At 42.6% G+C, this 57671-nt stretch carries 54 protein-coding genes (1 of these 54 running past the window's edge); 18 read left to right on the top strand and 36 right to left on the bottom strand.

The features are described 5' to 3' along the window. Positions 1-57 precede the first annotated feature (57 nt). Together DC094_RS07740 and DC094_RS07745 are read right to left on the bottom strand one after the other, a co-directional pair. Positions 58-897 (bottom strand): isopenicillin N synthase family dioxygenase, encoded by an 840-nt coding sequence (locus tag DC094_RS07740; protein ID WP_116686543.1) that lies wholly within the window; start codon positions 895-897, stop codon positions 58-60. Between the two features lie 400 nt (positions 898-1297). Continuing rightward, positions 1298-2842: an amidase gene (locus DC094_RS07745; RefSeq protein ID WP_116686544.1), complete on the bottom strand. Its 1545-nt coding sequence runs from the start codon at positions 2840-2842 to the stop codon at positions 1298-1300. 204 nt (positions 2843-3046) lie between these two features. On the opposite strand from DC094_RS07745, the gene DC094_RS07750 reads away from it, so the two are divergent. Continuing rightward, on the top strand, positions 3047-3745 hold the full coding sequence (locus DC094_RS07750; RefSeq protein ID WP_116686545.1) for a TIGR01621 family pseudouridine synthase: 699 nt from the start codon (positions 3047-3049) through the stop codon (positions 3743-3745). A gap of 122 nt (positions 3746-3867) precedes the next feature. After that, complete coding sequence (locus DC094_RS07755) at positions 3868-4245, top strand: hypothetical protein (RefSeq protein ID WP_116686546.1); 378 nt, start codon at positions 3868-3870, stop codon at positions 4243-4245. A gap of 80 nt (positions 4246-4325) precedes the next feature. On the opposite strand, the gene DC094_RS07760 is transcribed toward DC094_RS07755, so the two are convergent. Further along, positions 4326-5348, bottom strand: a complete 1023-nt coding sequence (locus DC094_RS07760) for a LysR family transcriptional regulator (protein ID WP_116686547.1) — start codon at positions 5346-5348, stop codon at positions 4326-4328. A gap of 107 nt (positions 5349-5455) precedes the next feature. Here DC094_RS07760 and DC094_RS07765 point away from each other — a divergent pair, with 107 nt between their 5' ends. The 3 genes from DC094_RS07765 (at position 5456) to DC094_RS07775 (ending at position 8093) form a co-directional block, all read left to right on the top strand. Continuing rightward, the gene (locus DC094_RS07765) at positions 5456-6142 is read left to right on the top strand and encodes a type 1 glutamine amidotransferase domain-containing protein (protein ID WP_116686764.1); all 687 of its coding nucleotides are present in this window, start codon (positions 5456-5458) and stop codon (positions 6140-6142) included. Between the two features lie 154 nt (positions 6143-6296). Continuing rightward, positions 6297-7451 carry an iron-containing alcohol dehydrogenase gene (locus DC094_RS07770; RefSeq protein ID WP_116686548.1) on the top strand — a complete coding sequence of 385 codons (1155 nt, stop codon included), beginning with the start codon at positions 6297-6299 and terminating at the stop codon, positions 7449-7451. A gap of 24 nt (positions 7452-7475) precedes the next feature. Beyond that, positions 7476-8093 (top strand): glutathione S-transferase family protein, encoded by a 618-nt coding sequence (locus tag DC094_RS07775; RefSeq protein ID WP_116686549.1) that lies wholly within the window; start codon positions 7476-7478, stop codon positions 8091-8093. 275 nt (positions 8094-8368) lie between these two features. On the opposite strand, the gene DC094_RS07780 is transcribed toward DC094_RS07775, so the two are convergent. The 4 genes from DC094_RS07780 to DC094_RS07800 all read right to left on the bottom strand — a co-directional run bounded on the left by DC094_RS07780 (position 8369) and on the right by DC094_RS07800 (position 13436). Further along, entirely contained in the window at positions 8369-10714 is a 2346-nt protein-coding gene (locus tag DC094_RS07780) for an efflux RND transporter permease subunit (RefSeq protein ID WP_116686550.1), read from the bottom strand. 483 nt (positions 10715-11197) lie between these two features. After that, positions 11198-11629 carry a DUF2721 domain-containing protein gene (locus DC094_RS07785; RefSeq protein ID WP_116686551.1) on the bottom strand — a complete coding sequence of 144 codons (432 nt, stop codon included), beginning with the start codon at positions 11627-11629 and terminating at the stop codon, positions 11198-11200. A 188-nt stretch (positions 11630-11817) separates the two neighbouring features. Then, a complete protein-coding gene (locus tag DC094_RS07795) occupies positions 11818-12507 on the bottom strand; it encodes a hypothetical protein (protein WP_116686553.1) in 690 nt (229 codons plus the stop codon). 317 nt (positions 12508-12824) lie between these two features. Then, positions 12825-13436 carry a transglycosylase SLT domain-containing protein gene (locus tag DC094_RS07800; RefSeq protein WP_116686554.1) on the bottom strand — a complete coding sequence of 204 codons (612 nt, stop codon included), beginning with the start codon at positions 13434-13436 and terminating at the stop codon, positions 12825-12827. A gap of 101 nt (positions 13437-13537) precedes the next feature. Here DC094_RS07800 and DC094_RS07805 point away from each other — a divergent pair, with 101 nt between their 5' ends. The 5 genes from DC094_RS07805 to DC094_RS07835 all read left to right on the top strand — a co-directional run bounded on the left by DC094_RS07805 (position 13538) and on the right by DC094_RS07835 (position 19612). Then, the gene (locus DC094_RS07805) at positions 13538-14389 is read left to right on the top strand and encodes a peroxiredoxin family protein (RefSeq protein ID WP_116686555.1); all 852 of its coding nucleotides are present in this window, start codon (positions 13538-13540) and stop codon (positions 14387-14389) included. Between the two features lie 169 nt (positions 14390-14558). Further along, positions 14559-14843 (top strand): antibiotic biosynthesis monooxygenase family protein, encoded by a 285-nt coding sequence (locus tag DC094_RS07810; RefSeq protein ID WP_116686556.1) that lies wholly within the window; start codon positions 14559-14561, stop codon positions 14841-14843. Positions 14844-15253: 410 nt separating this feature from the next. Beyond that, complete coding sequence (locus tag DC094_RS22750; protein WP_116686765.1) at positions 15254-17317, top strand: flagellin N-terminal helical domain-containing protein; 2064 nt, start codon at positions 15254-15256, stop codon at positions 17315-17317. Between the two features lie 153 nt (positions 17318-17470). Continuing rightward, on the top strand, positions 17471-17875 hold the full coding sequence (locus tag DC094_RS07825) for a flagellar protein FlaG (RefSeq protein ID WP_116686558.1): 405 nt from the start codon (positions 17471-17473) through the stop codon (positions 17873-17875). A gap of 534 nt (positions 17876-18409) precedes the next feature. After that, a complete protein-coding gene (locus tag DC094_RS07835; protein ID WP_116686560.1) occupies positions 18410-19612 on the top strand; it encodes a diaminopropionate ammonia-lyase in 1203 nt (400 codons plus the stop codon). A gap of 127 nt (positions 19613-19739) precedes the next feature. On the opposite strand, the gene rsgA is transcribed toward DC094_RS07835, so the two are convergent. After that, positions 19740-20738 carry a small ribosomal subunit biogenesis GTPase RsgA gene (rsgA, locus tag DC094_RS07840; RefSeq protein WP_116686561.1) on the bottom strand — a complete coding sequence of 333 codons (999 nt, stop codon included), beginning with the start codon at positions 20736-20738 and terminating at the stop codon, positions 19740-19742. A gap of 83 nt (positions 20739-20821) precedes the next feature. Here rsgA and orn point away from each other — a divergent pair, with 83 nt between their 5' ends. Beyond that, complete coding sequence (orn, locus tag DC094_RS07845; protein ID WP_241503991.1) at positions 20822-21358, top strand: oligoribonuclease; 537 nt, start codon at positions 20822-20824, stop codon at positions 21356-21358. Positions 21359-21488: 130 nt separating this feature from the next. Here orn and DC094_RS07850 read toward each other — a convergent pair whose 3' ends face one another. The 4 genes from DC094_RS07850 to DC094_RS22080 form a co-directional block, all read right to left on the bottom strand. Continuing rightward, positions 21489-22079: a hypothetical protein gene (locus tag DC094_RS07850; protein WP_133245497.1), complete on the bottom strand. Its 591-nt coding sequence runs from the start codon at positions 22077-22079 to the stop codon at positions 21489-21491. 27 nt (positions 22080-22106) lie between these two features. Further along, positions 22107-22925 carry a bifunctional DNA-formamidopyrimidine glycosylase/DNA-(apurinic or apyrimidinic site) lyase gene (gene mutM, locus DC094_RS07855; protein ID WP_116686564.1) on the bottom strand — a complete coding sequence of 273 codons (819 nt, stop codon included), beginning with the start codon at positions 22923-22925 and terminating at the stop codon, positions 22107-22109. Positions 22926-23056: 131 nt separating this feature from the next. Next, positions 23057-23905, bottom strand: coding sequence for a hydroxyethylthiazole kinase (gene thiM / locus DC094_RS07860; protein ID WP_158527255.1), 849 nt, complete (start codon positions 23903-23905; stop codon positions 23057-23059). Positions 23906-24209: 304 nt separating this feature from the next. After that, positions 24210-24374, bottom strand: coding sequence for a hypothetical protein (locus DC094_RS22080; RefSeq protein WP_158527256.1), 165 nt, complete (start codon positions 24372-24374; stop codon positions 24210-24212). A gap of 293 nt (positions 24375-24667) precedes the next feature. On the opposite strand from DC094_RS22080, the gene DC094_RS07870 reads away from it, so the two are divergent. Together DC094_RS07870 and DC094_RS07875 are read left to right on the top strand one after the other, a co-directional pair. Further along, on the top strand, positions 24668-25102 hold the full coding sequence (locus DC094_RS07870) for a hypothetical protein (RefSeq protein WP_133245498.1): 435 nt from the start codon (positions 24668-24670) through the stop codon (positions 25100-25102). Positions 25103-25200: 98 nt separating this feature from the next. After that, positions 25201-25932: a pseudouridine synthase gene (locus tag DC094_RS07875; protein WP_116686568.1), complete on the top strand. Its 732-nt coding sequence runs from the start codon at positions 25201-25203 to the stop codon at positions 25930-25932. A gap of 21 nt (positions 25933-25953) precedes the next feature. Here DC094_RS07875 and DC094_RS07880 read toward each other — a convergent pair whose 3' ends face one another. Beyond that, positions 25954-26907, bottom strand: coding sequence for a TraB/GumN family protein (locus tag DC094_RS07880; protein WP_116686569.1), 954 nt, complete (start codon positions 26905-26907; stop codon positions 25954-25956). Between the two features lie 207 nt (positions 26908-27114). On the opposite strand from DC094_RS07880, the gene rihA reads away from it, so the two are divergent. Both rihA and DC094_RS07890 read left to right on the top strand, forming a co-directional pair. Further along, positions 27115-28047 (top strand): pyrimidine-specific ribonucleoside hydrolase RihA, encoded by a 933-nt coding sequence (gene rihA / locus DC094_RS07885; RefSeq protein ID WP_116686570.1) that lies wholly within the window; start codon positions 27115-27117, stop codon positions 28045-28047. 108 nt (positions 28048-28155) lie between these two features. Then, positions 28156-28719: a hypothetical protein gene (locus DC094_RS07890; protein ID WP_116686571.1), complete on the top strand. Its 564-nt coding sequence runs from the start codon at positions 28156-28158 to the stop codon at positions 28717-28719. 120 nt (positions 28720-28839) lie between these two features. Here DC094_RS07890 and DC094_RS07895 read toward each other — a convergent pair whose 3' ends face one another. The 8 genes from DC094_RS07895 to DC094_RS07930 all read right to left on the bottom strand — a co-directional run bounded on the left by DC094_RS07895 (position 28840) and on the right by DC094_RS07930 (position 37862). After that, positions 28840-31359 carry a heavy metal translocating P-type ATPase gene (locus DC094_RS07895; RefSeq protein ID WP_116686572.1) on the bottom strand — a complete coding sequence of 840 codons (2520 nt, stop codon included), beginning with the start codon at positions 31357-31359 and terminating at the stop codon, positions 28840-28842. Positions 31360-31560: 201 nt separating this feature from the next. Next, positions 31561-32067 carry a FixH family protein gene (locus DC094_RS07900; RefSeq protein WP_116686573.1) on the bottom strand — a complete coding sequence of 169 codons (507 nt, stop codon included), beginning with the start codon at positions 32065-32067 and terminating at the stop codon, positions 31561-31563. Positions 32068-32194: 127 nt separating this feature from the next. Continuing rightward, positions 32195-33652: a cytochrome c oxidase accessory protein CcoG gene (gene ccoG, locus DC094_RS07905; protein ID WP_116686574.1), complete on the bottom strand. Its 1458-nt coding sequence runs from the start codon at positions 33650-33652 to the stop codon at positions 32195-32197. Between the two features lie 599 nt (positions 33653-34251). Next, complete coding sequence (locus DC094_RS07910) at positions 34252-35715, bottom strand: sigma-54 interaction domain-containing protein (RefSeq protein ID WP_116686766.1); 1464 nt, start codon at positions 35713-35715, stop codon at positions 34252-34254. Positions 35716-35806: 91 nt separating this feature from the next. Beyond that, a complete protein-coding gene (locus DC094_RS07915) occupies positions 35807-36814 on the bottom strand; it encodes a type II toxin-antitoxin system HipA family toxin (RefSeq protein ID WP_116686575.1) in 1008 nt (335 codons plus the stop codon). A 14-nt stretch (positions 36815-36828) separates the two neighbouring features. Further along, positions 36829-37167 carry a HipA N-terminal domain-containing protein gene (locus DC094_RS07920; RefSeq protein WP_116686576.1) on the bottom strand — a complete coding sequence of 113 codons (339 nt, stop codon included), beginning with the start codon at positions 37165-37167 and terminating at the stop codon, positions 36829-36831. Further along, entirely contained in the window at positions 37155-37463 is a 309-nt protein-coding gene (locus DC094_RS07925; protein WP_158527257.1) for a helix-turn-helix transcriptional regulator, read from the bottom strand. The genes DC094_RS07920 and DC094_RS07925 overlap by 13 nt, the downstream gene beginning before the upstream one ends. 246 nt (positions 37464-37709) lie before the next feature. After that, positions 37710-37862: a PAS domain-containing protein gene (locus DC094_RS07930; protein ID WP_116686578.1), complete on the bottom strand. Its 153-nt coding sequence runs from the start codon at positions 37860-37862 to the stop codon at positions 37710-37712. A 310-nt stretch (positions 37863-38172) separates the two neighbouring features. Between DC094_RS07930 and DC094_RS07935 the strand changes: the two genes are divergently transcribed. Further along, entirely contained in the window at positions 38173-38715 is a 543-nt protein-coding gene (locus DC094_RS07935) for a GNAT family N-acetyltransferase (protein ID WP_116686579.1), read from the top strand. A gap of 131 nt (positions 38716-38846) precedes the next feature. Here DC094_RS07935 and DC094_RS07940 read toward each other — a convergent pair whose 3' ends face one another. From DC094_RS07940 to DC094_RS07985, 10 genes are all read right to left on the bottom strand, one after another. Continuing rightward, the gene (locus tag DC094_RS07940) at positions 38847-39410 is read right to left on the bottom strand and encodes a TFIIB-type zinc ribbon-containing protein (protein WP_116686580.1); all 564 of its coding nucleotides are present in this window, start codon (positions 39408-39410) and stop codon (positions 38847-38849) included. A 172-nt stretch (positions 39411-39582) separates the two neighbouring features. Beyond that, positions 39583-40251 carry a haloacid dehalogenase type II gene (locus DC094_RS07945; protein WP_116686581.1) on the bottom strand — a complete coding sequence of 223 codons (669 nt, stop codon included), beginning with the start codon at positions 40249-40251 and terminating at the stop codon, positions 39583-39585. A 150-nt stretch (positions 40252-40401) separates the two neighbouring features. Continuing rightward, positions 40402-40845 carry an Hsp20 family protein gene (locus DC094_RS07950; RefSeq protein ID WP_116686582.1) on the bottom strand — a complete coding sequence of 148 codons (444 nt, stop codon included), beginning with the start codon at positions 40843-40845 and terminating at the stop codon, positions 40402-40404. Positions 40846-41081: 236 nt separating this feature from the next. Further along, positions 41082-42038 (bottom strand): thioredoxin-disulfide reductase, encoded by a 957-nt coding sequence (gene trxB, locus DC094_RS07955; protein WP_116686583.1) that lies wholly within the window; start codon positions 42036-42038, stop codon positions 41082-41084. 147 nt (positions 42039-42185) lie between these two features. After that, positions 42186-43889, bottom strand: coding sequence for a GGDEF domain-containing protein (locus tag DC094_RS07960; RefSeq protein ID WP_116686584.1), 1704 nt, complete (start codon positions 43887-43889; stop codon positions 42186-42188). Between the two features lie 127 nt (positions 43890-44016). Further along, entirely contained in the window at positions 44017-45684 is a 1668-nt protein-coding gene (locus DC094_RS07965; protein WP_116686585.1) for a GGDEF domain-containing protein, read from the bottom strand. Between the two features lie 58 nt (positions 45685-45742). Then, a complete protein-coding gene (locus DC094_RS07970; RefSeq protein WP_116686586.1) occupies positions 45743-46489 on the bottom strand; it encodes an endonuclease/exonuclease/phosphatase family protein in 747 nt (248 codons plus the stop codon). A gap of 27 nt (positions 46490-46516) precedes the next feature. Beyond that, positions 46517-47206 carry a thiol:disulfide interchange protein DsbA/DsbL gene (locus tag DC094_RS07975; protein ID WP_158527258.1) on the bottom strand — a complete coding sequence of 230 codons (690 nt, stop codon included), beginning with the start codon at positions 47204-47206 and terminating at the stop codon, positions 46517-46519. Positions 47207-47530: 324 nt separating this feature from the next. Further along, the gene (locus DC094_RS07980; protein ID WP_116686588.1) at positions 47531-48145 is read right to left on the bottom strand and encodes a c-type cytochrome; all 615 of its coding nucleotides are present in this window, start codon (positions 48143-48145) and stop codon (positions 47531-47533) included. A gap of 50 nt (positions 48146-48195) precedes the next feature. Beyond that, positions 48196-48459 carry a c-type cytochrome gene (locus DC094_RS07985; protein WP_116686589.1) on the bottom strand — a complete coding sequence of 88 codons (264 nt, stop codon included), beginning with the start codon at positions 48457-48459 and terminating at the stop codon, positions 48196-48198. A 221-nt stretch (positions 48460-48680) separates the two neighbouring features. Here DC094_RS07985 and yihA point away from each other — a divergent pair, with 221 nt between their 5' ends. Further along, positions 48681-49313: a ribosome biogenesis GTP-binding protein YihA/YsxC gene (gene yihA / locus DC094_RS07990; RefSeq protein WP_116686590.1), complete on the top strand. Its 633-nt coding sequence runs from the start codon at positions 48681-48683 to the stop codon at positions 49311-49313. A 260-nt stretch (positions 49314-49573) separates the two neighbouring features. Further along, on the top strand, positions 49574-50146 hold the full coding sequence (locus DC094_RS07995; RefSeq protein WP_116686591.1) for a hypothetical protein: 573 nt from the start codon (positions 49574-49576) through the stop codon (positions 50144-50146). A 54-nt stretch (positions 50147-50200) separates the two neighbouring features. Here DC094_RS07995 and DC094_RS08000 read toward each other — a convergent pair whose 3' ends face one another. From DC094_RS08000 to DC094_RS08030, 5 genes are all read right to left on the bottom strand, one after another. Beyond that, positions 50201-50800 carry an NAD(P)H-dependent oxidoreductase gene (locus DC094_RS08000; protein ID WP_158527259.1) on the bottom strand — a complete coding sequence of 200 codons (600 nt, stop codon included), beginning with the start codon at positions 50798-50800 and terminating at the stop codon, positions 50201-50203. A gap of 60 nt (positions 50801-50860) precedes the next feature. Continuing rightward, complete coding sequence (locus tag DC094_RS08005) at positions 50861-51988, bottom strand: cupin domain-containing protein (RefSeq protein ID WP_241503992.1); 1128 nt, start codon at positions 51986-51988, stop codon at positions 50861-50863. 117 nt (positions 51989-52105) lie between these two features. Then, positions 52106-52783, bottom strand: a complete 678-nt coding sequence (locus DC094_RS08010; RefSeq protein ID WP_116686593.1) for a hypothetical protein — start codon at positions 52781-52783, stop codon at positions 52106-52108. A 610-nt stretch (positions 52784-53393) separates the two neighbouring features. Next, complete coding sequence (locus DC094_RS08020) at positions 53394-54878, bottom strand: CBM96 family carbohydrate-binding protein (protein ID WP_116686595.1); 1485 nt, start codon at positions 54876-54878, stop codon at positions 53394-53396. 1500 nt (positions 54879-56378) lie between these two features. Beyond that, positions 56379-57671, bottom strand: the 3' portion of a protein-coding gene (locus DC094_RS08030; protein WP_116686597.1) for a CBM96 family carbohydrate-binding protein. It continues 189 nt past the right edge of the window; only the last 1293 of its 1482 coding nucleotides appear in the window; the start codon falls outside the window, past its right edge — the gene reads right to left on this strand; the stop codon is at positions 56379-56381.

Genomic DNA, 57671 nt, shown 5'->3' on the forward strand with positions numbered 1-57671 from the left:
CCAGCTTGAAGCTGACCGTTTTGATTCGTGTTAATCAAAATTCATAAGGAACTGAAATTAAATTACACCCAACTCTCGTAGCCGTTCTTTCAAATAAGCATCGGCGGTATACCGATCAGATAGCTTGACCGCTGGACGAGGATGCAAAAATAACGGTAACGAAATTCTAGAGCGATTATGGTTGGCACCTTGCGGGTTAATCACTCTGTGGGTTGTAGAAGGGAAATAACCGCCAGATGCTTCTTGCAGCATGTCGCCAATATTCACAATTAAATTGCCAAAATCGCAGGGTACATCTAACCAGCCACCTTCTTTGTTCTTTACCTGTAAGCCGGGTTCGTTTGCTGCAGGCAAAATGGTAATCAGGTTGATATCTTCATGGGCCGCTGCTCGAATAGCACTGGCATCTTCATCACCTATCAGCGGTGGATAATGTAACACTCGCAGCAAAATTTGATCACTGTCTTTAATCATTCCCGACAAAGGCTCGTCATATAAATTGGCAACTTCCGCAGGAGAATGTTTTTCGATCCAACCAAGTAAGGTCGCAGCAAATGCAGAAGTTTGCTGATAATAAGTATCTAATTGCTGGCGTAAATGCTCTGGGCACTGGCCCCAGCCGTAGTAATGGAAGTATTCCTTGATGTCTTTAACGCTCTGCCCTTTAGCCGTTTCAGAAACTTCTGCAGGAAAAAAACCATCCTGAGTGCCTTTGTTATACACAAAATCATGCTTGGCAGTACTGTCAAAAAATGCTTGCCAATTTTGGTAAATCGCATCAACTATCTCTTGTGAAATCGGATGATTTTTTAGTACTCCAAAACCCGTATTTCTCAATGATTCAACAAAATTTTTTTCAGCATTCTTTGAGGTGAAATCTACAGCTTTAAGTTGCATAACAATGTCTCTTTCTAAATTTAATTATTGTCTAGTGAAAATATTCTAATCAGCAGAAAAACGCGCTTTCTGCTGTTACAAAGCTAATGCCGAATACTGAAAATACTCGATAGCAGCTAATTTACACTAACCCTGCTTGCTTACCTAAAACAACGCGGGATTTAGCCAATCTAGCAAAGAGATGTTTTGATCTCTAGCACTTAACAAGCAAGTCTTTGACCAACGGACTAGCGCATGCTTTATAAGGACAATTATTGATCATAGGACTTATCAAGCAAAGCTGTGGATAACTCGGGGATAGCCCTGTCAGCAAAAGATCACTGACAGGTTAACTATCTGTATTTACACAGCTAGATCGGCTTTACTTCAACTGATCAAAATTCAACCAAACGGTTCAGTATTAACTCGCCACCGACTGCTGAACCTGCGCACACTGATGTGATTGAAACAGCGGAGAAACCTGATCAAACCAAGGCTGTGCCTGCTCTAGCTGATGCGCCACACTAAATAACAACCCTTCGTTATTTACAGCGGCCATCAATTGCACACCGATCGGCGTATTATTTTGATTCCAATATAAAGGCACTGACATCGCTGGCGCACCAGTCAAATTAGAGAGCTGGGTAAAAGGTGCTTTGCTCAGCGCGTCATAAGACATCTGCTCTAGCAATCCAGCTTTAATTGCTAGTCGTGGAATACCGGGAATTGCCAATAATTTCATCGAGAGTTCTTCGGCCTTTGACGGATATAAACTGCCTACCGGCTGTGGAGCATCACCCAAAGTAGGGGTTAATAACAGATCATATTCTTGATGGAATTGGCCCATTTTTCGGCCCAACAAATTCCAACCATTAATTGCCGTGACATATTCACCAGCAGTTACCGTTTCACCTAATCGTGCTAGGGCTCTGGTAGTAGGTTCTAAATCGAGCTGCGAGGCAGGCAAATTAAATTGCTGGCTTAATCTGCGCACTTCTGCTGCCATTTGCCCCATATACATCGTCAAATAACCATTACGAATTAAATCACCATTAATATCTGGCTCAACTAACTCGACATGATGGCCGAGGGCTTGCAACAACTTTGCAGTGTGCTCCACTGCATCAATACAATCTTTAGCCACCGGGCTGCCAATCGGCGATGTAACGGAAAAGCCTATCTTTAACTGCTTTGGCGGCGTTCCCATTGCTGCCCGCCAGCTATCAGGCCGTATTGCAGTAGGCCAACCATCGCCAGCGCAGCTAGCAGCAGAAATATCTAACATCGCTGCGCTATCTCGAACCGAGCGTGTCAGCACATGCTCGACCGCTGCGCCCTCCCAGATTTGACGAAAATCTGGACCAGTTGGAATCAAGCCTCGACCCGGCTTAAAACCAAATAAACCACAACAACTGGCAGGAATGCGAATCGAGCCACCGCCATCACCACCCGACGCCATCGGTAAAATACCACTGGCAACTGCCGCTGCAGAACCGCCGCTAGAACCACCTGGGGTTAATGACAAATCCCACGGATTACGACAAGCACCAAAAGCCTTTGGCTCAGTAATCCCCATCAAACCCATTTCTGGGGTATTGGTTTTGCCGAAAATAATCAGTCCAGCCTGTTGCCAGCGCTTAACTAGATCTGAGCTATGGCTACTTTGAAAGTTTTTTAATGCATTACTACCATTGGTAATCGGGGTGCCTTTCAGTTGAGCCAACAGATCTTTCAACAGAAAAGGAACGCCACTAAAAACACTACTTTGATTAGTTTGCGGCAATGCATTTAACGACTGGCTAGCAAACTCCGGCAAGTCACGAATAATGGCATTAATTTTCGGATTAACCTGAGCAGCACGAGCGCGTGCTTCATTCAACAATTCTGCTGCAGTGATCTGCTTTTTGGCAATCAATTGTGCAAGACCGATAGCGTCATACTCGGTATATTCTGCAAAGCCAGTCATAGTGGGTTCCTTAGAATTATTTTTGGAAACTGAGACAGATTATGCCGCAAAACGCATCGATTGAATTGACCGATTTGTTAAAAAATACTCATTTTATTTTTACTGCCCATATGTGCATCAAATTTATAAAACCCGTAGGACATGAGACTGCCCAGACTCAAATCGTTATACTTGGCAGCATTCAATATTAGAGTTTTTCCAGATATGCCACAGCTTATTTTTCAGCATGACGATTTCTATCTATTTCACAAGCCTCACAACCTGTCATTCCATCAAGATGGTGATGTATCAGGCATGTGCCAATTGGTAAATCAACTCACTAACGAAGCCTTGCTTCCAGTACACCGGTTAGACCGAATGACCTCTGGCCTCGTTTTATTTGCCCGCAATAAAACTGCTGCTGCCGCACTTTCAAAAGGCTTTGCAGAGCGCACAGTTAAAAAATGTTATCTAGCAATTTCTGATAAAAAGCCCAAGAAAAAACAAGGACTGGTAAAAGGAGACATGGCGGCGGGTCGTCGTGGTGATTACAAGCTATTACGCGCTCAAGACAACCCGGCAATTACCCGTTTTGAAAGTAGCTCGATAGACGAAGGCACTCGGCTATATCTGCTGAAACCGGAAACTGGCAAAACGCATCAACTTCGGGTGATGATGAAAAGCATCGGCGCACCAATTCTGGGCGACAACCGCTACTATCCACAAACCGAGCAATCAGCACCCACAACACCAACAGATCGGGGATATTTACATGCCTGGATGCTGCAATTTGAATTTGCCAGTCAGCCATGGCAATTTTTCTGTCGACCACTAGCTGGCCAAAAGTTCTCAACCGAAACTTCAATTCAGAAAATTGATAGCTGGCAAGAGCAGTTAGCCGAAGCTAACGCCCGGATTTTTTAAAGAAATTGTTTCTAATCAGGTGATGGGAAATCTTTGATTGATTCCTAGACTAGCGATAACGATTATAAAGCCACTCGCAACTTAACAACGATTGCCTGACTAAGAGCAACGGAAACATCACCATGTCTCAACTAGATACTACAACGACATCAAAGCGAGCCCTGTGGCTATTTCTGCCAGTGGTTTTGAACTTTGTAATTATTGCGGCACACTTTTTACGCAGCGGAACACTCTGGATGTCAGCATTGCTGCTAGCTTGCCCGTTAATGCTGTTGATTCGACATTGGCTAGCCGCCCGATTCATTCAACTGATGCTGTTACTAATTTCTTTCGACTGGTTGCTAACTACTGCCTATATCGTTAACGAACGCATATCTTTTGGTTCGCCATGGCAGCGAGCGGCAATGATCCTGGTTGGCGTTGCTTTATTCTGTTTCTTATCTTGTTTTGTTTTTATCAATCGATCGCTAAAAGCGCGTTATGGCTTAGGTCGCAGTTAAAAATTTATTATTAAATACGACTAATACTCAAGCACTTTAATATATAGCCATAATATTAAAGTGCTTGAGAACTTAACAATTTAGCCTTGTAATTCTTCAACTATATTTTCTGGCACTTCTTCTGGAAAAAAATTAATTTCTGGTTTAAATAAATCTACCCAACCACGTAATGGATCTATCGGTTCTGGGGCTTCTTGCAGTGTTTTACGAATTGAATTGCTCATTAAATCCCGTAGCCATTTATGTGCCGGATTGTGGTGCTGACGACTGTGCCACACTAAATGATAAGCGAAAGGCTCATGGTTAACTGGCGGTTCAACCAGTTTTAATCCGAGTGTTTGTGCTTGTCGTAATGCTAAGCCACGTGGCATGGTTACGATTAAATCACTATTGGCAGCAATTGAAGGTGCAGCGGTAAAATGCGGCAATCGCAATACAATGTTGCGTTTTAGCCCTTGCTTGGCCAACTGTAAATCTATGTGGCCACGACGATCATTTCCTGTAGTAATTAAAATATGTCGTGCATCGCAATATTCATTTAATGTTAATTTTTTGCTTGCCAGTGGATGGTTGTAACGCATCACACAGACAAAGCGATCTTCACCTAAAGTTCGAGCATATATTTCTGCGGGTATCTGTTGGTCTAATGTTGCAAGAATCAAATCAACTTGACCTTGTTGCAATTGATCCATCATGTCACTACGACGTGAGACAATCTCAAAATTCATCCCTGGTGCTTCTCGGCTGAGCTCCGACATGATATTTGGCATAAAAACCTGAGAACCAAAGTCATTGGTCAGCACTCGAAATGAACCGCGGGCAGTACTTGGATCAAAGGTGGGAGATGCCAACAATTGCCCCACACTATCAAGTGTTTGCCCCAACTCTCCAACTAATGCTTCTGCCCTAGCTGTCGGCTTTAGGCCTTCGCGAGTACGCACAAAAAGCGGGTCGTTAAAAGTCGCGCGCAATCGTTGCAAGGTTCGGCTCATCGCCGATTGGGTAATCCCCAATTCAACCGCAGCTTTGGTGACATTATGAGTCTTAAGTAGTGCTTGTAGAGCAACAAGTAAGTTTAAATCTGTAGTAGCCAGAGGATGCATAATGACTCCTAATCATCTGGCGAATGATGCTAATGCATTGGGCGAATAATCGAAAGCCCTTTATGCTGCACACCTGTTAAGTGATTCAACAACAAAAAGGTTGCCGCATGAAAATTCTGATGATCATGACCTCTCATGGCCAGTTAGGAAACACTGGAAAAAAGACCGGTTTTTGGTTGGAAGAGTTTGCCGCCCCTTATTATCAATTTATTGATGCTGGCGTCGAAGTTGTTCTGGCCAGCCCTGCTGGTGGTCAACCACCGGTTGATCCAAAAAGCGTATCAGAAGATCTTCAAACTGACGCAACTCGCAGATTTGAAAAAGATATTGATGCCAGAACCATGCTTTCCAATACTCGAAAATTATCTTTAATCGTGCCAGATGCATTCGATGCTGTATTTTTCCCTGGCGGTCATGGGCCACTGTGGGATTTGGCGGATAACCCAGAAACAGCACGATTAATAGAATATTTTTATCAGCAGAAAAAACCAATTGGTGTTGTTTGTCATGCGGCAGCTGTTTTATGTCAGGCCATGGATGGCGACCATCCCCTAGTATCAGGTAAGCGACTGACTGGATTCAGCAATTCTGAAGAAGCTGCTGTTGATTTAACTTCGGTTGTTCCTTTTTCAATTGAAGACCGCTTAATTGAATTAGGTGCTAGTTATTTTAAAGCGGATGACTGGACGCCATATGTAGAAGTCGCTGCAGGAATAATTAGCGGGCAAAACCCTGCTTCTTCCGATGTAACTGCATCAGTATTAATGGATGCCGTACGTGGAGAAGTTGTTTAAATTCATCAAGTAAAATGAATCTAACATACTGATCGCTATATTTTTAAAATTTCCTAGTGGAAATGATCGGTAAATTCAGGTTAATTTGTAATTTCAAATACAATTACCTGCTTCGCCTAACCGTAATTTCTGGGCTGTAGTTTTTTGGGTATAGATGAATAATTTTCAATTTTATAATCCAACACGTATTTTGTTCGGTGAAGGACAAATCGCCTCTGTTGCAGACAACATCCCCCAGGGGAGCCGTGTTTTGTTTGCTTATGGCGGCGGTAGCATTCACAAAAATGGTGTTTATGATCAGGTTAGAAAATCATTAGAACAGTTTGAGTTTTTTGAATTTTCTGGAATAGAAGTAAATCCTTCTTTTGTCACGTTAATGGAAGCAACTTCTCTAGTTCAGAGAGAAAATATCGATTTCATATTAGCTGTCGGCGGTGGCTCGGTGGTTGATGGCGCTAAGTTTATTGCAGCTGCATCAGTCTACGAGGGTGATGCTTGGAATATCATGACTAAGCCGAATCAGGTTAAACAAGCACTACCTTTAGGCTGTGTTTTAACCCTGCCGGCAACTGGCTCAGAAAGTAATGGCAATAGCGTAGTTACTCGCTATGAAACCCATGAAAAGTTAGGTTTTTTCAGCCCATTAGTTTTCCCGCGCTTTGCAGTACTTGATCCAACCACCACCTTGACCTTGCCGCAGCGCCAGGTAAGCAATGGTGTTGTTGATGCATTTGTTCATGTGATTGAACAGTATTTAACCTACCCGGTTAATGCACCGATACAAGATGGATTTTCTGAAAGTTTGCTGAAAACCTTAATTAGCGAAGGGCCGAAAGCGCTGGCTAATCCGAATGATATTACGGTACGCAGTAATATTATGTGGAGTGCCACTTTGGCACTAAACGGGCTAATCAGTAGTGGCGTGCCACAAGACTGGGCAACCCATATGATTGGCCATGAGCTGACTGCGCTACACGGCGTTGATCATGCCGTCAGCCTTGCGATTATATTGCCACCACTATTGCAAGAAATGACCGAAGAAAAGCATGCTAAGTTGCTGCAATACGCAACGAATGTCTGGAATATTGATTCCGGTGACGACGCTTCAAAAATTGCACTAGCCATTGAAAAAACTCGTGATTTTTTTGAATTGATGCAGATTAAAACACGTTTGTCAGACTATCAAATCGGCAAACATGATATTCCTGAAATTCTCGGCCAGTTAGAAAAGCACAATATGATGCAACTTGGTGAAAGAGGCCAAGTAACCTTAGATCGCACTCAAAAGATTTTGTTAAACGCTTTATAACTAAGTGCCTATTGGGAGATAAAAATGCTTACTTTGCACCATTTGAATCAATCTCGCTCAAAACGCATTATCTGGATGCTAGAAGAGTTAGGTGTTGAATATCAAATTAAAGCTTATCAGCGAGATGCAAAAACATTTTTAGCGCCAGTGGAATTAAAAGCGATCCACCCATTAGGCAAATCGCCGGTTATTGAAAATAACGATCTGGTTCTGGCTGAATCAGGTGCGATCATAGAATATTTAATCGAAAAATTTGACGCAAAAGAAGTTTTCGCTCCAGCCAAGAACTCTAAGGAATATGCCCATTACTTACAATGGTTGCATTTTGCAGAGAGCTCAGCAGCATTTCCATTATTAATGGATTATTTTTTAAAGAAAGATGCTTCTCAGTCTGAATTTTTAAATGGCTACGTTGCGATGGAATTAGAAAAAATTCTTAGCTATTTAAGCGATCATTTACAGCAACAACCATGGCTAACCGGACAACAATTTACCGGTGCTGATGTATTAATTTCATTTATTTTTGAAATTGCATCATCCATGGGATTATTAGCAGACTACCCAGTGCTTCAAGATTACTTAGCTCGATTGAAACTGCGACCAGCAGCCATCAAGGCTGAACAAATAGAAGCTGAACACTAGGTATAAATAGATATAAACAATCACTAGTGATTGTTACTGAGCATAGCCAGAGCTAAAGGAATAGATCTGGTATAAAAAAAGCAATAAGTGTAAACCCGTCGTGAACCGATACTGACTACCCGGCCAGGTAGCTCAGCATCGGTTTTTTTTTGCCTGAAAAATATCTTTAGGATGTAGGTTTGATAAGCCTTCGGCGCAATCAGACATTTTTGGAATGTACTGCCAGATGTCTGATTTCGTTAACACTCATCAAACCTACACAAACCGCTACAAATTTACGCCGCCTTAGCCAATTCCGGTTGGCTGATTTCAGCTTTCGACCGAATCAACATCAGCAACAGCGGTGGCAAGAAGATAAAGTCAATGAACAAGGCAATTAAAATAGTCGCTGCAGTAAGAATACCGGCATCTGAATTCATACCAAATACCGAGAATGCAAGCACACCAAAATTGGCAACTAGAATAATCGTTGTGACAAACAACGCCACGCCCACTGTCTTAAATGCATAACGAATTGCATCGGCAGTATCCAGCCCTTGCTCTCTTTGTGCTCGTAAGAACTTGCTCAAAAAGTGCACCGTATAATCGACCACAATTCCCATGGTGACACCGGTTACCATCGACAATCCTAAACCAACTTGACCAAATAACATGCCCCACAAGCCAAAACCAACTGCTATCGGTAGCATATTTGGTAGCAAACTAATCAAACCAAACTTGGCTGATTTTAAAGCCACTGCCAAAATGGCACTAATCACCAGCATCGCCAGAAAAGCCCCTTCCAACATCGAATACATATTGTTGTAACTGATGTGAGCAAACATCACATCGGAGCTTGAACCTTCGTGATACATAGTTTTTGGTGCATTTTCATTTAACCAGCTTTTGGCTCGTTCTTGCAGACCTAACAATTCAGAAGTAGGCAAATTCTTCAAGGTCGCAGTTAAGCGAATGGATGATTTATCAATGTCTATTTGATTGTTTAAATCCAGGCCAAATGGCAGTGACATTTCATACATTAACAAGTACTGAGCGGCTAAATCTCGCTGCTCAGGCAATTGATAATATTCAGGCTGCCCAGCATGCATATTCTGGTTTAACTGCTTAAAAGTATCAGTAATTGTTTGAACATGAACCACTTCAGACTGACTACGATACCAATCGGTAAAAGCATCAACCGTGGCTAAAAATTCCGGGTTGCTAATGCCGCCTGATTCACCTGAACTGAGCGAGTACTCGATAGTTGCCAAACCGGTTAAATTCGCTTTGGTGTAATCATTCACCTGTCGAATCAGCAATGATTCATCAAAATACTCAGCCCAATTATCATAAAGCTTGTTGGCAGGCATAAATGCCACCGTTGCAATAATCAGCACTAGACTTAATGGCAGCAGCTTTTTGCTATGGGCAATCACCCAATCGGCAAATACTTCCATGGAATGACTAGCTTGTTCATCGCGGCCACTGACTCGAATCGGTAGAATCATCATTAATGCCGGCAGCAGGGTAATCGACATCAACCATGCGACGGTCACACCAATCGCTACTGTGTTTCCAAGGTCGTGGAATGGCGGTGTATCAGAGAAATTCAGCGATAAAAAACCAATCACTGTTGTGATACTGGTAATAAATACTGGCGAGAAGTTAATCCGCAAACTTTCAGCCATGGCTGCCCTACGATCTTTACCATTTCGCAGCTGCTGAAAAAATGCCACCAATATGTGAATACTGTCGGCCACCGCCAAGGTCAAAATCATGGTCGGCGCATTGGCCAGCGGCGGTGTTAGGTACAAACCCATCCAGCCAGCCATTCCCATTGCCATGCCGATCGAAACAAAAATAATCGCCAAACTACCTAAAGTACCGCTGATCATGGTGATCCAGCTGGCACCCGAAGCAATAAACATATAAACCGCAATACACAAAACAGCCACGGCAAACGCAACCGGAACCAAATGCTTGAGATCCCACATGGTGGCTTCTTTAAAAGCATTATTGTTCATAATCTTGCCTGTCAGCCGGAACTCAACATCCGGGTATTTGGCAATAAACTGGTCTCGTAATGCCCGACTCGCTTTCACCACTTCTGGCTGCGTCCCGAATTTATCTTTCTCCGGTAGCTGAACCGTAACCAAAATGGCAGTAATTGATCCCTGCGGATTAATCAATCGCTTGACCAGCAACGGCTCATTGGTTGCGATATTTTTTATTTTCTGCAGGTCTGCATCGGTAAGTACTGCCGGGTCGTCAACCAAACTCGCCACATTAAGGTCATCTTCCAATGCCTCGGTATGTTGATAGTTGGTAATCGAATCGACACGCAGTGAGTAAGGAATTTGCCATGCAGCATCTGTCAGCTGATGAATAATACTCAAGGTAGGTTTGCTGAAGACCTGATCATCTTTGGGAGAAATGACAAACAGCAGGGTGTCACTCTTGGTATAGGTCTGCTGCAAATGCTCAAACGCCTGCATCTCTGGATTTTCACTAGAAAAGAACATCCGGTAATCGGCGTTTGGAGTCAGTGGAAAACCCCCTAAAGTTGCGGCAAACAGCACCATGCACAGGCCAAGCACGCTATAGCGCCAGCGCAGCACCGTGGATATAAAAGACTCCAACATATCTATTGCTCTTATTGTTATTTTTATTGTGGTTGTGTTGTTTTGCAGCGGGCATAAACGAAAATTAATGCACGTGCATTAACCGGCATTATTAGGGAGAAGTGTTTTAGGTGCAAGGGATAAGGTAAATTGCCAGCGTCGGTTGCACGGAGCATCCGTAGGCGCGACCTGCAACTTGACCATGGTGCGATAAATACCAGCGGTTGATATTTAGCAAAACCAAATTGACATATTGTTTGCCGGGCATTTATCGCCAACCTCGAAAGAATGAATAAAAGAAGATGATTGTTTGCCCACGTAGGTTGCACGGAGCAGCCGTAGGCGCGACCTGCAACTTGACCATGGTGCGATAAATACCAGCGGTTGATATTTAGCAAAACCAAATTGACATATTGTTTGCCGGGCATTCATCGAAAGCCCCGAAAGTTGCAGGTCGCACCTAGCGCACCTAGCGCACCTAGCGCTCCGTGCAATCTACGTATTCTACTTTTGCAACGCTTTAACCTTTCTTCGCTTACTGCGTAAATCTTTTTCCAGCTCACTGAGTTCTGAGTTGATTGCATTAACTGAGATATGAATTTCCATCACCGACAAAGCCAGAGATAGCAATAAAAGCACTAGGCTGAAACCAAATACCCACTCACCTAGCAACGCTTGATCAATGAAAATTAGCAGCATAGTGACCACACAAAAGAAAAAGCTCAATGAACCCATCAATTGCATACCACGGATCAGATTAACCCGATAACGCAGTTGTTTAATTTGCTGCAGAACCATTGCCGAGCGAGTGTCGGTATATTTGTCTTTCAAACTGCGCAACAAGTTGGCAATCGTCAAAAATCGATTGGTGTACGCCAGCAACAGCAGCGAAATAGCCGGGAATAATAAGGCGGGGGTCGTAACGTTAATCATCATGGTTTATCAAAAGTCTGTTCTGCAGCAATGATAACCGAGGTTATCTATAAAGACTTTGATCAAATAACCACTCAGGCTGAGTTGCCAAAACGCAGATTGCAGCTTTATACGAAATTTCGATTTTAATTTGAGTAACACCTGTGCTGCCAAAGAAGGCTGTACAGGTGTTTTTTGAATAATATGGTTAACTATTTGATGCAATGGTTGCTAATCAATGGCGCTTCATTAATCAAATATTGCAGATCAAAAATAATGTCTGCTGGGAACTCTGAAAAATCCTTACCCGGCTCTGAATTACTGATGCGAATCTTTAACTCACGAGCACTCAGAGTAGATACCAGTAGCTCCTGAGGCTTACTGACCACTAGTTTCCGCCAACGATTATGCGTCCAACTGACCAAACCTTGAACTTGCGTTAGCTGACCATCAATAATGAATTCTGTCGTAAACCCATCACCCACCATGCTTCTAAGAAAGGTATCCGTTTTGCCGTCTTTGCAGTCAAAAACCAATTCGGGCTTGATACGATCTTTATTTTGGCAAAGCACACCGGGGCTTTGGCAATTAGAGTCCATTCGACCTTCAAGAACCAGAGACAACCCAACCGAACCATCTGGCTGGTCTTCGCCTAAAATCACCTTGATTGGTGAGGTCAAATTAGCGATTCGACTCTCTAAATTTTCAAGACGGCTACGCAGTTGGCTATTACTATCCATGAGATTAACCAGCTCAGCTTTATGCTGCTCCAATAGCACTTCACCTGCTTCAATCACTTGCTTGTCATTACAAAGTGATCGTTCGCTCCAGCATGTTTGTGCTGTAGTGGCAAAAGATGCTGTCGACAGTAAAAGAATCGCCCCGAGACTTTTCAACTTCATAACCTGCTGATGTCCGTGTTATTGCTCATCCAAGTAACTCCAATCATAAACAAATCGCCACCACAAGAAACCCCAGTGAAAGCAGTCTGGCACGAATGGATAAAAAAAGTCGGGGGGAGGATCACAAAGAAAGCTAAGCAAAACAAAGCGGATAACAAGTTGTTTTTATTCGTCTAATGATTGGTTTGTTATTTTTGGGTTTGATATTGCTACGGCTCAATTGATTCGAGCCGTAACACATTATTCGTGGTAATTTGCCGCAAAATGTCTCATTTTCTAACTGGAAAATAGCTGCATAGCCATTTACCTAATCTGCATTAAAACAACCAGTTCCAAAAGCCTTGGTTCAAGTCATCCTTACATTTACGATACTGAGCACCGTAAGTGCTGGCTTGTCTTTTTACCTTCTTGGCCACCTTCACCAGCCAAGGTTTTTTACGATAGCTTTTGTTCTTATAGCCACCCCAACCTTCGTGATAGTTCAGGTATTGACCATAAGCGTCCCACTTTGAAACACCGTTTATTTTGTGAGTTTTGTTCATATACCAGCCGACAAAATCCATTGCATCATCAAAGTCATCGCGATCGGCACCCCAGTTACCAGTTTCTTTCAGATAGTCTGACCATGCGGCACTTTTAACCTGTGCAAAACCATAGGCAGAGCTAACCCGGCCCCATGGAATAAAGCCCAGCAAGTAATCTTTCGGTGGCAAAGCATCGCCACGAAAGCTCGACTCTTGCTTGATAATCGCCATCGGAATTTGTAACGGCTGACCCCATTTTTTCTGGCTATCCAGCGCCGCGGCGTACCAGTCTTCATTTTCTTCAAAAATCGTACACAGATTATTCGGGTTACTCGGTCGATAGTTTCCACCACAACCGGTCACCAGCAAAACGCAGATAACCAGTATTAGAGAACGCAGCCGCATATTGTTTCCTTCGGGGTCTATTCACCACAATTTTTGATTGCCGGAACTGCCAATCAATGAGAGAGTCAAAACAATTTCACCAATAACAATAATAAAACACAATGAAACACCTCAAGACATTATTCATTCCTTTATATATATCACTCGCTTTTACCGGTTTATTACTAGCAGGCTGGAAAATCGCTGACACCAGCAGCAGTCTTTTTGCTGCAATGGCCCTTGCCGCCATCGCCGCACTGCCGATAGGTTTTTTCCTTTCGCTTTATCTCACGCCTCGCGCTCGAACCGATAGCCAGCTAAAACCCCTACAAACCGCCTCAGTATTATTAACCATTCCGGTGGCAATTTACCCTGACTGGACGATAGCTTTTGCCGCTGCAGCGATAAATATATCCGGTTATTTATATATTTATTGGTATTCACAGCTAATGCGCCCTCGCCCAGATGTCATTTCTGTTGGTGAAACCTTACCTTGGTTTGAACTGACCGATGCTGATGGCAATAAAGTCACCAGTTTACAGCTTGCCAATAAGCCCAGCTTGATGATTTTCTATCGTGGTAACTGGTGCCCGTTGTGTATGGCGCAAATAAAAGAAGTCGCCAAAGCTTATCAGCAACTTGAATCCATGGGGATTCGAGTGGCCATGATCAGCTCACAACCGGCTAACCATACCAAAGTGCTGTCGGAAAAATTCAAAGTAGATTTCGACTGGCTGATTGATAACAATAACCAAGCTGCTCAAACGCTTGGGCTGGTCGATGAAGGCGGCACACCAGCGGTGTTTCTGCTGCAGGGCCACCGCGCCGATACCGCAATGCCAACGGTGGTAATGACCGATGCAACCGGCAAAGTGATCTTCGCTGATCTGACCGATAACTACCGCGTTCGGCCCGAGCCAGAAACCTTTATTGCAATTTTTCAGCAGCATTTGGATGCAGGAAAAGCTGCTTAGGTTTGTAGGTTGCAGCAAACTGCGGAGTTATTTGCTGGGTATCGTCATCCCGTATAGGGATGGCGGGAATGACCGGTGCCCCAAATTAACCTCGCGGGTGCTTCTGGCGAGAATGACGCGCGGGCTAGCAACATCAATCGAGTAATAATTTACAAGAAGAGGTACAAACATGATCCGGGTAATTATTGAACGCTGGGTAGATCCCACTTTAGTTGAACCACTGCGCCAACAGCTCGTTGAAATTCGTCAGCAGATTGTTAACAAACCCGGCTACCTTTCTGCCGAATCATTCCAAGATATGGATGACCCTGGCCATTGGATCGTGATGTCTAAATGGTCATCACGCAAAAATTGGCAAGACTGGGCCGACTCCAAACAACGGCAAGAACAACTGGCATTGATTGAAGCGCTATTGATAAAGCCAGAGAAAATCACCGTGTTTGAACCGCGTTAACTCCACATTTAATTGTTGGGCACGTAGATTGCACGGAGCGCTAGGCGAGACCTGCAACTTTCGGGGCTGGCGATAAACGCCCGGCAAACAATAGATCGGCTCGGCATTACGGTGGACATATCAACCGTTGGCGTTTGTTGCACCATGGTCAAGTTGCAGGTCGCGCCTACGGCTGCTCCGTGCAACCTACGCGGGCAAACAATCACCTTTCTTCATTCTTTCGGAGCTTTTGATAAACGTTCGACAAACAATATGTCGGGCAAACAATCATCTTCTTTTCTTCATTTCCTCACAAAAAAACTCAAAAAAATCCTAAAGCTTTTACCCCCTTGGCCGTTAACAGGAATGAACCACTTGTGATTGTGATTTTCCCGGAGCCAGGTCCTCCGGAACCATCGGAGGAAGAAAAAATGGCACAGGTAATTAATACCAACGTAGGCTCACTGAACGCACAACGTCAGTTGAACATGTCCCAAAAATCCCAGCAGACTTCTATGGAGCGTTTGTCATCTGGTTTGCGTATTAACAGCGCAAAAGACGACGCAGCTGGCCTGGCGATTTCTACCAAGTTTGACTCACAGGTTCGTGGCCTGGAGCAAGCTAACCGTAACGCTAACGACGGTATTTCTGTAGCGCAAACTGCTGAAGGTTCGATGCAGGAAATGACCAGCATCTTGCAGCGTATGCGTGAACTCGGACTGCAATCAGCGAACGATTCCAACAGCTCTGAAGAACGCGGTTTTATCCAGCAAGAAATGGATCAGATGACCGAAGAGCTGGACCGCATCTCTGAAAACACCGAATTTAACGGTGCCAAATTGCTCAACAGCGAACAAACCAAGAGCTTTCAGATCGGTGCAAACTCTGGCCAAACCATCGATATCGAGCTGAAAGATGTGAGCTCTAAAGCGCTGGGCTTAACCAACACCGATGCCAAGGGTGATTTAAACTCAGGTCGAGTTGGCGGTGGTGAAATTGGCGCTGGTGATGTCAATCTGAATGGCGTTGCCTTAGGCCCAATTGCAGATATTTCAAAGAATCCGGATGGAACCGATGCAACCCAAGGTGTAACTGCTAAACAGGTTGCTGCTGATGTTAACTCCAAGTCTGCCGAAACTGGTGTCACAGCTGATGCTTATAACACAGTAAAAGGTGATAAGGATGCATCAGGTGTCGTTCGAGGGCTAACCATTAAAGTTGGTGGTAATAATGAAGTTACCATTAATTCAGATAGCAAAGAAGAATTAGTAACTAACATCAATGAAAAGGTTGCTGGAGTTAAGGCAAGTCTGTCGGATGATGGTGAGCTGGTTCTGAGTAATGATAATGGTGACGACATTAAAATTGGTGGTGGTGTTGCCGGTTCAGGTTTAACAGAAAAAACAAATCACGGTTATGTCTCACTAACTAGCCAAGATGGCTCTGACATTAAAATGACCACAGGTAAAAGTGGTACTAATGCAGACGTTCAAGCACTTGGTTTTAACGTATCGAACGGTGCAGATAAGCTGGAAGGTTCAACTGTCGATGCTAATACATTTACTGCAAAAAAAGACGGCGTTACTGGCGGTGAAACGTTAACCATTAATGGTGCTTCTATTGGCAGCTCTGTAAATGGTTCTCTGGCTGCAAAAGTTTCTGCAATTAACTCTGCAAGTTCTGATTCCGATGTGACAGCCGATTTCCGCTCTGAAGCAAAGCTGGATCTGGGAGCGGCAGTCCAAGACAAAACCAATATAAATGGTAAGAAATTTGAAATCAATGGCAAGGAAGTCGCATTAAGTAATAATTATCAAACTTCAACCGTTGCTACCGATGCTTCTAACAATGCAATTAGAAAAGCCAACGCTGAGCAGTTGATTGAAGATATCAATGGTACTGAAGGTCTGGGCGTTACAGCGACACTCGATGGCAACAGCGTTGTGCTTACTGCTCAAGATACTGGTAAAGAAATCACCCTGAAAGATGGTGACATTGGCTCTGCAATGAATGCCAATGTTACCGGCACTGCTGCTGGCATAGACGACTTGGCAGCAGAGACAAAATCAGCGCTGGGTTCAATACAGCTCACCTCAACTAAAGGCGAAGACATTACCATCAAAGGTTCTGAAGATGGGTTAAAAGCTTTTGGTCTAAATGAACAAGGTGGTGACGATACCCAAGTACAAAGCGGTCTTGATGTGACTTCAGTATCTGGCTCAAACGATGCGATTGACCGTATCGATGCGGCACTGGGCAAAATCTCAGAAGCACGTGCCGACCTCGGTGCCAAGCAAAACCGTTTGAACAGCACCATTAATAACAACGCTAACGTTCAGCAAAATTTATCGGCCGCCAACAGCCGAATTAAAGATGCTGACTTTGCTAAGGAATCTTCCAACTTGAGCCGTACACAGGTACTGCAGCAGGCTGGTACTTCCATGCTGGCCCAGGCGAACCAATCTACTCAGAGTGTTTTATCACTGCTGGGTTAATCGGCCGGGTTATAAAATAGCAGATTTGGCCTTGGGCTAAATCGCCAACAAGACCAGATCTGCCAACCAGGCCGGGACCCGAAAGGGTTCCGGCTTTGGTCGTTTTAAAAGAACAAATTCATAAACGCTTTTTGGTTTTTTTGAGGTGTAAAAATGGCTTCTGTCGCGGGTGTTTCAGATCTGTCTTCGTCATTGCATAGTACGGCTTCAGTGGCAGTAAAAATTGCCACGCCACAAAGTGCCCCTGTTGAAAAAACCGAGCCGGTTGAAGCGATCAAAAAAGTTGAAGTCGCCGATAAAAAACCGGCTGAAATTGATCCAAAAATCCTCGATCAGGCGGTGGAAAAAGCCGATCAATATTTCAGCCAGCAAAAACCTGCATTAAGCTTTAAAACCCACCAGGATACCGGCCGCACGATTATCAAAGTGACCGATAAAGAAACCGGTGAGTTAATCCGACAAATCCCATCTGAAGAAATGATTGAGTTAGCAGAAAAGCTAAAAGATATGCAGCACGGCGATAGCGAAAAGGGATTGGTGTTTAATGATTTGGGGTAATTGCCAACCGACCTATCGTTCGTCCGGCGTTTGTTGAACGCACACCCCGTAGGTTGCACGGAGCTAAAGGCGACCTGCAACTTGACCGCCACGGATGGTGAGAATGCCGAAAAATGTCGGGAACATTTTTGGTGTCCATGGTGCAATTGATTCCAACGGTTAATGTTCGAATTTATCGAGCAGCAACCGACCTATTGTTTGCCCGGTATTTGTTGAACACCCGGTATTTATGGCACGCCCCGAAAGTTGCAGGTCGCGCCTACGGCTGCTCCGTGCAACCTACGCGGGCAAACAATTATTTTCTGTTGATTGAATAGAATTTACCCACCGCAATAAATCGCTATTTCTCATTTAACTTACTAAAAATATCGTATTCTAAAAATATTTGATGACTTTAGTCACTAACTGTCACGTCTCTGCGGTAATTCATCACTGAATATCGATAAGATAACTTCATCCAATTTTTCTGACTATCAGCGAGGCAAATACCTGCTGGTAGCCAATATCTTTATTTAAGATTCAGTGGAGCAGGATATGTTGCAATTAGCCGGAAAACTCACCCATTTTGCCAACCCTAAAGCAGGCGCAGAGCTGGAATACAGCGAAGCACTTCAGCAAATTATTAGTGTTGCCAAAACCGAAAAGGCCGCTGACGATATTCGTCGTTGGCCTCGTTATGAAGTGACCCCTTTACACACATTGTCTGATATGGCGAAAGACGCGGGCTTGGGTAAGATTTGGTATAAAGATGAGTCCCAACGCTTCGGTTTAAAAAGCTTCAAAGCCTTGGGCGGCGCTTATGCAGTGGCCTGCCAATTACAAAATATTCTTGAGCAAAAACTGGGCGCTCGCCCAAGTATTTCCGAACTGTTGGATGGTGCTCACAAAGAAATTCTCAGCAAACTAACCGTCAGCTGTGCCACCGATGGCAACCATGGCCGTTCTGTTGCTTGGGGCTCACAAATGTTTGGCTGCGCTTGCATCATTTACATTCACAAAGATGTATCTGAAGGCCGCAAAGCAGCGATGCAATTTTTCGGTGCTGAGGTAATTCGCATTGATGGCAACTACGACGATTCGGTTCGCATGGCCGATAGCGAAGCCAAGAAATTTGACCGGGTGATTGTTTCCGACACCAGTTATGAAGGCTACATGGAAATTCCTAAAGACGTCGCTTTAGGCTACACCGTGATGCTGGATGAAATTGTCACTCAGTTGGAAGGTGAAATCCCAACGCATATCTTTGTTCAAGGCGGTGTTGGCGGTTTAGCTTCAGCAGTGTGTGGCTACTTCTGGGATTTATGGGGAGCAAAGCGCCCACGCTGCGTGATTGTTGAACCTGAGCTAGCCAACTGCCTGCAAGAAAGTGCTAAAAAAGGTGAAATGGTGACCGTTGAAGGCGACCTTCAAACCTTAATGGCTGGCCTGGCTTGTGGTGAAGTATCGGTTCTGGCGTGGGATATTTTGGCCACTGGTGGCGATGACTATATGACGGTCAGCGAAGATGCCGTGCCTGAAACCATGCGTTTATTGGCCGAAGGTTATAAAGGTGATGCTGAAATTGAAGCTGGTGAATCTGCAGTGGCAGGTTTGGCAGCATCTGTAATTGCTGCACAGCAACCTGAATTCGCTGAAAAGCTGGGTTTATCTGCCGAGAGCCGTGTTTTGGTCATTGGAACCGAAGGCGCGACTGATCCAGAAGTTTATGAGCAGTTGACCGGTAAAAAACCTGCTTGATTGATCGTGCGGGGTGAATAACTCACCCCGCATTCCGAACCGACCTATTGTTTGCCCGGTATTTGTTGAACGCTCCGAACGTTGCAGGTCGCGCCTACGGCTGCTCCCAATCAATGTTAAATGGCGTTTAACTCTCTGCCCTTAAGGTTTCCATCAGGCTCAAGCAGTTTTTCAATCGTTCTGCTGAAATCTCACCTGCTTCTAAAGCGGCTAATAATGCACAGCCTGGCTCATGCTGGTGACTGCAGTTTCTAAAGCGGCAAGCGCCCAGAAAGGGTGCGAATTCTTTATAACCATCTGGCACAGCTTCTGGCTCAATATGCCAAATACCAAAGTCACGAATACCGGGAGAGTCAATGATCTCACCGCCTTCTTCAATGTGATATAAACGCGCGGTGGTGGTGGTATGTTGGCCCAGTTTGCTGTTGGTTGAAATGGTATTGACTCGAATTTCAACACCCGGTAACAGCGAGTTAACCAATGACGATTTACCAACACCTGACTGACCTACAAACACACTGTTTTTACCAATCAGCATTTGCTTGAGATGGTCGAGCCCATTTTCAACATGGGTGCTACAGCTGTGGACTTCATAACCAATTTTTTGATAAATCGATATTTGCTCCATCGACGCTTCAGCTTCAGGCAAATCGGTTTTGTTCATCAAAATCCAAACCGGAATACCGGTCGCTTCAGCAGCAACGAGGTAACGATCAATCAACAAGTTTGATGGCGTAGGCAGCGGAGCAATCACCAAAATAATTTGGTCGATATTAGATGCCACCAGCTTTAGCTGACCGTGCCGGTCTGGCCGAGACAACACCGAAATACGCTCTTCAAGCGCTTCAATAATGCCACCACCGTGGTCTTCATCAGCACGCCAGAGCACGTTATCGCCGGTGACTAATGAAGGTAAATTTTGTCGCATTCGACAGCGATGAATCTCTCCATCAGCTGCTTCAACATCTAGCTGAACACCAAAGTGCGAGATCACTCGCCCAGATTGCGCATCGCCCAGTGAACCATGATCGACTTTATCTTCGCGTTTTTTTGCCCGATCCAATCGTTCTTGCTGGATTTTCTCGGCGCGCCAAGTTTGGCGACGGTTCAGTTTGCGTTTACTCATCCGGGGGAATCACTACTCATGCTAGTATCTTGTGAGGACGCAAGCTTACCACTGCCTCAAGCGCACACAAGTTGGATATGCCAATGACAGATGATCGACTGATCTGGATCGACCTAGAGATGACTGGGTTAGAGCCACAACAGGACAGAATTATTGAAATTGCCACGATTGTCACCGATGCCGATCTGAATACGATCGCTGAAGGGCCGGTTATCGCAGTGCATCAAAGCGATGAAATTCTGAGCAATATGAATGACTGGTGCATTGAGCACCACGGCAAATCCGGTTTAACCGAACGGGTTCGCCAAAGCCTTTTTTCTGATGCGCAAGCCGAAGCGAAAACCATTGAGTTTTTGCGCCAGCATGTAAAACCCGGTACTTCTCCTATTTGCGGTAACAGCATTGGTCAAGACCGACGTTTTTTATATCGCTACATGCCCGAATTAGAAGCTTACTTCCATTACCGTTATTTGGATGTCAGCACGCTAAAAGAATTAGCCAAACGCTGGAAGCCAGAAATTATGGATGGTTTTCACAAATCGGGAAGCCATTTAGCAATGGATGATATTCGTGAATCTATCGCAGAATTAAAATATTACCGGGAACATTTTATTAAATAACCGCACCGGCTTCCTGCCTCCTTGCGGAATACATTATGTCCTTATAAATAACCGCACCGGCTTCCTGCCTCCTTGCGGAATACATTATGTTCTTATAAATAAAAAGACCGGAGTAAAATCCGGCCTTTTTTTAAAATGCGTATTTAAAGGTTATTGCGCCACCAGAGCTTCGCATGTCAGCAGATTTGAAATAACCATATTCCCAACCGACGCCCATTCGCTCACCTTTAATCATCAAATCAAGCTTAGCTTCTGCACCAAACTGATTTTTGATTCCTATCCCCTTGACCGAAGACCCGTCGCTATAACGGATGTCCATCTCAACATCCTGGTAAGCAACGCCTATTGAAGGCTTTATATGTAGGCGACGCCAAATTTGAAAAGTTTTACTTCCAAGCAGTGAAATGCGTGATGTATCAACATCTACTTCATCACAAGTTTGGCCGTTATTAAAAGTAATACAGAATAAACCGCTAAAGGCTTGAGTAATAGCATTGGTCCCTCGCATATAATTTATGCCCAGGGAATAATTATCGGAAAATTTCCTCTCAAGCCCTATCTTAAAACCTATCGCATTCTCACCATCATCGATAGTAGCTACGGAATTAGAGAAATGGATACCATGGCCAGAAATACCAGAATCTACCTGCCATTGATGATCACTTGCAAAAGCAATAACAGGCATCAGACAGAGAATGCCTGACAGTAATTTTGTCTTCATTATATTTAATCCCACCCTGTGTTTTTATTAAACTTGGCACTTCGAGCAGAAATAAGTATTTCGCTGCCCTAGGCGCACTGTACTTACTTCATTGCCACATTGGTAGCATGGCTGGTCAGCTCGACCATACACCAACAATTCTTGGGCAAAATAGCCAGGTTTGCCGTCAGGGGCGTTAAAGTCTTTGAGAGTAGTACCGCCTTGTTCTATTGCTCGTGCTAATACACTCTTAATTGATTTAACAATTAAAGTGGCTTCGCTTTTAGTGATTTTGCTAGATGAGCGCCCGGGATAAACCCCTGACTCGAACAACGCTTCACAGGCATAAATATTACCAACACCCACCACCACTTGATTATCCATCAATAGCTGTTTGATGCTACAGCGACGTCGCTGGCATAATTCATATAAATATTCAGGGTTAAACTGTGGATTATCGAGCGGCTCAGGGCCAAGTGAAACCAGCAATGGATGCTGCCCAGGATCGTTTTCAGTCCAGAGCACCGCACCAAACCGACGCGGGTCGTTTAAACGTAAACAGCGGCTAGATTCCATAACAAGATCGAGATGATCGTGGGGTTTAAGCTCTGTATTAGCAGGAACAATACGCAAATTTCCTGACATTCCAAGATGAATCAGCAATGTGCCGTGTTCAAACTCAATCAGTAAATACTTGCCCCGGCGAGATACCGTGCGCACCACTTCACCAACCAGCTGCATGGGTAAATCTGAAGGAATAGGCCAACGCAAGCGCGGGTTACGCACAATGACATCAACAACAGATTGGTTGACCAGCCAAGGTTCTATTCCTCTACGGCTGGTTTCGACTTCCGGCAACTCAGGCATTTGGCAAACACCGCTTTCGCTATATGGCTTTTAGACCGAGCCATATTAACACCATAAAAAATTGCTTCAGCTGGCAAAAAGCGCTGACCCGATAGTCGGTTGATATTGCAATAGGCCGTGAAATCCTTCCATTACAACAGCCGCAAACGCGCGGCTAATTGGTCTGACTGAATTAGATACAATTGATCCATTAACTCAGCTTGAAAACTACCCGGCCCTTTTGCCTGACTGGCAGCCAACTCACAGGCAACTCCGAGCAAGGCAATTGCCGCTGCAGTCGCTAACCATGCGTCATCGGTGACCGTTAGGAAAGCACCTACCAATGCACTGGCGGTACATCCCATCGCCGCAACTTGGCTTGAAAGCGCATCACCATTGGCAACTTTCAACACTCGTTCACCATCAGTGACCAAATGAATATTATCAGTAAGGCCACTAATGCAAAGCACGCTGGAACGACGACTGGCACAAGATAATATTGCGGGTAATAGCTGATCAAGATCGGCCTTAGCCATTTGCGCTGGCGTTAATTCAGGCTCGCAGTCAGCACAAAGTGCAGCAATTTCTTTCAGGTTGCCACGAATTACCTTAGGAGAAAGTCCTGCTAACTCTTGGCAAGTGTCCATCCGATAGCTACTGATATCTGCACCATCAGGATCTAATACCCAGGGAATATTATGCGCTCGAGCGGTCATGGCAGTATCAACCATCGCTTCGGCCCAACCTGAAGACAGGGTTCGAATGTTGATGACTAACGCTTGGGAAATTCGGCAAAGCTCCGAAGCTTCTTCACGGCTATGCGCCATAATCGGGCTAGCACCCAATGCCAACAGTGCATTAGCAGAAATATTCATCGCCAAATAGTTGGTAATATTATGAACCAATGGCTTTTTTGTTCTCACAGCAATTAACAATTCCGATAACTGCTGCTCAACCGGCGATTCAAATGATTGCTGCGGTGAAGTAGAAACTGTCGACATAGCGCCCCTCCGGATCTCCATTTCTACTTTTAATTCTTGCTTTACAAGCAATTAGTAGAAATGGCTAGTTATTATCAAAAACCATTCATCCGGAGCAGTAAAAGACGCTCGGGCTATGTTTTGGCTTTTCAGAATCCGAAGTCTAAGCAGGCACCTAACAGTTACAATGATCGAGCGCTAAAAGTATTCAACTAACTGCTTATTGGTTGTACATTTCGCTGAAAAACTGGCTTCGATAAACTATCTGCAAGCGAATAATACTTAAGTAAGCATATTTTAATCCCTCAGCCTTAAACTGATAGCACTAATTCACCAATGTTAATAAAAGCGGACGTACCAAGTTCTTCAAGTTTGAACGGCTTTGCATCAACTCGCTGGGGTCTAAATCTCCTTGGTCCATCATCTGCTGCAAACGATCTCCTTCTATTTGCATGACTACTCGACCATCCTCGGCATCGAGTACCCGCAAACAGGGTTCTCTTCTCTCTAACCAGGCATCAATAATAAACATTTGAGTTATCTCGTTTGGATTAACTCAAATGAGAATAATTATTATTCGCGTAGATTGCCAGTCATCTCTCTAATATTTTTATCTTCTATGACATCGCCTTCGCTAATTAGAATTTTCAACATCCTTAATTTCTAATCTAAAAAAAGTTGCCAGTAATATTTTATGGCTGATAGAGTCTGAAACAAATAAAAACAACAGAGAAAACAGTCATGAACCAAACAAAAAGAGCCATGAACCAAACAAAAACAGTCATGAACCAAACAAAAAGAGCCATGAACCAAACCAATGGCAGCAAACTCATCGTATTACTCAAGACTTCAGTCGTTATGCTTAGCAGCAGCTGCTTATTGTCAATATCTATCTCTGGCACCGCCACTGCTCAAGTTGAGCTATCCCAAGCTTTCAAACAGCAAATTCTCAAACAATCTGAACAACAAATGCTGCAGTCATGTAAAGATCGAACCTACCTAACTTGCACCGGAATCAGCGCTAAAACGTGTAGGCAAGTTTCTAAGCAAATTATCAGTCAGTGCTTAAGCCCGATGCTTAACAAAACTGCCACCAGTTTTTCAGAAGAAGGTTCAGCCAAAGCAGAATTAGAAATGGAAAGCTGTACCGATAAGCTCATTGAGAAATTTTCTTTAAATAAGCAAAAAATGGAACAGTGCGACCCGATTCAACAATAACCTGCGGGCAGCGCTAATCAACAATCATGGATAGATTCGGAAGCATCCAGCTGATTTGTTAGAATGGCCGAATAAATAGTATTTTTAGGCCAGACAACATGCGGCTGGATCGTTTTCTCAGCAATCAAACGCCACTAAGCCGCAAGGCTTTACGGATTCAACTAGCCACTGGCCAAGTCTTGGTTAATGGTAAAATTATTCGTGATGGTCAGTTTGAAATCGACGATTTTTGTACCATCCAGCTAGCTGGCCAGCTATTACCATCGAAACCCGCCATGTACTTCATGCTAAATAAACCGATTGGCCATGTTAGCGCCACAACAGACCCGCAGCATCCAACGGTCAATCAATTATTTCCGCCATCATTGGCTAGCCAATTACACTATGCAGGGCGGCTTGATCGCAATACTTCGGGGTTAATGCTAATGACCAATGATGGTACTTGGTCGAGAATTTTAACCGAACCCAACAAGAAAATTGCTAAAAAATATTGGGTTGAAACTGCCAATCCGATTTGCCAACAAACCCATCAATTATTTGCCGATGGGGTGCATTTAATGCCAGAAGATATCACTACTAGCCCGGCACAATTAGAGCAGATCTCAGCCAACCAGGCATGGCTGACTATTTATGAAGGGCGATATCATCAGATAAAAAGAATGTTCGGTAAAATGAATAATCCGGTAATTAAATTGCACCGGCATTCATTGGGAAATATTCAATTAGATTCATTGCTGGCTGCTAGCGCTTATCGAGCACTCACCTTAAATGAAATACTCGACAGCTTACCAGAACAGCAGAAGGCGCTTTATACGCAGCTAAGATCGTGAACCGTTTTACTACAAAACAGCTTATAGTCGATTCAATTGATTGCCCATTTTTTGTAAATGTACTTGCACCGATTTATCGCCAATTAAGTGCCCAGCACCCACTGCAAAGAAGAAGCTTTTGTTTGGCTGCTGCCGCATTTTTTGCGTGATGCGCTCAGCCATGGTTTGGTTGCGTTGTTCAATCGCAATTCGGTTAAATTTCTTATTAAACTGCTGATTATCACCCTGCCACAATAGCATTTGACGATTTAATTCAGTGGCATCACCAGACAGCCAAGCTGTTTCTATTTGAGCAATCGGGTCGATGTTTTTAGATTCAGCTTGGTCTAGAACATCTAAGGTATCTTTCAGCATCTGAATTTGTTCACGGGTTGATAACCGATCAAAAATTGACAACTGCTCAGCGAATGTTTCCAAGCCATCTGTTTCTTTTCCTGCCGCTTTAGCATCAGTCGCCAGTTTCATATCTAAGGCCATTAAACCTGGATATTTAAGCTCATCACCAATAGTGACTAAGGTGACTGCAGCAGTCCATATCTTGAATTGGTTAAGAATGTTAGCTGACATTAAACTGCTAATTTTCTTCATTCGACTATCTAACTGACGCCATAACTTAGTGGGCAGCAGTTTCTGTAAATTTTGCCCGGCTGGAAGTTGTGTTGCTTGCAAAGTAGCCGCCAGATCAATTGCATCAAAATCTATTTCTGTCACTAAAACATCAGCATTTTTTATCGCACGATTAACAACAGGCGGTAAATCGTTCACTTGTGGGCTTCGCACATGAATCGTTCCAAAGACCCAGGAAGGTTTCGCTGAACTAGCCGATTCAATTTTCCACAAAAAAGGCTTGGCTTGCACTGAAAAAGCCAACATCACACTTAGTAGGGTTATCCAAACTAGCTTGATCAAATAATCAGATTGCAGTTGCAAAAAAACTGATCGCTGTACAAAAACTAAGCTATTGATTGTCGGCATTACTGTTCTCTTAGAGTTTTCAACTGAACTTAAAATACATTTAAAATATTTATTCAACAAATCTGAATAGTTGTCTGTTATGGCCACGATAGCACTGAAGCGCCAATTACTATCTGGCTAGCCAATGATACATATCGCCCACAACAAAACATCTAATGCTAAATTACATCGATCGATTCACTGCTTCAACGACACCTTTAATCACTCATGACATCAATTATTCTAGATTGTGACCCAGGGCATGATGATGCCATCGCTATGATTTTGGCGCTGGCCAACCCTCAGCTTAATGTTTTGGCCGTCACCACTAGCGCCGGTAATCAAACGCCAGATAAAACGCTGCATAATGCGCTGCGCCTGCTTACCTTACTCAATCGATCTGACATTCCTGTAACGGGCGGTGCATTAAAACCTTTAGCTAGAGAGTTGATTATTGCGCCAGAAGTACACGGTGAAAGCGGTTTGGATGGCCCAAAATTACCTGAACCAACCTTCCAACCTCAGAACTGCTCGGCCACCGAACTGATGGCTAAACAAGTTCGTCAGTCTGACCAACCAGTAACGCTTGTACCCACTGGGCCATTAACCAATATCGCCATTTTTCTAACCGCTCACCCAGAGCTACATAGCAACATTGAGCGGATTGTTTTAATGGGTGGTTCTGCCGGGCCAGGCAACTGGACAGCTGCTGCAGAGTTCAATATTTATGTTGACCCAGAAGCAGCAGATATCGTATTTAAAGCAGGCATTCCGATTGTCATGTGTGGCTTGGATGTAACCCATCAGGCACAAATAATGGATTGCGATATAGAACGTGTCAGGGCAATAAAAAATCCAATTGCCCAATGCGTCGCCGATCTGTTGGATTTCTTTATGATCTATCACCGCAATCCGAAGTGGGGCTTTGAAGGTGCGCCATTGCACGACCCATGCACCATTGCTTGGTTGCTCAAACCTGAACTATTTCAGTCTGTAGATTGCCACGTAGCGATAGAGACTAGCAGTGAATTAACGGTAGGAATGACGGTGGCTGACCGATATCAGCTAACAGATAAACCTGCTAACTGCACTTTAGTTACTGATATCGATCGGCAAGGGTTTGTTGATTTGATTGTGGAAAGCTTGAACAACTACAGCTAGAAACTATCGTTAGCAGTCGATCAGGTCACGTCTGAAAAGAAAGGCGTGACCATTTTTCCATAGCATCTACATTTAGTCTTAAACAAATGTTATTTCTGGCAAGATGCTATGGGAAAAAAATATATATTTTGGGATATTGATAAAACATTACTTTGTTTGTCGGGGGTTACTGATACGCTGTCATCGGATCAACAAAAAAACTTATCATCTGATACTACCTCAGTAAAAGTAGGCTGGAATGATCGTTTAAAAACAGAGATACATGCAAGTTTTCAAGCGCTGTATATTGAAGAACATAAAAGATTTTTTATTTCTATTTTAGAATTATGCAAAAAAGGAAAAGCTGAAGTTAGAATATTAACAGCATCAATCTATCCTGAAATTGAAATTCTTTTTGAGTTAAACAATAAATTCTTAACAAAACCTGTACTTGATTTGAGCCAAAAACCTTATATTAATCGCAACTCATTGGGTGGTGCGTTTAATATCATGTCTACTGTCGATGACTTACTAGTTGGTGATAATAAATTTTTTTCAAGCCAAAATGAAATATTTGGAATGGAAAGAGATGGATGTACTATTGAAAATAGCTCCTACCATTTATTATTTACTCACAAACCAATTGGGTATGACACCAGAAAGCATTATCCCGACAGATATTATTCTGATTGATGATGAACCGACGCATCGTGATTGCATGAGTAAAATGGGTTATCGATCTATTGATTCAACACTACCAAATTATCCTGCAGAGTTAGTGAAACTACTAGAAGAAATTCGAGCGGTGGATATTTAGCTTTTAAACACCCGCCCCAACCGAGCTGCATTTCCAATCACCACCAAAGAGCTAATCGGCATTGCTATTGCGGCAAATAAAGGTGTAATTTGCCCAGTCACAGCTAATGGCACTAACACAATATTATATGCCAGTGACAAGCCAATATTTTGTCGAATCGTAGTCATAGTTGCTTGTGATAGTCTTCTGGCTAGCGGTAAATCAGCTAATCGATTGTGGCTTAAAATAATATCGGCGCAGTCCATAGAAACATCGGTACCAGAAGCCAGAGCGACACCGACATCGGCACGCGCTAATGCCGGCGCATCGTTAATACCATCGCCCACCATTACTATCTTTTTACCATTCTGCTGACGTTTCTTTATTTCCGCATCTTTTTCTGCCGGTAATACTTCGGCAATTACATAGTCCATACCACCGAGTTTTTCAGCTACTGCATCTGCGACTGGCTGACGGTCGCCACTTAACAAACTCACACTAACTGCCGCCGACTTTAATTGTGATAAAGTCGACTTAGCATCGCTGCGAGGCGTATCACCAATCAGCATTAAACCGACAACCCGCTGGTTTTCAACCAACCAAACATCGGTAAGAGCTTGCTGACTAGCTGCTTCAGCTTGTTGCAACATATTATCTGGCAGACTGATATTTTGCTGTAACAACCACTTTCTTGAGCCAATTTTCAACTCACTTTCTTTAAAATCAGCACTAACCCCCAAGCCCTGAAAAGACTGAAAATTAGTTAACTCAACATCAATTAATGATTTTTTTAATTCACTAGCAGCTGCTACCACAGCCTTAGCTAATGGGTGCTCAGATCGGCTTTCTAGCAACCCTGCTTTAGTCAACAACGTGGGTTTATCGACACCATCTGCGACGATGAACTGATCTAATTTGGGCTCGCCACAAGTTAAGGTGCCGGTTTTATCAAAAATTATTTCATCGGCCGATGCGAGGTATTCCAACGCAGCACCGTGTTTAATTAAAATACCGTTTTTGGCACCTAAGCCACTGGCGACAGCAACCGCCATTGGCGTTGCCAAACCAAAGGCACAAGGGCAAGTAATGATTAGAACTGATACCGAAGCTAATAGTGCAAACTCGACTTCTGCTGCGGTCATATTGCCGCTAAATAACCAAAATGCGAAAGTGGAAAGCGACAATAAAAGCGTAACAGCAACAAACCATGGAACAATTTTATCGGCCAGCATCTGGATCGGTGCTTTAGATGATTGGGCTTCTTCTACCAGTGCAATAATTTTACCTAATGCGGTGTCTTTTAAAGTGCCAGTAATTTGAACGGTTAAACTGCCAGAAATATTTTGACTGCCTGCAAACACGCTATCGCCTGTTGCTTTGGTTACTGGCTCAGATTCACCCGACAACATCGATTCATCAATTTGCGCCTGACCATCGACAATCATACCATCGACCGGCACTCTACCACCGGGTTTTACCTGCACTTTTTCGCCAGCAGATAAAGTGCGAACTGGGCGAATCTGCTCTGAATTATCATCAAGTAAAACACTGGCGACTCTTGGCTGTAAATCCATTAATCTTTGGCTAGAAACCACCGCATTGCGCCGCGATATAGCTTCTAAATAACGCCCTACCAAAATAATAAATACAAAATTAACTACGGTATCGAAATAAACATCGCCAGTCGTACTCTGAGTAAAAGTAACAAAACTGGAATAACTCCAGGTGGCCAAAATACCAATAGCGATCGGTAAATCCATGGTTAAGCTAGCGGTTTGAATACTGCTCCAGCCGCCACGTAAAAATGGCCAGCCTGAATAAATCATGCACGGCGTGGCTAGCGCAAAACCGACCCAATGGAACAGACTACGAAATTCACCGTCGTCAGCACCGGCAAATAATGCAATTGATACCCACATTAAGTTCATCATGCAAAAGGCAGCAAAACCTAACCGGAGTAAAAGGGTTTTATTGGCTTTTTTAATTTGACCTTCAGCTTGTTCCGGATCAAACGGTGTCGCGCTATAACCAATACTGGACAATCGTTTTATAATATTTGATAACTGAGTCTGTGAATTATCCCAGCGTAATTTAAGCCGACGGCCACTTAAATTAACCCGTGCCTCAACTACGCCGCCGTCTTTAGACAAGCTTTTTTCAATCAACCACACACACGCGGCACAATGAATGCCTTCGACCAACATATTAATTTCACGCTGATCATTCGCACCGTTATCTGTAGTTTTACTATCGACCAGGTAATCCTGCTGAATTTCTTCCAGATCAAACAACTCGGTATCTTGAGGTGGCTCTGGCGGCGGTGAAAGCAATTCTCCGTCTTGGGTTCGCTGATAAAAACCCTTTAAACCTGACTGGTGAATAGCTTGGCAAACCGCACTACAACCATGACAACAAAAAGCACGTGGCTGGTCTTCAATCTTGACTATGATCGGTTGCTTTGGGTTAGGCGAACCACAGTGAAAGCAGTTTTTAGCTGTTTGAGTAGCGTAATCGAGTGAAACTTCAGGCTTTGGCATCAGATAATCCGCAGGAAAATCAACAGAAAACAGCTTTGATTATGTAGGTTTGATAAGCCACGCAATCAGACACTTTTGTAACCTATCGTTAAATGTCTGATTTCGTTGCATGACCCACATATAGGTGGGAAATGCCAAAAAATGTCAGGAACATTTTCGGCCTCATCAAACCTAAATATAGAGGGCTCTCACCCTTAATTCTTATTGAACCACTTGAATCCGATAAGGTTGGTTCACCGTAGCATCGCCTACTTGTACTTCAGCGATCATGTCCCACAAACCTGGCAGTGAGAAGGTGACATCAACCCGCCATAGGCCGTTATCGGTTTGAGTCATTGGCAATTCAAAATCAGCGTTTTTATCTGATGGCCGATAAACAAATAGCACGCCCTTACCGCCTTCTACCATTTGCTGGCTGGCTTTATCCAACAAATTAACCGTGATAGTGGCGGGCAGATTCTGTTTTAGCAGCGGTACATTCATTTTTAATAAATAAGGAGACTCTGCTTTAGGCTTTAACAACTCGTCAGAATAGCGCTTACCGGTTTCATAGAAATCATCGCGAACCAGTCCCGGCGAAGTATTAAATGCCAGGCTGATCATAAAAATATTCACACCTAAAACGGTCAGCAGCAGCCCCATCCAAAACCATAGCCAAGGACTTTTCCAGGCTGGTAGTCCGCTTTTACTCTTATTTACCGCAGTCACAGCAGAGATTCCTTATTAATACGTCAGATACACAGCGGGGTCAGATTATACCTGACCCCGCGTGAGACAAAATATTTTTAACCGATCAGCTGTCACTTGCTCATAGTTTGCTTAATTGTTTTGAGCATCAGCGACGAGGCCCAGCAAAAATCGAATCGTGGCTTGCAGCTTGCTCTGGTTTACCTTTGGGGTACACCTCAAAAGTAATATCTTGCAGTTGTTCTTTAAAGGCGCTGCGAGGCGCACGAACAAACACTCGAACCGGCGTGACCACAGAAGGTTTCGCTTCAATTACCGCTGGGTCTAGCGTTATTTCTGCGCCTTCAAGCCCTTTCAGTTTCACTTCAATCGGCAAAATATCTGTGGTTTTATTGATGATCTTAATGACATATTTGTTTTGAATATCACCATTAGATTGCATCACAAACATCGGCGTACGATCGTGAACCACGTTCAATTCCAGGTTGCTTCGAGTTACCAAGCCATAAGCCAAATAAGTGACAAATAACAATATGGTGGTGGCGTACATTAATACCCGTGGCCGAATCAATTTAGTTTTTTGATCACGGGCGATCTCGTTCTCTGACGCATAGCGAATCAAACCGCGTGGTTTATCGATCTTATCCATAATCTGATCGCAAGCATCAATACACAAGGCACAAGTAATACAACCTTCTTGCTGACCTTTACGAATATCAACGCCGGTAGGGCAAACCGCAACACACTGGCCACAATCGATACAGTCACCCTTGTCATTGCCGGCCGAATTCTTTTTCAGCTTGCCACGTGGCTCGCCACGCTTGTAATCGTAACTAGGAACAATACTGTTATCGTCCATCATTACGCCTTGAATTCGCGCATAAGGACAGAGCCAAAAACATACCTGCTCACGCATAAAGCCAGCCAGCACATAAGTACCTAGGGTAAAAGCACCAACAATTCCGTAAGAAATAGGATGAGCAGTGAAATCAAGCATCCGACTTAGCAAGTCACGGGCATCGGTAAACCAAGCCGCAAAGCTATAACCGGTTAGCACTGCAATCGCTAACCAAAGCACGTGCTTAATTACTTTTTTACGGATTTTAGTAGCATTCCACGGCGCTTTTTCTAGCTTGCGGCGCTGGATATGGCTGCCTTCTAGCTTTTCTTCAATCCAGGTATAAACATCGGTCCAAACTGTCTGGAAACAGAAAAAACCACAAAACACTCGCCCGGCCACTGCGGTGGACACCGCCAACAGCACAGCAAAAAAGCCCATGACAAAAGTAAACATCCAAATGTCTTGCGGCAAAAAGGTCATGCCGAAAATATGAAATTGTCGCGCAGGAATATCAAACAACATTGCTTGACGATCATCCCACTGCAGCCATGGGCCTATGAACAGCACCAGCCACACCGAAGAGGTCAAATATTTGAAGTTGCGAAAACGGCCGCCCATGCGCTTAGCATGAAGGGTTGAACCGCCGGTATTCACTTCCCAGAAATCATTCTCTTCATAAAGACGGGCAAGCTCGTCTTTATCCATTACCTTTACAGGTTGCGCTTCAGTCGAATCTGACTGTTTTGCAGTGGGCTCAGCGGACATTTCTACTCCTTTTCTGCACAGAGATTTTTTTGGTCAAAACAATTTTAACCACAGCATTCATAGCGAATGGGCAGATATTCTCTATGCAATTAAATAGTCCCAGCGAAACACTTTCAATCGAGCAACCTCAATAAAGAGTGCCGATGGGGCTTATCGGTTTTACTTTTCCTTACGATCACTATCTTGGTTCATTTTGGACAGGATGAACCAGCCAAATGCTCCAAAAACACCTAACGAAATACCAACAGCGACAAAAGAACCCCAAAATACAGCGTCCATAACCTTCTCCTCATCTGAATCATTTAATGAAAACGCCTTTTCATTACAACTTTCAGGGCTATCTATAGCCTTGATAAAAATCAATCTTTTGCATTTCGTCAGTAAGACTTTTTACAAAAACTGGCGATAAGAAGAACGGCGTTAGTCTATCAGGCTTAATTGATTTCTAAAGGGCAAGATTTGTTCCAACTGTCATAATGACAGAAAGAAAAAACTAACAGTTTGATTTTATGAAGTTTTAACAGGAAAACTAAGCGTTGTAGCCATTGAAGATATTATTTTAGCATTGTATAACGATATATCGACACCAAATAGCAAGACTAGCGATATATCGCCACCTCTTGATCTATCGCAAGTCGTTTCATTCTTGAACGAAGAGTACTAGGTGGTAAATCGAGAATAGCCGCAGCACCTTGCTTGCCAGCAATCACACCCTGAGTATGCGCCAATACTCGGCGAATATTTTCTCGCTCGGCATCTTCAGCGGTCATTAATGGCATTTTATTCGGCTGGCTTACGCCAGATAATTCAGGCGAAACCAGTTCAGGGATATCCAACACCTCACCACGGCTAATAATTGCCGCATGCTCTAGTACATTTTGCATCTCACGAATATTGCCCGGCCAATCATGGGCAATCAGCCGCTGAATACTCTTTTGGCTAACCCCGTTAATTCGACGACCTAATTTTTGCGCTAACTGTTGAACCAGCGCACTGGCTAACAATGGAATATCTTGTTTACGCTGACGTAACGGTGGAACTTGAATGGGAAATACTTTTAGCCGGTAAAACAGATCCATTCGAAAAAGCCCCAGACCGACCATTTTCTGCAGGTCCCGATTGGTCGCAGCAATTATTCGTACATCCAATTGCAACGTTCGGCTGCCACCGACTCGCTCCATTTCCCGCTCTTGTAAAATCCGCAGCAGTTTCACCTGGGCATCCATCGGTAACTCAGCCACTTCATCCAAAAATAAAGTGCCGCCATCAGCTAATTCGAAGCGGCCTTTGCGTTGCACGGTTGCACCGGTAAAAGCCCCCTTTTCATGGCCAAACAGTTCGCTTTCTACCAAAGTGGGTGCAATCGCGCCGCAATTCACTTTAATCAGCGGCCCAGTTGCCCTGCTACTTTGTTGATGAATTGCCTGAGCGACTAATTCCTTGCCCACTCCATTTTCACCGGTAATCAATACACTGGCATCGGTTGGAGAAACCTGATCAATTTGTTGCCTTAACAATTGCATTGCCGGTGCTTCACCTAGCATCGGTTGTTCTGGCTGTTGGCCAGCAACTTGAGCACGTAAGCGATTATTTTCTTGTTCTGCTTCGGCTTTTAATCGCTCGATCTGCTCCAAGCTGGTTTTTAATTGCTGCTCATGGGTCATTCGTTGCGACACATCGCGAAAAACCGCGACTGCCCCCACTAATTGATCATTTTCAAAAATGGGCGTGGCACTATATTCCACCGGAAAACAGCTACCGTCTTTTCGCCAAAATACTTCTTGAGAAATATGATACGACTGGCCGTCGTGCGCGGCTTTAAAAATTGGGCATTGATCTAGCGGATAGGGTGAACCATCAGCATGGCTATGGTGATGTAAATGATGTATTGACTTATCCAGCAGCTCAGCTTCACTCCAACCCATCATGGTTTGTGCCGCTGCATTGGCAAAGGTCAGCCGCCCTTGCGCGTCTAGGCCATACACACCATCACCTATGGCGTTTAAAATCAAACTTTGGCGATGCAGCAAACTGGCGAGCTGTTGGGAGCTAGAACTAGGCATAACGAATAAGTCCAAAAAATCAAACATTGACTTACAAAAAGAAACCTATCAATCATCCAATAGGATAGAGCAGAGCAAAGCTATTTTTCATTCATGAGGCGTGTTCAGTCAAGATCTGCAAAGCCCTAAATCGATTTTTAATCAATTCAGTTGAGTTATCCTTCATTGTATCCGGCATAAAGCTGTTTTTAATGAGCGATTCTATCATTGGGATTTTTTTTCCAATCAGCTTAATAAACGCTTCAACTATTTTTGACACCACGCCAAGCCTCTCTGCAAATACTATGAAGTCATACCCTGTGTAATAGCCATAATACTGGTAGTTAATTAATAAACTATCATCTTCACCATTTGCTAAAAGATCCAGAGCTAAATACCCCTGCCCTCCAGTATATTCTTCACAAAACAGACAATCATAATTAGGTGCGAGCTTATCATAATAGTGAGTTTTACTACTTTCAAATCTTATAACACTGAAATTTTTAAGATGAAGATCATCATTCCCGATTAAATAAGCAAAAATAATTCTATTTACGTAGTCACTGGCAACCAGTAAGTTATTTCTAGTGACTTCAAGCAGCGTTCTTCCTGCCTCCTCATAAGAAAGAATGTATTTAGATTCACTCACAAGGTTCATACACTGCAATAAATCTTCTTGATGATGCTGAATTACGATATTTTTTTCATTTAGCTCTCGATCAAAACGCTTACAGATATATGCGTACTCACCATCAGTAAATTTTGCAAGCGCGCAATCTGCTGTTCGAAAGCCTAGAACATTGCTTATTTTCATCGCAGTATGCTCATTTTCCGCAGCATTAGGAAATGCTTCAGGGCTAGGCTTCAGTATATAACGCCCTCCAACATCTGTTGGCTTAAAAGCATCTTCTTTAATAATTAGCGATAACTTTTGCTGAACGCCTGAAATACTTATTCCTTCAACATATTTTCGGCCATTTTCAAAAAAATCCTTACGAGAAAACGGCAAATCAAGACTAGCTTTGCTCCCATCAACAAATGATTTTAACTGAGCAGAATTTGCTCCCGAGACACTTTTAGTTCTCAAAGGTTTCAGACTTACCCGGCAAAACTCACTCATTTTAACTCCAAAATTTATTTCTGGTATGGTAAAACTGTTACAGCGCCCACCAGATCTCTACCATTTTTAATCAGTAATCCAAAGCGATCATTTTCATCAATTTTTTGTGTAATCGACTGCAATTTACGCATCCATCCTTCACTAACTAAATTATCAAAAAAAGCTGGCAACTGAGCGTTCAAAAATGGTTCCTTTTGCAACGGATAACAAAAAGCAATTGGAGTCCCAGAAATTAAATACCTTGAGTCATACTGAAAGGAAAACCCTGTATCTAATTTTGTTAAGGTTCCTGCCAAAACGCCCCGATAATACACACTAGCTTCTTTGATAATATTCCCAATTAGCTTATCCATATTTCAAGACCTAACACTCCAGCTACTTTTAAAATATTTTCTAACAGAACCTTGGGGTTATTGGCTTCTATCTTACTGATAGTTGAATAAGAAACCTCTGACATATCTGCGAGTTCTTGCTGATTAGCATCATGCTGAAGTCGTTTCTTGCGTATAAGCTGGCCTGCTTTCTGTATAGAAACAGCTTCAGAGCGTGTTTGTATCAAAGACAGTTCTTCCTGGGCACTCTCTAGCCTCTCTTGCAGCTCTGCAAATAGCTCTGCTGTCGAGAGCTGCGTCAAATCTTGTTTTCCCATAAGACCTACAACGTATAACATATTTGATTACAATGAAGAATATATGCTACAGAAAACATTTACAAGAAATTATCTTCTATAAAAACTATCTTGTCATACATATGATCAGTATATATGCTATAAGATATATCTCTCCAACAAAACATGCCAAGACATATATATGATTTGCTATAAAACCAAAAAATATCTTATAACACATAAAAACACCTACCAGTGTGCGTCAGAAACTTGTAATCGGGCATTGATCTAGCGGATAGGGTGATGTAAATGATGTATCGACTTATCCAGCAGCTCAGCTTCACTCCAACCCATCATGGTTTGTGCCGCTGCATTGGCAAAGGTCAGCCGCCCTTGCGCGTCTAGGCCATACACACCATCACCTATGGCGTTTAAAATCAGGCTTTGGGATGCAGCAAACTGGCGAGCTGTTGGGAGTTGGGGTTGAGACTGGAGTCAGACATAGCAAACAGATTTAAAAGAACACACAGGCATTGTCGGCAGCGCAGCAAATTAGTCAACCTATCCTGCACCACAGGCAACAATTTAACCGAAGTCGCTTTCTATTCGTGAATTTGATTGAATAGCATTACTCAGCATACTGTTGTGATTCGCATTAAGAGCAACATTGCAGACAACACAAAACCCAAGATTTAAACGCGACAAATCAACCGCTATATTTTTAAATTGCTTCAATAACCACGGTGACCCAATGAGCGATATTTTCCATAGACAACTGATTCAATCTGACGCAGCTGCAATGTATGAATTATTCAAATTTTCAATTGAAGCATCTTGGGCAAACTTGGGGATTACACCAGAAGAACTTGATCATATGGGCGCGCCATATTTTGAAGCACTAATTCAAAACCTAGAACAAATGCAGTTGGGAATATTTATTGGCACTTTTAATATGGAAAACCAATTAATCGCTTGCGCCGGATTTACCAGAAACGAGCGCCTTTGCAGCCGCCATACCGCTAGAGTTATCGGCGTAGTCGTCTCTAGCCCAATGCGTGGAAAGGGTTATGGCTCATCACTTTTAAAGCAAATCATTCAAAGCTGTGCGCTTAGCAATATTGAACAATTGACGATTGATACAGCCGATACCGGAGCCGGAGCAATAAAACTCTACCAAAAATTAAATTTTAATTTATATGGTCGCGAAGCTTCAGCAATCCGTTACGCGGAAGAAACTTATGACCGGCTGTTGCTATGTAGAGAAATAAACGCATCCGATGCATCAATAGTTTAATCTAAGAGTTAGGCCTATGGTGCCTACCAAATACAATAAAAAAATAAAATGAAAAATAAAATACCTTAAATATTAACAACCGCCGCAAATTAACAACTTGCGGCACTTAAAAAACCATCCAATAAAAACAATTACGAATGATTAACAAAGAAAACTATTTTTTCTCTTTGCGGATGGCTTTTAACCCATTCACGGAATTGCTTAACTATAAATAGATCTTCTTCAGAAACAACTTGTAATAAGCGTTGTTCGCGCGCTGAATCCAACTCTTGCTGACGAACTTTTCTCTGCCATTGCTCTGTGAAAACTACTGGCATTTTTCGTGACAATTCCAAAGACTTTAATAGCGCCCATTCGCCACCGTCTAGCCAGGCTTCATCGCAAGAAGTGCATAAATCTAACCGGTTACTGGTGCATCCTGAGACTTTAAATTTAGTCATCAGCTTTTTGCACTTAGGACAGGCTAACGCTGCAGATGTATCGTTTACAGAAACATCTGTCGTGATGTTGTCTTGCTGAGGATCTTCAATATCAGTGATTACATCTGAAGGCTGCAGTGGCGTTCTTTCCGCCCAATCGCGGTAATACAATAAAGAGACCAACGCGCCGCCACAATCTGTACAGCCCATGGCAGCTAGGCCTTGTTCTATTTTGGTAGCGCGTAACGAGCGCGACTTACATTTCGGACAATCCATTGAGTCACCTCTTTTCAAAACAACAAGTAGTCTTCTACAACGGCCTAGTCAATGAATCTATATTGCCGAAACAACAGCGTAATCTCCAGTAGCTAAATCACAATTTTTCTGGGTCGATAACCAAAAAACTGCCTGGTATTTACTGCACCCGTATCAATCATCCCAACGCTTTTCAGTTCAATGTTTCGGCAAGCTGCTGCAAGCTATCGACGGTGATTGTTGGTTGAAACTCCCACGGATCAAATACCGCATGAGTAGTGCGCTGCAACCAAGCAGTTTTCCAGCCACAAGCGATTGCACCTGTGACATCAAATGGGTTACTAGAAACCAGCCAGCAGTGTTCTAATGAAGTTTCACTTTCAACTAAAAAATGCTGATAAACCGCAGGGTCTGGCTTAAAGGTTTGCACACTATCTGCACTGACAATACCTTCAAACAAATGATCGATTCCAGCTGATAGCAACAATGCTTTAACCGCATCAGCCTTGCCATTAGAAAAAGCAAACAAACGAAATTCTTTTTGTTTAAGAACTTGTAATGATTGTTTAACATCAGAAAAAGCTGGCAGCTCTCGATAGCTATCAAGTAGCTGTTTTTTCTCAGCATCAGATAAATAGCACTTATGTTTTTCACAGCAATAATCTAATGCCTGCGAAGTGCACACTGAAAAATCGGCATACTGCTTCATTAATCCGCGGCGAAATGAATATTCCAGCTGTTTTTCACGCCAACTTTGTGAGAATTCAACTGCTTTATCGTCAATCATATGCCGCAGTAATGAAACCACGCTATGGGTGTCAATTAAAGTGCCGTAGATATCAAAAGCCAAGGTGGTCTTCATGCTGTTTCTCCTGAGAATTGCCTGATCAATCTGTTTACTGACAATTCTATTTAAGGTTATACTAGCTTTAAAAACAAAAAAAGGGAGGCAGATTTTCATCTGACCTCCCCTGCACTTCAGGTTCTATTAGTTAGATTTTTTATTAAATCACTAACCATTTACTACCTTAGTTTTTCCACCAGCATTAATTGAAATAGACTTTGGCTTCATTGCCTCAGGAATTTCCCGAATTAATTCGACATCCAACAATCCATTTTCCAATTTTGCATCAACAACCTTTACATGATCTGCCAATTGAAAGCGGCGTTCGAAATTGCGTTCGGCAATTCCTTGATGTAAAAATTGTCGCTTTTGCTTTTTCTCAGACTTCTTACCAGAAACAGTTAACACACTGCGTTCCATACGAATATCAAGTTCTTCTTCAGCAAAACCACTGACTGCCATAGTAATTCGATAGCTATTTTCGTCGAGCAATTCAATATTGTACGGAGGGTAAGCTGGGTTGCTTTCACGGCTTGCTGTATCAAGCATATTCAGCATGCGATCAAAGCCAATAGCGGAACGAAACAGGGGAGAGAAATCTACAGTTTGCATGGTCAAATCCTCGTAAAGCAATCTGATTAAATAACCTTCTCCATAAATGGCAGAAGGATTGTTTGCAGACCCGTAATCGGCGTCTGTGATTACTATATAAGGATAACTTTTTTCTTTCCAAGGGCTTTAAAATGATTTTTTTCAATTAATTTATTAACGCCGACATGTCTTATACAAAAAAAGCCCGGTAACTATTGATAATTACCGGGCTTTTAAATATGGCAACAGGGCTTAATTTAACTTTCTAAACCATCAAGATACTTTTCAGCGTCCAGTGCGGCCATACAGCCAGTACCGGCAGAAGTAATCGCCTGACGATAAACGTGATCCATCACATCGCCACAAGCATAAACGCCTTCAATAGATGTTTGGGTCGCATTGCCTTCACTGCCAGACTGCACTTTGAGATAGCCATTATTCATTTCCAGCTGACCTTCAAAAATACCGGTATTCGGCTTATGACCAATCGCAATGAAAACACCCGCCAAATCGACATCTTTAGTTTGGCCAGATTCAGTGCTCTTGATACGCATGCCGGTCACGCCCATCTGGTCACCCAGAACTTCATCTAACGTGTGATTCCATTCAATGCTGATGTTGCCATTTTCAGCTTTCTCGGCAATTTTATTGCGCAGAATTTTTTCTGAACGGAACTCATCACGACGGTGAACCACCACGACTTCTTCAGCGATGTTGGACAAATACAGTGCTTCTTCAACCGCAGTATTACCACCACCGACCACCGCAACTTTCTTACCGCGATAGAAAAAACCATCACAGGTGGCACAAGCTGAAACGCCTTTGCCTTGGAAGGCTTCTTCGCTTGGCAGACCCAAATATTGAGCGCTAGCACCAGTGGCAATAATTAATGCATCGCAGGTATAAGTACGATCATCACCTTCCAAGCGGAAAGGACGCTGTGAGAAATCTACCTTGCCAACCTGATCAAAAATAATCTCGGTCTCGAAACGTTCTGCATGCTGGCGCATCCGCTCCATCAAATCTGGGCCTTGAACACCGTCGTTATCACCAGGCCAGTTATCGACATCTGTAGTCGTAGTCAGCTGACCACCCATCTGCAAACCGGTTACTAACACCGGATTTAAATTGGCTCGCGCAGCATAAACAGCGGCAGTGTAACCAGCTGGGCCAGAACCCAGAATCAGCAGTCGAGCATGCTTGGTTTCGCTCATGGATTGAACACTCCAGAATTTTAAAATTGCCACAGAATACACGGCAGAGAACTATCCGCCTAATCAAATCAATCAATGGCTTTTATTGGAAAAAACTATTCAAACAGAGCGTTCGATAGCAATGATCTTCCAACCGATAAATGGTGATTATCTTTGCGGAATTGAACTGCGATGGGAAGGTTTGCTTCGTTTTTCTTGGTACATCCGGTTATCAGCAATCGTAAGCGCCTGCTCTACATTACCCATACATTCTGAAACCAATGCGGTGCCAGCACTTAAGCCAATTTGTGAATAACCTTGCTCTCGAGTCGAAGCTAACGCCAAGTCCAATCTTCGCCTAGCTTGCTTGGCATTTTGAATCCCTAGTATCGCAACGAACTCATCACCACCGGTTCGGTAGAGTCGATCTTCAGCTCGAAACATAGTCTGCATCGATGTAGCAAACACCTGCAGCATTCGGTCACCTTCAGCATGACCAAGACTATCATTTACCCCTTTCATACCATCAAGATCTATCGCCATAATCAAATGATCCTGAGTATGATCATGCTGCCAAACCTGCCGTACAAGATGTAAATCTTCTTCCAGTGCTTTACGGTTCAGTAAATGAGTTAGCGCATCAGTTCGTGCTTCAAGCTTGGCAACCTCTGCTTCTTTTCTGCTCTGCAGCGATTCTTTAGCTACTTTGGCAAGCTGCTTACCTTGCTCTCGACTAGTAAGCTTCTCACTTTTATGCGCTTGTTTTTGCTTTAACCACAGCTGCTGCTGACGACGGAAAAAAGCATTGCCCATTAAAAGCACCGTTAGAAAAACCAAGGTTCGATTCAACCACCATGCACTAATCATCCATCGATCGGCATTATCAAAAGTCGCCAGTGATTCTGACACGCACCACAGCATCACCGGCAATAATGATAGGTGCAATGGACCTGGATCTGGCAGACCAGACATATCATAAGCACTTCGAACCCGGGACAACCAAAGAAACTGAGCTCCCAATAGCAGTGCGGCAAATAGCCAGCTAATGCGAGGGTCAATCACTAAAAATGCACTAAATACCAGCAAGTGTATCGGCAACATAAAATTACCAGCGCGCACCAACCATTTTGACAAAGCCACTGGCTTACCTAACACCCGGCAAATCCACACTACAATCAATGACCAGATCGCCAACAACAGCCATTGGCTAGCGACTGCTGGTAATGCCCAAGGAAATATTAAATGCTGCTCCCGTGTTGCCAGTGTCAATAATGGCAGCATCATTGCGACAAACAATGCGTATCGCAGCATCAAACTCGGTGTACTAAACAACGCGCCATAAACCGCCATTCCCAGCAACAAACCATAAACTAGAAATTCAAAATCTGGTTTGGGTAAATTTTGCGGCAGAAGCCGGCTATCAACCATTCTAAAATGAATCTTTTGCTGCGAATTACTTTGCATCGAGATCAGTATTCGATATCCATACCCTGCCGGTAATTCGAGATAATAAAAGCCTTCACTGGCTTCCATCAGAATCAACTCATCACCTGACTGGTAATAAACTTTTAAAGAAAGCGGACTGGAATGCTGGGGGACCAACCAAACAGGCCGCACTTTGCCTGACTGGTTACTAACTAAAACAGAGAACCATTCAGGCTGGCTTGGTTGCAGGGTGATCTCTCGAGGCAAGTGGTTGGCACCAGCAATAACAGAAGGCGCACCTTGTGCATGTGGCTTTTCAATTAAATTGAAGAAACGGGTGATGTCACGAGCCACCGATTGGTGATCGAGTACCAATAATTGCTCCGGTGCAGCCCATATAAATGAGCTAGACAGCAGCAATAGCAAGCCACACAGCAATCGCGGCATTTCAGTCCCTTGTTGAATTTATTATTATGATTATTCCATTTCAGCCAGAGACGCTTTGACGACTTCTGGCAGAGGGTTAATCCGTAACCCTCTTCAGCCTGCATAATAAACAACCTTTGCGCTGTGATCACCCTCTGTTTTTAGCAACTTCTACTCGATTTCTTCCAGTTTCTTTTGCTAAATAGAGTGCTTGGTCCGCTCGTGAAAAAGTACCGTCTACTGTTTCGCCCTTCACAAATTCAGCACAACCAATTGAAATGGTGACACTAACTGGTTTGTCGTGATAACGGAAGTCCGAGACTTCAACCAACTCGCGAATCGTCTCGGCAACTACAGCTGCTTGTTTTATATCGGTGCTTGGTAATAACAAAACAAACTCTTCACCACCATAACGGGCCACAAAATCACTTTGCCGCAAACGACCACGCAGTAACTTACTAATGTATGTCAGTGCTATATCACCTGCCTGATGACCCAGTTGATCATTAATCAATTTAAAGTGATCAATATCACACACCAGCATTGAACAGGGTTGCTGTGAATTTTTCCAGCGGCGATATTCCAAAGCAATACGCGCTTCATAGCTTCTCCGGTTTGGCAGGCCAGTCAACCCATCTAGTTCTGCTTGCTCTCTTTGCGTTTGAAGCTCTGTGCGTAGTGAAACAGATTCTTGTTGCAGTGCCATTAAACGACGATGAAATTCTTTACCTTGTTCCAGCATAAAATTTAATTTTTGTTGTAGCTCTTCAACTTCATCCTGGTTTTTACGATTACGATGCACTTGCCGCTTTTGCAGCTGGTCCATCCCAAAAACAATTTTATTCAACCGATCACTAACCTCAGTTTGCAATTGATGCATTCCAGGTGTTTCTTGCAAAGTCACCTTAATACCATCAACTTCTCGTTGAATCAGGCGGCCCAGTATTTTTTGATCAGCTAAAGATTTATCTCCACTCTCTAAATAACGAGATTGCAGGTCGAGTAAAATTTCTAGCCTAGAATTTACCGATGCTAAAAAGCTCGCTAGGTTTTCCTGTTCATCTTTATGCGCATCAAGCAGCAGATCAACCATTTCTTCCAGCAAGCCTGGCAACCTTCTCAGAGATGGTTCTTGCTCCAGCTGATCTCGCAAAGTATCACCATGATGTGCTAACAATTTAGGCATGCTTAGCTCATCCATCAGCCTTAATAGCTGATTGAGAATACTTTCTGGCAGTGACGCATCTGCAGGGTTATCGGAGTCAATTAATTCGCCATGCTCATTCCGCTCAGGTTCTTTATTAAGCAATCGTTGCCAAAAACCTTGTTCTTGCTCTTGTTCTGGCGCCAATTCGGTCAATGACTCTTTTAAACAATGCGCCAAGCTGGTTAAAAGATCTGGCATTTCGCTGCAAGTCGCAGCATCAACCTGAACGGCTAACTGCTTTAACCGACGACGCATTTTAAAAGACAGTTTAATTGACTGCAGCATGCCAATCATCGATGCCATCTTTTGGCGAATGGTCAGATTGCGCTTGCCCATCCGCTTTTCGTAAGCAATCAACTCATCCGCACTTACATCAACCCAGAGAGATAACCGATTAACATCCAGCTTCTGCCCAAGAATTTGCTTAAGCTCATCGAGTTGCAAAGAAAGCTGCTGATCATCAGTTTCAACAGCTAGCATCACTCGTCTGAGTGATTTACACAGCAAATTAATTTCTTTTTTCCACTGCTGCTCTTCTGTTTCAAATTGCTTCAGCTGTTGTAAATATTTTCTACGCCAATTTTCTGTTGGCCGAGTTGTTGGCTGCATCTTTCCCCCGCAACTTCTGGCGGCATAATTATTAATGATGGCCTAATGCTGATCAACACTACTTTAAAGTCAGTTTAAGGCTGACTGGCAGATGATCAGATAATCGCCAAGGTAAGGCCTGATATTCTGCCACTTTCAGAGATCCCTTAACCAGTATGTGATCAATAGAACGGACAGGAAACCAACTTGGATAGGTATGCGGACAACCCGGCAGATAAAAACCACCAGATTTCAATAACTCATGCTTATATAAATTTTCTGCAGATTCATTGAAATCGCCCATTAACAGGCAATCGGGATAGGGTTTAAGTAGCTCGAAGAGAAAATCTAGCTGTGCTTGACGGCTTTTTTTACCTAAAGAAAGGTGAACAATTGCCACTGTTAGGTGTATCCCACAAAAATCGATACTGGCTAATATGACACCTCTTCCAGCAATAGGTCCAGGTAGGGGATGATGTTGATAATCAAGAATTCTTGAACGGCTTAACAAGCCATTACTATGGGCGGCAACCGGCTTTTTTATGGTGCCGATATGCCGATTTTTTTGCACTCGCCAATGAAGAAAACCCGCTTGCTTGGCTAAATTTTCAACTAAATTGATCTGATTACTACGATAACTGCCTGCATCGGCTTCTTGTAAGCCAACCAGATCATAATGCTTGAGAATTTGAGCGATTTGTCGCAAGTTCCGATGACGTTTTTCCCCTGGCAGCATATGTAGCCAACTACTTAAAAGGTAATCCGACAAGCTGGTACTGGGAATACCCACTTGAATGTTATAACTCAAGACATTCAAGTGGGTCATATTATATTCCCCTGATTTATTTATCGACTAGCTCGCTTTGGTTAGCTTTCGTTCATTACGCACTTTTTCAATCAGATAATTCATCACTCGAAAATATACTGAAAAATCACCTGTAATTGCCGGTGAAGTCTCATATCGACCATCAATCACAGTGGTTGGAACGCCTTGTAAACCATAAGATTTAGCGCGTTGATTCGCTTTATCTAATTGTTGCCGAACCACGATTGAATTCATAGTGCTACTAACTTGTTGCGGTGTTTTGCCAAAGCGTTGGAAGAAGGCGAGTACTTTTTCTTCTGTTTCCAGACGGTTCTTCTTCACTTGAATTTCATCAAAAAGCGCTTGGTGAAAATCTTCACCTAAACCCAATGCTTTACCTGTGTAATAAACTGCACCATGCAAAATCCACAGCTTGCCGAATAGCGCGGGGGTTTGTGTGAACACGACATCATCAGCAAGGTTTTGTGACCACTTATGAATTCTCGGCTCCAGCTTGAAGCAGTGCGGACAGCCATACCAAAAGAATTCTGCCACCTCAATTTTCTGGCCTAATGGGCTTGACTGATCAGGCTTTGGAACCAGTTTGTAGTGTTCACCTTCTTCAAAAGCCTCTGCCAGTACTAGCGAGCTGAAAAAAAATAGTCCAAGCACCAATAAACGCATTAGTGAGTTCAGCCACGACAATGGCAGTAGAAAGTGTGAATTTTTTTTATACATTATTATCATCGCCTATTTATTGATAAATAAATCAATACTGAATTTTAATCTTATTGGTGATTGGTTTTGATAGGGATTTTATACGGCAAACAAACATTCTGCTGTGGATTTTAAGTAAAAAATTTGCAATATATTGTCACGTGAGAAGCACTTACACGGAAAATATCGTGCCAGCATCCTGCTTCTTTGCGAAAACCATTACATCCCTGTAAATATCGCACCAGCATCCTGCTTCTTTGCGAAAACCATTACATCCCTGTAAATAAAAAGCCGGACGCTTTAAGGCGCCCGGCTTTCTACAAACTTGATGTCAGATCGAGCCGACTAGTGCAAACCCTGCACAAAGTTGGCGACTGCCTGAATTTCAGCATCAGATAACTTAGCAGCTACCGAGCGCATCATTTTATTTGGATCGTTATAACGCTCACCACTACGGAAGGCATTTAACTGCGCCGTCGTATAATCAGCATGCTGACCAGATAACGCTGGGTAACCTGCAGAAGCAATACCACTTCCATCAGCTAGGTGACATGCCTGACAAGCAGCAACACCTTTAGCAGGGATACCGGCACGCCAGATCTTCTCACCCAACTTCAGATTTTCAGGCTTGGCAGAGCCTGGCTTGGCAGTTTGCTTGGAGAAGTAAGCAGCCAAATCTTGTAAATCTTGGTCGTTCAGCGGTGTAACCATTGGCATCATGGTTGCGTTATTACGCATTGGCTCAGTTTGACCTTCGTGCATCTTGAACTGAGTCAGCTGCTTGTAGAGATATTTCTCATGCTGACCGGCAATTTTAGGAAAGCTCGGTACCAAACTATTACCATCTGGTCCATGGCAAGCAGCGCAAGTTGCAGCCTTGGTTGCACCAGCATCGGCATCTCCACCGGCCATCGCTGGTCCGGCACCTACAATCATCAAAGCAAGAATCAGTTTTTTCATCGTACAACCTGGTTTAGTTATCTGGCTGTTGGACAGGGAACAGACACATCTTACTGCATCATAAACTCTATCGCGGCTCTCAATTCTGTATCGGAACAGCTAACACACAGACCTTTTGGCGGCATGGAACGCCTACCTTTTTTGGCACTGACCACTAACTGTTCGATACTACCTGCAGCTTCCAACCTACTCTGCCAGCCATATTTGCTTCCTTTTCTGGGAGCACCAGCAATGCCGGATGAATGACAAGTAGAGCAGTGTTGTTTATAAATCTGAGTCGCTGGTTGAGCAGCAACTACAGAAGGCATCAGCATAATAACTGATAGGCTTGCAATCTTCAGGTGTTTCAATCTTTGATCTCGAAACTATTGTTATCTTGCAGCAGGTGGCACTTTGCTGTGGAAGAAAGTGTTAAACTTGCCGCCCAGTTGCGTCAAAGCGCGCTGATTATATACCCAAATCACCTCAGGTTGCAGATTCACCTGTGAAGTGATTTGTCTATACATCAAACTTTTTGAATTCAGGAGCAGATCCGTTGAGTCAACAGCCAACTAACCCAGCCAATGGTAACTGGTACCATGGTGCCAGCTATCTGATTAGTGCGGCAGAGCTATCCCAGCTGCCCGAAGATACCGGCTTCGAAGTGGCTTTTGCCGGACGTTCCAACGCAGGCAAATCCAGTGCGATAAATACCATCTGTAATCAGAAGAGTCTTTGTCGTACTTCGAAAACTCCAGGTCGTACCCAGTTGATCAACCAGTTCGAACTGGATGACACGCATCGACTAACCGATTTACCCGGTTATGGTTACGCTAAAGTTCCTGAAGCGATGAAAAGGCGTTGGCAGAAAACGCTCGGCGAATACTTGGAAACTCGCAAGTGTTTACAAGGCGTGGTGCTGATGATGGATATTCGTCATCCAATGAGCAGCCATGACTTACAAATGTTGGAATGGGCTCGGGCTTGTAATATGCCAGTTCATTGCCTGCTAACTAAAGCTGACAAACTTAAGCGCGGCCCAGCAAAATCCACTTTGCTACAAGTGCTGAAAGAATTGAAAAAAATGTCCCCGTTGTTCACAGCGCAAATGTTCTCATCAAGCAAGCGCGATGGCCTGCCAGAAGCCTGGCAAAAACTGAACGAGTGGTATCAAGTTAATCAGGATTAATTTCCTGCTATTAACAATCTATTAGTGGCGATCATCTGTTGATCGTCACTGAGTTATCTAAAACCGCACTTGCCGCTGCTTTACCCATCATTCCACTTTGAAAAACAACAAACACCCGACAACAAACACTACTTTTGCGGCAAAAGCTATTGCACAATAACCGCCAGCAAAGCAGGCATCCGTCTGACTTTTTGTCTATGCAGCCGGTGAACACTGTTTGAAAAATCTCCGGCCAGCAATGCTTGACTAGGAGTTATCTATTGAAAACAAAATATTTGGCAAAGTTAATATCTTTATTCTTTTGTAGCCTGCTATTGATGAGCTGTACTGCAGCAAAAATTCTAAGCCAAGCTGACTTTAAAAAGCCACAAGCAGAGTTTGTTGATTACCAAATCACAAAAAAATCTCTTTCAGGATTTGAAGCTGTCATTAACCTCAAAGTCTTTAATCCCAATACTTTCGGCATTAAAGACTTATCTCTAAACTATCAGCTTGCTTCGGAACATGGTGTGATTTTCCGTGGTGATAATGCAGCTATAGCGATCCAGCCTCAAGCAACAACATATCTTTCTTTACCAATAAAAATTCGCTACAAGAGCCTTCTTAAAGTTATTCCAGATTTAGCTGAACCCATAGTTTTCAGTCAAGATCATTTACTAGCGAAAGCAACTGTTGGGTTAAACTATGCACCCACTATTTACAATAAAAAAGAGCAAGGCGGGCTTTATCTAATAACAAACAAAATTACCAAAGAAGTAAAAATACCGCTACCAAAGAAAAAAATCGATAAATTTAAACGGAAGTTAAAAGATAAATTCAAGAAACTTTTTTAATTTTCAGAGCAGCAATCATCAATCGTCATGGCCTGGAGTAACCAGGCCAGCGATTTAAAAATTCTTCATAGCATCGGAAATACGGTTTAAAAAGGCTTTGCCACGTTTTTCACCCGCAGCGACTGCGCTATATAAAGAAACCGTTTTAATTGAAACAAACCAGCTAGTACAGGCACGCATCGTCAAGGTAATGAAAAATCGACCCGGATTACCAATTAAAGCCATTCGCCACCAACTTGCGCCATAGGTATTAATAAAAACAATCTTTTTAATCTCGGTCAGCAGCGGAACAATCGTTCCAGAGTCAGTAAATGTTGAAGCGATTTCTGGTAACCAAACTCTATCTAACCAGCCTTTGAAAATTGCCGGTGCGCTCATCCACCACACAGGGTAAATCACCACTAGCGCTTGCGCCCATTGCAGTTGTGCAACTTCTTCTGCAACCGGGGTAATATTATCTGGCGTATAGTGCTTTTTATATGCATCTAACGGCAGTGATGGATCAAACCCATTTTTATATAGATCTAATTCCTTCACCTGATGCCCTTGTTGCAACAAAGCTTGGCAAGCGGTTGTTTTTGCTGCTTGGCAAAGGCTATCAGGGTCAGGGTGTGCAATAACAACTAATACTCGCAACTGAGTGGCTCCATTCAATAATTGCACTCATTATAATACTCACTTGCTAGCGCAGCTCTGATCAACAGCAAACTCGAATCAGATTCGATAGATCAAGCCACTTTTCAATAATTGATCAACCAACTGCTGTAAATCGCTATCGATAGATTGAGGTAGCGTAAGTTCGATTTGGCTAGCAAGGTTTTTTACAAAGTTGGCAGATTGAGAATCAGCCTGAATAATTTTTAATTCACCATTAATAAATAAATTTAATGTTGCTGTATTTTCTGTATAGGCAATTCTTACTTGCTCATTTCTTCGAACGACTTCACCTGATCCACAGCTTTGATCATCAGATTCAGCGGTGATTTCTGAATACTTGGGTTCAGTAACAAACTCTCCAAACCATTGCGCTAGTTTTTCTCGATCATTCACTTGATCAAGTATGATTTTTTGCACACGATCTAATGCTTCATCGGTAATTTGGCCGCTATTAGTTTGCAAGGTTAAATCAGCATCGGCATAGCGCTGTTCAGATTTTAATTGTTCACCAATAAAATCAGTGAAACCATGTAAAATTTCATTAACTGACGGCGCTCTAAAACCAATTGACCAAGTGGTACTGCCATCTTCCAGAGACACGCCACTATGACCGACTCCAGGAGGCAAATACAACATATCACCCGGCTGTAACACAACACTTTGTTCTGCTTTCCATTCTGGCAAAATCATCACCGGCATATTAGGTTTGCGCGGAGAATCTTCACCGTAAATACCGCCAAATTCCCAGCGACGAGAACCAGAGCCCTGAATTAAAAACACATCATAATTATCGTAATGTGGCCCCACACCACCGCCAACAACTGAATAACTAACCATTAAATCATCAATACGCCAGCGGGGTATGAAATTAAACTGTTCTAATAACTCGGCGGCTTCAGGCACCCAGTGATCAACTGCCTGAACCAATAAGCTCCAATTTTTCTCTGGCAACTCGGCAAAGATAGATTCCTCGAATGGCCCCTGTTTTAACTGCCAAGTATCTTGCTCTGGCTGATGTAGCACAATTCTTGATTCAACCATTTCTTCACAAGCCATCCCAGCCAACTCATCAGGAGATAATGGCAGCTCAAAATCACTAAACGCATTACGAATCAACAATGGTTTTTTATGCCAGTATTGCTCAAGGAATTGTTGCTGGGAGAGACCTGAGAGAGAGAGTTTCATGGGCATGTTTTTCAAAATTGACATCACTTAATAAACTGCAGCAAATATAAAGCGATGATAACCAATTGACAGCGCCACCGATAGGGTGCGATTTCCTTGGTACGATCTAAAAAATACTCAGTCCAATTCGGGAATTGTCGGCCATTGCACCGCCTTGATTGAACCTGGTAGCTGATCTGCATGATTTTTTTCATCATCAGATGATTCCAGACGAACTAGCTGGTTGACCATTAAATGGCGAAAAGATTGCGGGAAATAATGTGCATAATAATGATAGGCCGTCACTGGAAAAACAGCATTATTCCAAGGATCACAAACGACTGCAGATTCGCCCCAATTCCAGGGCTCAGCCAGACTAACATCACCATCTCGACCAATCACTAAAAAAGCATGACCAAACTGCGCCGGTGAACGATAATTCACATGAAGTAAATCTAACGGAAATAAGTTAGATTGTGCCAAGAATAAAAACGCCGCTGCTGACATTTCGCCACAATTACCAACACCACTTTTCATTGCCAAGGCTGCATGAAATCGCATTTGGCTTAAACGAAAAGAACGGGGAACCCGCCAAGTTGAAGATAACTGATGCTGTTCGAGTAGCTGGTTATCATATTCTGCAAACCAACTTTCATTTCGCTGTCGAAGTTGACGCTTTTCATCACTGGCAATTCTTGACCGGTCCAACAGCATTGGCCGGTGAACACCCGTCAAATTAGTCGAACTGGCAATTGCACGACGAATATGTACGCAAGCCAAGCGAGCCATCATCAAGTTAAAACTCAAAGACTTCATGCGGTTCCATCGCATAAGAAAATATAAGATCTAGTGTAGTGTTAAAACAGAATTTGTTCTGATTGTGCTAAGAATAAAAATGCTGCTGCTGACATTTCGCCACAATTACCAATACCATTTTTCGTTATAGACTGATCAAAATAATTTTATCTAAGGAATGCCAGACCTTACCTTTTTAGCGAAGATCTTCGGCATCTGAAAAGCAATCAAGAACACACGTGGCCTGATTAAACACCAAGATTACAACGTCTGAACTCTGACATTTTTTCATGCGTTTGAACTGAACAAATCGACCATTCAAGCTGAATAGATTTTATCAAGAATGGTATCGATAAATTAGTTTAGAGTAGGAATGCTCAAACTGATGAGTTGTTCTCTATGTATTGAGAAGTCGAAACTTTTAATATTAAAAATGCTATTTTTCGCATAAGAATGAGCGAAACCAATATCAAAATGGCCTAATCGAATATATTCGGCATCTGCCAAATCTGCTGCAAGGTACTTATTTTTGAAATAAAAAATTATAACTTTAAACAAATACCTTGCAGCGATCACTTTTAACACCCACAAAAATCGAGGCGTTCTGCTGATTACGAAGAAGTAACTATTCTTAGTTCGTCGTAATAACTAGCTCTGGAGTGAATGCTTGATTTGATTTGTGTATTTCTACGTATGCTTCAGAATCAATGCTCAATCTAAAAGAACCCAGCGAATCATCAGCACTCAGTAATGAAGTAACATCAATATCTACCCATTGCTGATGTTGAGCTTCGCTAAAAGACTCTTCGATGGTTACATCGCTTGTAGTCGTAGGTTGAGTACTCCATGTTACTGTTTCTTCATTCCAATCATTAACGGCTTTAACAGATAAATTTATGTTATTACGTAAACGTTTAAAATTAAGTCGCAATGTCGCCTCGAAAGGAGACTCCAAATTGATGTCGCTTAAATCAAATTGTAACAGCCCATTTCGAGTATATGTAGGATCACCACTTGTTTTAACAACGATGTCTGGTGAACTTATCACGCTGTTTTGTGAGCTTCCTCCACGAACATAAGTTCCTTTGTTTGGCGCTAAAGTTTGTGTTGATACTACAGACTCTGGAATAGGCTTAACACTTGCTGTTAATGTTAATGATGGCGCATAAGAAGATTCTGATGCATATAAAGATGTATATGTATCAAATATTTCATTACTTATTGCAATAGAGCCCGTAAAACTGCCATTTGCTATAAATGGCGACATATCTACATAAATCCATTCAGCTGAAGTTGTTTCAGGTATATCAACAAAAATACTCGTCCCATCATAAATCTCGGGCTGATTATTGTAAGATATATCTTCTGTAGACCAATTATTCGCTGTTTCCCTTATCTGCAATCGTCCAGCAGCATTCGACAACTGAACTTTTATCTTTAATGTCAGTATATTTTCATTTAATAATTGCCTGTTATCAAAGTCAAATGCTAAATAACTGAGGCGAGTCCATGTAGGGTATGAATCTTTTGCGACCAATTTTTCTGTATTATAATTTATGTCACTCGTTGAACCAGCTCTTACATACACATCTCTTGAAACATTGTATTGAGTAGTTATAGGCTCAAGTTGCTCACCTTCATAAGCACAATGCTGAGGACGCGGTAAACCTCTTGGTGTACCGAATGCACTCACGATAATTTTAAATTTGTTATTTTGTTCACAGCTTTGTGTTAATTGCTGAGATTGAAGTTCATAATTAGAATCGCTCGTAATTATTGCATAATAAGTTTCACCTGGTGTATAACTTTCAGCACCTGGAAGACTTGCGCTTGCTCTTTGAATATGATGTATGCTACCAACAGCTACAGTCAGATCACTGTCATCGAACAATTCAGTTTCACACGTTTCATAAGCTTCTGCCGAGACATAGGTGAATTCTTTAAAGTTATAATCAATCAGCGCATTATGAGTAATTTCAAGCTCATCATCTCCATTAACATCAATAGCTTGACAAGGGAGGTCGTCAATGTCGTAAGTGAGCGATTCTCCGAACGATGCTGCTGAAAATAGTAAACTCGATATGACGAGTCCTTTTAGAAAGCGTTGACTAGACATACATTACTCCATTTATACTTATTAATTGCTATAGTTCATCGTGAGTGTTTTTTAACTTTCACTAGAAACTCCTGATTAACCGTCGCGTTATAACTAAATTTTAATTGGCAGCCAATTCAGCGATATTTAATTACTCCTTATGATCTTTTTAAAGCAGTAAGTTTTTTTACTCGACTCAGTGGTTTTTCTGTCTTTATATCAGCGAGATAGACCAGCCAAGCAGAGCCAGGCATTGCTACGAGTCTTGCAAAACGCTCTCAACATTACAGCAATAATTTGGTAACATTAAGACGCTACATTCTTTCTTTTGTTGAGTCACTTACCTGTCAATTAGTCACTTTTATATAGTTAATAATACAAATGTAATTAATAATATTATTATTAGTTGCCTTTATATTGTTGCAATATTTCTTAATAGATTAAATGGCTCACTGATAAAGGTCAATCTTTTAATAAAGATGACGCATCATCAAAAATCACATTGCTTGCATTAATTTTTGGAATTATTTTCACTGGAACGCTTTGTTGAACGGCGCTTCAGCTCAGATTCCTGGTGCTGTTTAAAGCCATTGGGCTGAACTAGATTTTAACAAGACAAAATATCATGGAAGCTGATGTTGCAGGATAGTTCAATCAATCATGAGACACATTTTGATATTAAATTAGGTTCTTCATTAGGGGAATAGAGAAATAAAGTCTCTTGATGTAAATCGTCATGAGCGAAGCGAATAGCGACTTGTTAACGAAATGTCACGCTTCGCCAAAGCCTGTGGGTGACCTGTGAGAAGGCATAGAATAATTATGTATTTACACGGCCCTTAGGTGCTATTTGCAAAAAATATGCGAAACAAATATTACGCATTTCTAGTGCTCATAAAATAACAAATAAAGCGAATAGTGCCGAGGTGGCTATGATGACCTGAGTGGTGGTTAAATTTAAAGTATCGTGATGTTAGCAGGAAAATTATGTAAGGCCACGCAAAAGATAGTGGATTGTTGTGGAGTTAAAATCTGAAAATTAAAATAATATCACTACTTTATCACGACAAGCTTACCATGTAATCTCTTAGAAATTGTTCGATTTTATTTGTGTGAGATAGTTTGTTGAAATTTATACTAAAAACCGGAAATAAGTAAAACAAATATTTTAACTTGTTCAGCAAGCATGGCACTAACAAATCGACCACTCAAGCAGAATGAGTTTTATCAAAAATGATATCGATAGATTAATTTAGAGTAGGAATGCTCAAACTGATGAGTTGTTCTCTATGTATTGAGAAGTCGAAACTTTTAATATTAAAAATGCTATTTTCCGCATAAGAATGAGCGAAACTAATATCAAAATGGCCTAATCGAATATATTCGGCATCTGCCAAATCTGCTGCAAGGTACTTATTTTTTAAATAAAAAATTATAACTTTAAACAAGTACCTTGCAGCGATCACTTTTAACACCCACAAAAATCGAGGTGTTCTGCTGATTACGAAGAAATAACTATTCTTAGTTCGTCGTAATAACTAGCTCTGGAGTGAATGCTTGATTTGATTTGTGTATTTCTACGTATGCTTCAGAATCAATGCTCAATCTAAAAGAACCCAGCGAATCATCAGCACTCAGTAATGAAGTAACATCAATATCTACCCATTGCTGATGTTGAGCTTCGCTAAAAGACTCTTCGATGGTTACATCGCTTGTAGTCGTAGGTTGAGTACTCCATGTTACTGTTTCTTCATTCCAATCATTAACGGCTTTAACAGATAAATTTATGTTATTACGTAAACGTTTAAAATTAAGTCGCAATGTCGCCTCGAAAGGAGATTCCAAATTGATGTCGTTTAAATCAAATTGTAACAGCCCATTTCGAGTATATGTAGGATCACCACTTGTTTTAACAACGATGTCTGGTGAACTTATCACGCTGTTTTGTGAGCTTCCTCCACGAACATAAGTTCCTTTGTTTGGCGCTAAAGTTTGTGTTGATACTACAGACTCTGGAATAGGCTTAACACTTGCTGTTAATGTTAATGATGGCGCATAAGAAGATTCTGATGCATATAAAGATGTATATGTATCAAATATTTCATTACTTATTGCAATAGAACCCGTAAAACTGCCATTTGCTATAAATGGCGACATATCTACATAGATCCATTCAGCTGAAGTTGTTTGAGGTACTACAGCAAAAACATTGACGCCATCATAAATTTCGGGTTGATTGTTATAAGATATATCACCTGTAGACCAGTCTCTTGCTGTTTCTCTGATCCGCAATAGTCCAGTCGCGTTCGATGACTTAACTTTTATCTTTAATGTCAGTTTATTTTCATTCGATAATTGTCCGTTATCAAAATCAAATGCTAAATAACTGAGGCGAGTCCATTCAGGGTATGAGTCTTTTACAACTAACTTATCGGTATTATAATTTATGTCACTCGATGGACCAGCTCTAACATAGAGATCTTTTGATACATTATGCTGAGTTGTTATCGCTTTAGGTTCGCAGTGTGAAGGTTCAGGTGAAGTTCTTGGCGTATTTACTTCATTCACGACAATTTTGAATTTGTTATTTTGTTGACAGCTTTGTGTTAATTGCTGGTCTTGAAGTTCATCATGAAAATTACTTGTTATTATTGCATAATAAGTTTCACCTGCTGTATAAGATGCATGGGAGTCAGGATCAGAATCATTTTCGTCCACTTCTTGGATATAATGCGTAGTGTCATAAAGTAAATCTATAGTCCGAGAATTGTCGTCTATCAATTCAGGACCACACATTTCATAGGCTTCTTCCGA

The organism is Pelagibaculum spongiae (assembly GCF_003097315.1).
Classification (GTDB): domain Bacteria; phylum Pseudomonadota; class Gammaproteobacteria; order Enterobacterales; family Pelagibaculaceae; genus Pelagibaculum; species Pelagibaculum spongiae.

Excerpts from the sequence above, each read along its gene's own strand:
- DC094_RS07890 (WP_116686571.1), top strand. The coding sequence starts at position 28,156 with ATGGGAAAAAAATATATATTTTGGGATATTGATAAAACATTACTTTGT.
- DC094_RS07920 (WP_116686576.1), bottom strand. The coding sequence starts at position 37,167 with ATGGATAAGCTAATTGGGAATATTATCAAAGAAGCTAGTGTGTATTAT.
- DC094_RS08010 (WP_116686593.1), bottom strand. The coding sequence starts at position 52,783 with ATGAAGTCTTTGAGTTTTAACTTGATGATGGCTCGCTTGGCTTGCGTA.
- mutM (WP_116686564.1), bottom strand. The coding sequence starts at position 22,925 with ATGCCTGAGTTGCCGGAAGTCGAAACCAGCCGTAGAGGAATAGAACCT.
- DC094_RS07745 (WP_116686544.1), bottom strand. The coding sequence starts at position 2,842 with ATGACTGGCTTTGCAGAATATACCGAGTATGACGCTATCGGTCTTGCA.
- DC094_RS07895 (WP_116686572.1), bottom strand. The coding sequence starts at position 31,359 with ATGCCAAAGCCTGAAGTTTCACTCGATTACGCTACTCAAACAGCTAAA.
- DC094_RS07805 (WP_116686555.1), top strand. The coding sequence starts at position 13,538 with ATGAAACACCTCAAGACATTATTCATTCCTTTATATATATCACTCGCT.
- DC094_RS07985 (WP_116686589.1), bottom strand. The coding sequence starts at position 48,459 with ATGCTGATGCCTTCTGTAGTTGCTGCTCAACCAGCGACTCAGATTTAT.
- rihA (WP_116686570.1), top strand. The coding sequence starts at position 27,115 with ATGACATCAATTATTCTAGATTGTGACCCAGGGCATGATGATGCCATC.
- ccoG (WP_116686574.1), bottom strand. The coding sequence starts at position 33,652 with ATGTCCGCTGAGCCCACTGCAAAACAGTCAGATTCGACTGAAGCGCAA.
- DC094_RS07770 (WP_116686548.1), top strand. The coding sequence starts at position 6,297 with ATGAATAATTTTCAATTTTATAATCCAACACGTATTTTGTTCGGTGAA.
- trxB (WP_116686583.1), bottom strand. The coding sequence starts at position 42,038 with ATGAGCGAAACCAAGCATGCTCGACTGCTGATTCTGGGTTCTGGCCCA.
- DC094_RS07940 (WP_116686580.1), bottom strand. The coding sequence starts at position 39,410 with ATGGATTGTCCGAAATGTAAGTCGCGCTCGTTACGCGCTACCAAAATA.
- DC094_RS07785 (WP_116686551.1), bottom strand. The coding sequence starts at position 11,629 with ATGATGATTAACGTTACGACCCCCGCCTTATTATTCCCGGCTATTTCG.
- DC094_RS07980 (WP_116686588.1), bottom strand. The coding sequence starts at position 48,145 with ATGAAAAAACTGATTCTTGCTTTGATGATTGTAGGTGCCGGACCAGCG.
- DC094_RS07810 (WP_116686556.1), top strand. The coding sequence starts at position 14,559 with ATGATCCGGGTAATTATTGAACGCTGGGTAGATCCCACTTTAGTTGAA.
- DC094_RS07760 (WP_116686547.1), bottom strand. The coding sequence starts at position 5,348 with ATGCATCCTCTGGCTACTACAGATTTAAACTTACTTGTTGCTCTACAA.
- DC094_RS07960 (WP_116686584.1), bottom strand. The coding sequence starts at position 43,889 with ATGCCGCGATTGCTGTGTGGCTTGCTATTGCTGCTGTCTAGCTCATTT.
- DC094_RS07740 (WP_116686543.1), bottom strand. The coding sequence starts at position 897 with ATGCAACTTAAAGCTGTAGATTTCACCTCAAAGAATGCTGAAAAAAAT.
- DC094_RS07835 (WP_116686560.1), top strand. The coding sequence starts at position 18,410 with ATGTTGCAATTAGCCGGAAAACTCACCCATTTTGCCAACCCTAAAGCA.
- DC094_RS07915 (WP_116686575.1), bottom strand. The coding sequence starts at position 36,814 with ATGAGTGAGTTTTGCCGGGTAAGTCTGAAACCTTTGAGAACTAAAAGT.
- DC094_RS07975 (WP_158527258.1), bottom strand. The coding sequence starts at position 47,206 with ATGTATAAAAAAAATTCACACTTTCTACTGCCATTGTCGTGGCTGAAC.
- DC094_RS07965 (WP_116686585.1), bottom strand. The coding sequence starts at position 45,684 with ATGCAGCCAACAACTCGGCCAACAGAAAATTGGCGTAGAAAATATTTA.
- DC094_RS07795 (WP_116686553.1), bottom strand. The coding sequence starts at position 12,507 with ATGAAGTTGAAAAGTCTCGGGGCGATTCTTTTACTGTCGACAGCATCT.
- DC094_RS08020 (WP_116686595.1), bottom strand. The coding sequence starts at position 54,878 with ATGTCTAGTCAACGCTTTCTAAAAGGACTCGTCATATCGAGTTTACTA.
- orn (WP_241503991.1), top strand. The coding sequence starts at position 20,822 with ATGACAGATGATCGACTGATCTGGATCGACCTAGAGATGACTGGGTTA.
- thiM (WP_158527255.1), bottom strand. The coding sequence starts at position 23,905 with ATGTCGACAGTTTCTACTTCACCGCAGCAATCATTTGAATCGCCGGTT.
- DC094_RS07775 (WP_116686549.1), top strand. The coding sequence starts at position 7,476 with ATGCTTACTTTGCACCATTTGAATCAATCTCGCTCAAAACGCATTATC.
- DC094_RS07925 (WP_158527257.1), bottom strand. The coding sequence starts at position 37,463 with ATGGGAAAACAAGATTTGACGCAGCTCTCGACAGCAGAGCTATTTGCA.
- DC094_RS07945 (WP_116686581.1), bottom strand. The coding sequence starts at position 40,251 with ATGAAGACCACCTTGGCTTTTGATATCTACGGCACTTTAATTGACACC.
- DC094_RS07870 (WP_133245498.1), top strand. The coding sequence starts at position 24,668 with ATGAACCAAACAAAAAGAGCCATGAACCAAACCAATGGCAGCAAACTC.
- DC094_RS08005 (WP_241503992.1), bottom strand. The coding sequence starts at position 51,988 with ATGAAACTCTCTCTCTCAGGTCTCTCCCAGCAACAATTCCTTGAGCAA.
- DC094_RS07880 (WP_116686569.1), bottom strand. The coding sequence starts at position 26,907 with ATGCCGACAATCAATAGCTTAGTTTTTGTACAGCGATCAGTTTTTTTG.
- DC094_RS22750 (WP_116686765.1), top strand. The coding sequence starts at position 15,254 with ATGGCACAGGTAATTAATACCAACGTAGGCTCACTGAACGCACAACGT.
- DC094_RS07750 (WP_116686545.1), top strand. The coding sequence starts at position 3,047 with ATGCCACAGCTTATTTTTCAGCATGACGATTTCTATCTATTTCACAAG.
- DC094_RS07970 (WP_116686586.1), bottom strand. The coding sequence starts at position 46,489 with ATGACCCACTTGAATGTCTTGAGTTATAACATTCAAGTGGGTATTCCC.
- DC094_RS07850 (WP_133245497.1), bottom strand. The coding sequence starts at position 22,079 with ATGAAGACAAAATTACTGTCAGGCATTCTCTGTCTGATGCCTGTTATT.
- DC094_RS07950 (WP_116686582.1), bottom strand. The coding sequence starts at position 40,845 with ATGCAAACTGTAGATTTCTCTCCCCTGTTTCGTTCCGCTATTGGCTTT.
- DC094_RS07780 (WP_116686550.1), bottom strand. The coding sequence starts at position 10,714 with ATGTTGGAGTCTTTTATATCCACGGTGCTGCGCTGGCGCTATAGCGTG.
- rsgA (WP_116686561.1), bottom strand. The coding sequence starts at position 20,738 with ATGAGTAAACGCAAACTGAACCGTCGCCAAACTTGGCGCGCCGAGAAA.
- DC094_RS07825 (WP_116686558.1), top strand. The coding sequence starts at position 17,471 with ATGGCTTCTGTCGCGGGTGTTTCAGATCTGTCTTCGTCATTGCATAGT.
- DC094_RS07755 (WP_116686546.1), top strand. The coding sequence starts at position 3,868 with ATGTCTCAACTAGATACTACAACGACATCAAAGCGAGCCCTGTGGCTA.
- DC094_RS07800 (WP_116686554.1), bottom strand. The coding sequence starts at position 13,436 with ATGCGGCTGCGTTCTCTAATACTGGTTATCTGCGTTTTGCTGGTGACC.
- DC094_RS07935 (WP_116686579.1), top strand. The coding sequence starts at position 38,173 with ATGAGCGATATTTTCCATAGACAACTGATTCAATCTGACGCAGCTGCA.
- DC094_RS07910 (WP_116686766.1), bottom strand. The coding sequence starts at position 35,715 with ATGCCTAGTTCTAGCTCCCAACAGCTCGCCAGTTTGCTGCATCGCCAA.
- DC094_RS07875 (WP_116686568.1), top strand. The coding sequence starts at position 25,201 with ATGCGGCTGGATCGTTTTCTCAGCAATCAAACGCCACTAAGCCGCAAG.
- DC094_RS07765 (WP_116686764.1), top strand. The coding sequence starts at position 5,456 with ATGAAAATTCTGATGATCATGACCTCTCATGGCCAGTTAGGAAACACT.